This window comes from Bradyrhizobium sp. USDA 3315, assembly GCF_054056795.1.
Genome location: NZ_JBSRYP010000001.1, coordinates 7522145 through 7578733, shown reverse-complemented (window position 1 = coordinate 7578733; position 56589 = coordinate 7522145). Strand labels below are relative to the sequence as shown.

Genomic DNA, 56589 nt, shown 5'->3' with positions numbered 1-56589 from the left:
CCTATGCGCGGGGCGCCGTTGAGGAACTAGTTCGCTTGCAAACACGGTATGTCTACAGCGAGCCAGATACCGACGAGCTACGGCGGATGGCCTCCGAGCGCATGTGCAGGTTGCCGATTGAGACGATCCTTAGCTTCTACGATCCGGACCCAGGCATGGACATCGCGCCGCTGCTCGAATCGATCGCCGTCCCAACCCTCGTTACCCACGGCCGGGAAGACCGGCTCGTCACATGCGATGCCAGCGTATTCATCGCGTCTCGCATTGTCGGCGCGCAGCTCTATCTCTTCGACGGCAGGGGACACAACCCGATGTTCTCGGCTACGGACGAGTTTTGCGATGTGCTTCGCAATTTCATTCGGACAGGACGCGCGGAAAGAACGTTTCGAGGATCGGCGGCGGCGTGAACCAAGTCTCAAACAACTGCCTGGCCGCGCAGAGCATGAGCGGCGCCCGAATACCCGAACGTCACTGACGCGCAGCGAATGTCTCAATTGGGACTTGGCGGGGAGGGCAGCTGTTGGCGCAAAGCGGTCATTCTGCCGGACCCACACGTCTTTGAACGGCGAACAGGCGACATGGGTTGAAGCCCTTGCGCCCAAGTGTCACTGGCCTATGTGAGGAGCGGCGAGCACTCGCTCATTGCGACTGCCAGCCCAGCACTACAAGAAGCAAAGGAGGATCGCATGAAATTCCGTCCGCTTCACGACCGCGTCGTGGTCAAGCGCATCGAGGCCGGACAGAAGACCGCAGGCGGCATCATCATTCCCGACACTGCCAAGGAAAAGCCCTCCCAGGGCGAAGTCATCGCCGTTGGCCCGGGTGGCCGCGACGAGAGCGGCAAGCTGATTCCGATTGATATCCAGGTCGGCGACCGCGTGCTGTTCGGCAAGTGGTCGGGCACTGAAGTCAAGATCGACGGCCAGGAGCTGTTGATCTTGAAGGAGAGCGACATCATGGGCGTTGTTACCGACGTCGCCGGCTCCAAGAAGGCGGCCTGACGCCGACCGCCGCTGACGCTCACCCCTGCGCTGCCTCGGCAAGGTGAGAGACGAATTTCAATTCTGGGAGGAAAAATATGTCAGCTAAAGAAGTCAAATTAGGCGTCGATGCCCGCGACCGCATGTTGCGCGGTGTCGACATCCTCGCCAATGCGGTGAAGGTCACTCTCGGTCCGAAGGGCCGCAACGTCGTCCTCGACAAGTCGTTCGGCGCGCCCCGCATCACCAAGGACGGCGTTGCCGTCGCCAAGGAGATCGAACTCGAGGACAAGTTCGAGAACATGGGCGCGCAGATGGTGCGGGAGGTGGCGTCGAAGGCGGCGGATGTTGCCGGCGACGGCACCACCACCGCGACCGTGCTGGCCGCCGCGATCGTGCGTGAAGGCGCCAAATCGGTTGCCGCCGGCATGAACCCGATGGATCTGAAGCGCGGTATCGATCTCGCGGTCGAGGCCGTTGTTGCGGATCTGGAAAAGAACTCGAAGAAGGTTACCTCGAACGAGGAGATCGCCCAGGTCGGCACCATTTCGGCCAACGGCGATGCCGAAGTCGGGAAGTTCCTTGCGGACGCCATGAAGAAGGTCGGCAATGAGGGCGTGATCACGGTCGAGGAAGCCAAGTCGCTCGAGACCGAGCTCGACGTCGTCGAGGGCATGCAGTTCGACCGCGGCTACATCTCGCCCTATTTCGTCACCAACGCCGACAAGATGCGCGCTGAAATGGAAGACGCCTACATCCTGATCAACGAGAAGAAGCTCTCCTCGCTGAACGAGCTGCTGCCGCTGCTCGAGGCCGTGGTGCAGAGCGGAAAGCCGCTGGTCATCGTCGCTGAAGACGTCGAAGGCGAGGCACTCGCTACCCTCGTCGTCAACCGCCTGCGTGGCGGCCTGAAGGTCGCGGCCGTGAAGGCCCCGGGCTTCGGCGATCGCCGCAAGGCCATGCTGCAGGACATCGCGATCCTGACCGGCGGCCAGGCCATCTCGGAAGACCTCGGCATCAAGCTCGAGAACGTGACGCTCAACATGCTCGGCCGCGCTAGGAGGGTGATGATCGACAAGGAGAACACCACGATCGTCAACGGCGCCGGCAAGAAGGCCGACATCGACGCCCGCGTTGCCCAGATCAAGGCGCAGATCGAGGAGACCACCTCGGACTACGACCGTGAGAAGCTGCAGGAGCGTCTCGCCAAGCTCGCAGGCGGCGTCGCGGTGATCCGCGTCGGCGGCGCGACCGAGGTCGAGGTGAAGGAGCGCAAGGATCGCGTGGATGACGCGATGCATGCGACCCGTGCGGCCGTCGAGGAAGGCATCGTTCCGGGCGGCGGCGTCGCCCTGCTCCGTGCCTCCGTGCATCTCAAGGGCATCCGGACCAAGAACGACGACCAGAAGACCGGCGTCGAGATCGTGCGCAAGGCGCTGTCGTCTCCCGCTCGCCAGATCGCGATCAATGCCGGCGAGGATGGCTCCGTCATCGTCGGCAAGATCCTCGAGAAGGATCAATATTCGTTCGGCTTCGACAGCCAGACCGGCGAGTACGGCAATCTCGTCACCAAGGGCATCATCGACCCGACCAAGGTAGTTCGCGTCGCGATCCAGAACGCCTCGTCCGTAGCGGCGCTTCTGATTACCACCGAAGCCATGGTAGCCGAAGTGCCGAAGAAGAACACCGGCGCTGGTGCCGGCGGTATGCCCCCGGGCGGCGGGATGGGTGGCATGGACTTCTGAGCCCAACCGTTCAGCGCTCGAGGGAAAAGGCCCGGCAGCGATGCCGGGCCTTTCCGCGTTGCCATTGAAGGCGGTGAGGGGTAGCAGTGGCCGTTGCGGCCAGCACACGCGTTCACTTTACCTGCCTGATCTCCTCGCTCACCCTGATGACCCGCTTCTTGCTCTTGCGCCATTTTCCTTCCACGCCGATGTCCGGCACCGGAAATCCTTTTTCACAACGAGCAGATCACGCCTAACGTTTGAATACACCTCGACCATGTCGTCTCCCAAATTCCTTGAAAGCATTGTTTGAGAGCAAAGCGCGGCTCGCAGAAATGCAACCGGCTCCCCGAGATTGATGCCAATGCGTAGCTTAAGGGAGCTTCGGCCTGACGCGATGCTTTCCTGTACCTCCACCGCGCATCGCTCCGCAGCCGACGGACTTGCGAACTCGGCCAATGCGCCGTCACCTGTGGTCTTGATTAGTCGCCCGTCGTGGCGGGAGAGGCTAGGCTCGATTACTTCGTGCTTCAGCCGCTCGAACTCGGCGTAGGTGGCTTCCTCAGCGCGTTGCATCAACGCAGAGTAGCCGAACACGTCGGCCGCCAAGATCGCCGCTAGTCGCCCTTGAACCCGCTGCTCTGTCACAGCGCACTCCGAACGACCAAACTAGCCCCGCCGGTGGGACAGGGGAGGAGCCTAGCACTTTGTTGCTGTCCTGTGAGCGGTAATCGCGGGAAAGCCCTGTTTGCCGCAAGCGGCATCTGCCGGGCCCGTGGCACGGCGGCAATGGGCGTGCGTCAACTCAGGAGGTCAGAGTTGGGTCATTTTCGACCGATTCAGGCAGCTTTGCCTAGCGGCTTATATCCGCTTCGCGCTGAAAGCGACCGTAGTGCTGCGTTGGCGCGATCTGACGCGATGGGCCAATAAGCGACATTGCCAAGCCGAGGCAATCAATTGAACGGTGGCGTTGGACAGAGCGGCACCGCAGGACGCGCGGCGCGCTGATATGTGCTAAGCTTTTCTGGCCGGTAAGGCATCGGGAGAGGATTGTGACGCGACGCGAGTTCATCGCACTCGGCAGCAGCGCGGCGGCAATCCGACCGCTCGGTGCGCGTGCAGAGCACCCGCCAGAACGTGTCCTCTATTTCACATACTCGGCCGGCTATCGGCACAACGTCATACCACTTTCCGGGGCAATCCTGACGCAGCTTGGAAGGAATTCCGGTGCCTTTGAAGTCATTGCAACGGAAGACGTGTCTGAATTTTCGACCGGAAACCTCGAGCGGTACGCCGCTGTGATGTTTTACACAAGCGGTGAAATTCCGATGAGCGGCGTCCAAAAGATGGCTCTTCTCAACTTTGTGCGCTCAGGCCGTGGCTTCCTCGGCGTTCACTCGGCCACGGACACATTCTACACTTGGCCAGACTATCTCGATCTGATCGGCGGCTACAATGGTCATCCCTGGCATCAGAATGTGACTATCCAGGTGGCTGATGCAGCAGATCCACTGGTGGCGTTTCTCGGGAATTCGTTGCAGTTGAACGATGAAATCTACCAGATCAGCGACTTCGACTATCGTGGATCACGCGTGCTCCTGCGCCTCGACCAGGGTTCAGTGGACCTCAGCAAGGCCGGTGTGCATCGACGCTTCTATGGTTGGCCGCTCGCCTGGAAACGATTTTTCGGCGAGGGACGAGTATTCTATTCGGCGCTCGGCCACGAGGCGTCAGTCTGGCAGGACCCGCGCTGCCAGACAATTCTCACTAACGCTATCCTCTGGTCTACGAGAAGGTCGGCCTAGTGCCACCGGAATTGCAACGGTAGGAGGACATCATGAGACGACGCCGCGTATTGCGACTCGGGCTCGGCGGGATCGCTGCGCTCGGCGTCCTTCCCCTGATCGGAGCGACTGCTGATGGCCCCGAAACATTCGTCTACGTCTCGAACGCTGGCACCAAGGACATCTATGTCCTCGGCATGAACCGCGACACCGGTGAGCTCACCATGGTCGAGAAGGCGCCGGTGCCGGGCGCGGAGAAGACGTCGCTGGTCAGCCTGCCGATGGCGCTGGCCCCAAACGAGCGTTTCCTTTACGCGCAACTGCGCAGCGAACCGTATCCGGTGTCGACGTTCTCCATCGACCATACCAACGGGAAGCTCACCCATCTCAACGCGACGGCGCTGGTCGATCAGATGGCCTACATCAACGTCGATAAGACTGGCAAATACCTGCTCGGCGCGTCCTATGCCGGCGCCAAAGTGGCAGTCTACCCGATCGACGCGCGCTATCTCGTTGAAGACAAGGCGACCCAGATCATCGACACCAAGCCGAAGGCCCATTGCGTCTCCATCGACGCCAGCAACAAGCATGCCTATGTGCCGGTGCTCGGCGCCGATTACGTGATGCAGTTCAAGTTCGATGCCAGCACCGGCATGATGACGCCCAACGATCCGCCCACGGTGGCCACCAAGGCCGGCGCCGGCCCGCGCCATTTCATCATCCACCCGAACGGCAAATGGGGTTATCTCATCACCGAGACGACCGCGACGATTGGCACCTATTCGATCGACGAGGACAAGGGTACCCTTACCGAGGTGGCGTTCGTCGACACCGGCGATTACAACCAAAAAGATTCGGCCTTTGCATCCGACATCCATATCACGCCGAACGGAAACTTCCTCTACGGCGCCGTGCGCACGACCAGCATGCTGCATGGGTACAAGATCGATCCCGAGAGGGGCACACTGACCGGGATCGGCAAATGGCCGACCGAGAAGACCCCGCGCGGCTTCAATATCGATCCGCGCGGAAAGTTCTTGCTGGCCGTGGGGATGGATTCAGCGAGCCTGACCGTCCATGCGATCGACCAGAACAGCGGTGAGCTGAAGAGCGTCAAGCAATATCCGATGGGTAAGCAGCCGAACTGGGTTGAGATCGTCGATAGGATCCACGACTAACCGACCCTCATACCGTATTGGCCGCGCTTGCCCCGGCCAGCCAACAGACCCCCGGGTCAAGCCCGGTCAAAAGCCGCTAGAAACGGTTGGATCGCGGTGCGCAGTTACGCTCTGCGCAACTCCTTTTCAGGAGGTCGTCGTACATGTTGTCAAAAATCTGGGGAGGATGCCTTTTCGGTTCACCAGCTCAGTCTGGCCGATACGCTTACTTGTCGGACGCCAATTCGCGATGTCCGCATCGGGTCTTGGTCGTGTAAAAACGCCAGTCCCGAGGCAGTCGGGACTGGATTGGTGTCATGCCGCGATCGCAGCCATCAGCGGCTTGATCCCGACGATGTTCATGACCCGTGTCAGATTGTAGGCCAGGACGGAGAGCGCCATTTCGGCCGCCACTTTCGGAAGCGTTTTGGTGAGGAAGTGTGTCGCTCCCATGCGGGCCTTCATGGTGCCGAACGGATGCTCGACAGTTTCGCGGCGCTGACGCATGGCGTGCGGGCTTGCATCAAGGCGCTGCTGCACAGCCTCGAGCAGATGCTCATGCTCCCATCGCGTAATCCGCCGTTCTGACCCAGGCGTGCATTGGGTCTTGAGCGAACAGCTTTGACAGGCCGTGGTCCAGTAGCGCCGCAGCACCTTGCTGTCTTCTTCATTCGTATAGCGATATGATAGCCGCTCCCCGGCCGGGCAGCGATAGACGTCCTCCTCTGGCAAATAGGCAAAGTCCTGTTTACCGAAGCGTCCGTCTGCCTTAGCGCCGGACGTTAGCGGTTTGGGCAGAGTTACCGTGATGCCCGCTTCGTGGCACGCAAGGATCTCTGGGCTGTTGAAGTAGCCGCGATCGGCTACAGCTTCGAGCGTCTCAGTCTTCAGAACAGCCTTCGCCCGCTTGGCCATATTGGCAAGTTGTGCCCGATCCGAGCCGCTGTTCGTCACCTCGTGCGTCACAATCAGATGGTGTTCGGTGTCTACGGCGACCTGTACGTTGTAGCCGACAACACCAGAGCCGCGCCCGCTCGTCGCCATCGAGCGGCTGTCGGGGTCGGTCAGGGAGATTTGCTGGTCGGGTGACGCAAGCACCTGCTTCTCGTAGACGGCAAGCTTGCCCATTTCCTCCTTCAGTTTCGTCAGCTTCTCGGTAAGCCTCGTCACCTTCGTGGCCAGGGCCTCGGTCGGCTCCTGGCGGTCGGCCGTGTCAAGTTGGCTCAGATAGCGCGCGACGCTCTCCTCCAACTGAGCACGCCGTCGCTCCATCTTCGCGCGCGTGAAGTTCCTGTCCCGGTTGTTCACGGCCTTGAACTTGCTGCCATCGATGGCGACGCTCGCCGTCGCCAGCAGACCCATCTCTCGGCAGAGTTCGACGAAGCGCGCACATACCCTGCGCAGCGCCAGGCCGTTGTCCTTGCGGAAGTCCGCAATCGTCTTGTGATCGGGAGCGAGCCGACCCAGCAGCCACATCACCTCGACGTTGCGCCCGGCCTCTCGTTCCAGCCGCCGGCTCGACTGTACCCGGTTCAGATAACCGTAAATGTAAAGCTTCAGGAGCACCGAGGGATGGTACGACGGCCGACCGGTGGCCGCCGGCTCCACACCCTCAAAGCCCATCTCAGCCAAACCGAGCGCATCGACAAATACGTCGATCACGCGAACAGGGTTGCTCTCGTCAATGAAGTCATCGAGGCATTCGGGCAACAGCGACCGCTGTCCACGATCCGCCTCTTCAACGAAGCGCCTCATCGATTCCCCCAAAGAATCACAGGAGAATCATAACAGCAGCCCAGCGTTTTCACACAGCCAGGGTCAAAAGCAGCGGTCGAGGTGAGCGAGGGCCGATGTCCGGTCTGGTGCGGACAGCAGACAGGGCAACGGCTTAAGCGTTGTTCGACTCAGGGCCAACAGGCGACATCGCCGCTAATTGAGGCGGCCTCCAGATTGCATAAATAATAGTACAATTATGTGTTGGACGGCCCTGCAGCTTTAGTCCTAGCCTCTCGCGAGACGCACCCGGCGGATGCAAGCGGCCGGTCCTCCGCTGCTCAGATCCGGATGGCCGCAGCCGTGCCCGAACTGGAGGCGAATCATGAAAGCGAGATCGCTTGCTCTCGTCAGTGCCCTCTTCATCATACTGCCCCCGCTCGCCAGCGACGTGTTCGCGCAACTGGCGGACGCGTCCGCCAAGCGGCGGGCGATCGTCTTCGTCTGGGACGGGCTGCGCGCTGACGACCTGGCACCGGAAATCACGCCGAACTACTTCGCGCTCGCGCGAACTGGTGTCATCTTCGCCGACCATCACGCGGTGTATCCAACGTTTACGATGATGAACTCCGCCTCCATCGCGACAGGCACCTATCCGGGCACGCATGGATTCTACGGCAACGTGGTGTACGCCCCGCGCGCGAGCGGAAAGAACGCCAAAGGCGCCGAGATCGACTTTTCGGCGCCGGCCTTCATCGAGGATTTCGGCGTGGTCGAGGCGGTGCGCGAAGCCTACCAGGGCAGGTTGACGCGGGTTCCGACACTGCTGCAGGCAGCACAGGCCAACGGCCTGACCACCGCAGCCGTGGGCAAGTTCGGCGCCGCCTTCATTCAGGACTATCTACGGGGCGGCATCATTCTCGACGAGGACGCGGCGATACCGCTCGCCTTCGCCAAGGAACTGCAGAACGCGGGCTACGCGCTGCCGCGCAACAGCATTAACGCCCATCCGGCTCGCGAACTGAATCTCGCCAAGGATAACGGCGATCCCACTGCGCCGATCCCGATCCAGCGGCTGAAGGACGGGCAGACCGCCAACCCACTCGATCGTACGGGGGCGCTGTCGCGGCCCGGCTTTCGGTACCTGACCGATGTATTCGTCAACTACATCTTACCGGTCAAGCAACCGGACCTGACCGTGTTCTGGTCAAAGGAGCCGGACGCCACCAACCACGCCTATGGACCGGGGACCTACAATTCGATCGACGCCACCCGGATGAATGATGAGATTCTGGGCCGCGTCATGGACAAGCTTCGCGAGCTTGGCTGGGAGCAATCGACCGACATTATCATCACCCAGGACCACAATCACAGCACGGTTTCCGGCGACGTCGCGCACTTCCCGTTGCGCGACATCGCCGACGGCGGCGCCGGCGCCGTCGATCCACATGGTTACTCGGTGTCGGGCTTCGTGCGCACAGCCGAGCTACTGTCACGCGACGGGCTCAAGGCCTACGACGGTGTTGGCTGCCGCGCTATCCCGATCCTGTCGGGCATCCTGCCCGACGGCACGCACCTGCAGCCGCTGCGGGATGACGACGACGGAAGCATTTGCGGCAAGCCCCAGAAACTTACCTCCGCGGCATTTGTTGTGCCGAAGCCAGTCCCGGCGGGTGCGGTCGTCGTGGCCGCCAACGCCGGCAGCGACTACCTGTTCGTTCCGGACGGTAACCTCGGTGTGGTGAAGGCCGCTGTCGCCAGCCTACAGAGCCGGCAGCAATTCGGCGCAATCTTCGTGAGCGACCGCTACGACGAGATCGCGGGCACGCTGCCGATGAGCCTCATCAACACGGAATCAAAGGTGGCCGGACGAGCGCCGGACGTCATCGTCAGCTTCAATTACGACGGGACCATCGCAGTGGCCGGCAAGCCGGGCATCAGCTACGCAAGCTCGGTCAACCGCCGCGGCGACCACGGTAGCTTCTCACCGACCGACACGCGTATCTCGCTGCTGGCGCGCGGTCCCGATTTCAAGGTAGGCCTCTACGACACGCTGCCCACGGCCAACGTTGACATCGCCCCGACCGTTGCGCACATCCTCAAGCTCAGCATGCCGGACTTGCAGGGGCGCGTGCTCGAGGAGGCACTGAAGGACGGCCCACCGGTCACCGACTTCAGCGTGTTGCGCAAGACACACCGCTCTTCGACCCGGACCGGCTTGACCATAAAGCTGCCGACCGATCTAGACGGCCGCGGCATTGATCCGAGACTCAGCACGTATGCGGTCGAGCTACACACCAAGGTGCTGAGCCGCGGCGGCAATAGCTATACCTATTTCGACCACGCGACATCGATCCGGGAGTAGGATGTCTGCTTCACCCCTGACAACGGGGCGACAGCGGACAATCCGGGATAGCCGCTTTGGGCCCACAAGCGGACCAAGGTCCGGCCCCGAAGCTACTTCGGATTGCGCGGGAACGGGATGAACCCGTTCTGGTTCGGCATTCTCACCTTGGGCAGCGACTGCGCATCGATCACATCGTTCGATCCGACGATTCCGTTGAGATTGAGGATATAGGCCGATACCGCGTAGGCCTCGTCCGCGGTGAGCGATTTCGACTCCAGGAATGGCATTGCGCGACGCGTGTAGTCGAACAGCGTCGTTGCGTAGGGCCAGTAACTTCCCACAGTCTTTATCGGTGTCTTGTCTGGCGCCAGTGTGCCCATGCCGCCGACGAGCGCTCCAGCGAGCGCGACACTGGGCTTTATTCCCTTCTCGCCGTGACAGGACTGACATTTCGCTACATAGATGGCTTCCCCCTCGATTGCGGTGCCACGACCAGGCGGCAGACCTGCGCCATCCGGTCCGATGCTGATGTCCCACGATGCGATATCGGCGGGCGCGATCGGTTGTCCGAACTGCGGGACTTGGGCCAGGGCCGGTGCGACGGTCAGCATAGATGCGCAGACTGCAATGGGTTTAAGCGTAAACATTGCTGGCCTCCCCCTTCTCGTCGATGTGCCAGCTTGCGATGGCGTTGTAGTGGTAGACCCCACGCAAGCCGCGCTCCTCGGCGAACTGCGCGCGCGTTGGCTGCACCATGCCCGTGTCGTCGGTGGCGCGACTCTGCAGCACGGCCGGACCGCCGTTCCATTGCCACGCTGCGCGGAAGCGCACGGGCGCCTTTGGCAGGATCGGGCCCTGCAAAGCCGCCGGCGCCCAGCTCCGTCCACCGTCAGCCGAGACGTCGACCTGTCGGATGCTGCCGTTACCCGACCAGGCTAGTCCGGAAATCTCGTAGAATCCCGGTCCTCTCAGCGCGAGTCCCGGCGACGGACGGGTGATGAAGGATTTCACTTCGATCGGGAACACGAACTGCCAGGCCTTTTCATCCTTGAGCAGGATCGTGTATTTCGATGTTTCGTCTTTGGTCATGGCGGGGCCGGCAGTCAGCTTGAGCCGGCGCAGCCACTTCACGTTCATGTTGCCCTCGAAACCAGGCAGCAGCAGCCGCACGGGATAGCCGTTCGAGGGCCGCACTCGCTCGCCGTTCTGATAGAGACAGAGGAGCGCATCATCCATCGCCTTGGTGAGGGGGATGCTGCGGCTCATGGCGGCAGCATCCGCGCCCTCGGCGATCACCCAGCGCGCCTCAGGTTCGATTCCGGCTTCGTCGAGCAACGTGGAGAGCCGCACGCCGGTCCATTCCGAGCAACCCAGCAGGCCGTGAATAGCCGCCACATTGAGTGGCTGGGCCTGAGGCGCGTTGAGCGCCTGGCTGTTGCCGCCACATTCGATGAAGGCGATGCGCGATTGCATCGGATAGCGCGACAGCGCTTCGACCGTAAACACAAGCGGGCGCTTGACAAGTCCATGGATCACCAGCCGGTGTTGATCGGGATCAATTTCCGGGACGCCGGAATGGCTACGCTCGAAATGCAGCCCGGATGGCGTGATCATTCCTTCGAGCATGTGCAGCGGCGTGCGTGACGCGCCGACACCGGCCGGGTTGGGGGGCGGCGGAAAGACTTTGACGACCTTGCTCTCGAACGGTGATGGCTGGCCGTAGCCCGCAAATCCCGGACCCGGGACCTTCATCCAAGGCTGCACCGCAAGCGGTTCTGCCGATCCGCGGGACAGGCCCGCGCCGGTCGCACCGACAACGAGCGCGCCTTCAAGAAAGATACGGCGGCTTAGAATTCCGTTGCCCGCCGCCGGATCGCCTGGTTCGGGATGAGTTTTTCTAACCATGAGCAGCACTCCCTTGTTGCGGTCAAATGAACTCGCGTGCCCGCGCGCACGGGCAGTGGCGGTGAGACCGGCACAAAAGGACTGTCGGCTTTATTGAGAGTGCGATGCCTGCCGACGGCATTCCCAGCTGCCATTCGCCTCGAACGGAGACGTCGGCACGTCCCGTCTCGAAAAGCAGCTCCAAAGAAGACTACAGAATCCAACGCCTATCCAAAAGAACTTCATATGGCCAGGATGTCGCACCAACAATCCGGTCAAGACCAATGGCTCCAATTTCCGAGTTGGGTCAAAACGTGACCTCGCCAGAGTGGCAGCTCTTGGCGCAAAGCGGACCTGAACGTCTGGGGACGGAGTGGTCCGGTGAGCGGTGCGAGCGATCACCGTACAAACCAAACCAGGTTTTCCTGATCATTGACGGTATCGGAGACAAAGCCGTGCGAGTGTGGAGGTGGCTCATACTGCAAAGCACGCGCGTCCACTTAGTCGATTGACTCCGATACTTGCCGAAGCAGCCATTCCTCCGAGCGGTTTGAATTTTCCTGTGAGTTCAAGACCAAGAAGTTAGCGCGGATATACCGTCGGGATTTGACCGCCAGCTTGCAAGCTTTGTGCTTGCAAATCAACGCCGTAATGTCGTCCTAAATGATTGAGTGGGGAGTGCGATCGGCTACAATCGCGTAGGTTGGCATAGATTTTCGTGAGGTCGTTCTCACCGGTTTTCGTTCCGCGGGCGGCCAGAGCTGTGGATGCCGACTTAACTTGATCGAGACCGGCATTTCTATTCCACATTAGCGGCGGAGTGCTGTGGCGGACGGCAGCGTGGAGAAGGGCCAAAGCTCATCCACCTGCCGAGACGCCAACACTTTCTGCGTTGCGGCGGACAAGGAGTCCGGCGAGCGATTGGCTGTCGACATGGCAGCCAGGAGAACTGTTATCCAGGTCGGGTGAAAATTGAGGGCAGGGGAGTTGGCTCAAAGAACGGAAGTGGCGACCCGGTTTTTATAGATTTTCATAGAGGGGGGCATATTGCATGACGAGTGATGCGGGGCTCCATTTTGATCGAACGCCAGTGCGTGATCTTGCGGCGTTGCTTCATTCATACAATGTCGACGCGTTTAACTCGCCGTATCGATCAACTGCGCCGCTACTAGCGCTCGTTAAGGACGAACGGAACACGTTTCGGAAGGTGTTGAGTGGGTGCGAGGTGCCGATGCCGGCGGACCTCCATTTTGAGTTCAAGGTCGATCATCAGTCGAAGGGGCGAGGGACCCCTTCACACACCGATATCATGGCAATCTCCGAGAACGCATGCGTTGCCATCGAGTCTAAATGGACCGAGCCTCCATACGATACGGTCGGTACCTGGCTTTCAAAGGGCGCCGACATATCGAACCGGGAGAAAGTGCTCAAGGGGTGGCTGGCCTTGATGAGGCTCGAGTGCACGCCGCTATCGCTGAAAGAAATCGCTGATTGCGAGTATCAAATGCTGCATCGGGCAGCATCGGCCTACGCTGCAGCATCTTCTTTTGCTACGAGAAAACGCCCGATGCTCGCATACCTCAAATTCACTTCGCCGGAGATGCCGGCATCTGCTGCGTCGACGGAATACTATGTTGATGCCTTGGCGTTGATCCACAAGCGACTGCGTCCAGTGGATCTTCAGAGCTTGTGGTAGAGATGAAAATGGCACCGAGCGAGCAGTTCAGATTGATCGCAGATCGTCCCAGAACAAACCCGGCAACGGGAGTTGCTGTTCGAGGCGCGTTGCAGGAGACGTCGCTGTTCAATTTCGTAAGCGACAAGGTGTATCGGGTCAGCACCCGGACGGCATGAGTTGGGCATACCACCGCCGGCTGACCCGGCGTTCCCGCAGCAGGGGACACTGCTTCTTGCCGACCCGGTCTTCGCCGTTTGCCTGATGGGTCGACCGCAACGGTGGACTTCTTTCGCGGTCCTTACTTCGGCAGACTCAAGGCCATCGACGCCTTCACCCGGTCCATCACGACCAGGGTTTTGAAATGCTTGATATTGTGGTTCTCGAAAAACAGGCGCTTGGTCAGCTGCTCGTATTCGTGCATTGATCCGACCGTCACGACGAGCACAAAATCCGTCTCTCCCGTCACGTAGTAGCATTGCTGCACTTCCGGGGCCGAAGCGAAACTCGCCTTTGACGCCTCCAGCAGGTCAAGCCGTTCATTCTCGATCTGGACCTCCACCAGAACGGTGATTGGTTGACCTACCGAAGCGGGGTTCAGGATCGCGACGTTGCCCTGGATAACGCCGTGCTTTTCCAGACGACTGATCCGTCGCTGCACGGCAGCCGCGGAAAGATTGACCATCTCTCCGATCGTCCGCTGTGGGGTTGTGTTGTTTCGCTGAAGAATCTCCAGGATGGCAAGGTCCTGAGGATCGAGATCATTCAAGCGAAATTCTTGTGTCGGTGGCATAGCGCGCAACAAAATCACGGGATCCGGGCTCACTTAGAGGCCTTTTCTCGACAAAGCGCAATACTGTCAGCTCCATGACAGCGGTCGATCCGGACGGCAATTGCGCCGGAGATCCGGGCCTGAGATTCCGAACGAGGTGATGATGACCACCATTACGCGCCACACCGTGCCGGGGTTACCTCCGTCGATGTCGCCGAGCAGCCACGCTGTGGAGGCGGATGGATTTGTGTTTTTGACGGGGCAATTTGCGAGAAATCTCGATGACCCCGGTTCGCGCCTTCCTGACGGTATTGCGGCACAAACCGAGCAGACCCTCAAGAACATGGAACGGGTGCTGGGTAGCCTCGGCCTTGGGATGAAAAACGTCGTTAGCGTCCGCGCGTATCTTACCAGCTTCAAGCGCGACTACGACGAAATGAACGAGGTCTACTCCCGGTTCTTTCATCCGGATCATCGACCGACCAGGACCTGCGTCGGTGTCACTGATCTCGTGAGGGACGCCCTGATCGAAATCGACTGCGTCGCAAAGCGATAAGTAGAACAATCACAAAATCCAGAAGGGGAGAAAATGCAGCAAGCCAACTCGGTATCGGCGCGCCTCGACCGCCTTCCGATCTCTAGGGTTCACAAGCGTATCGTCGCCCTCGTGGGCGGCGGCATGTTCTTTGACAACCTTGACATCTACATAGCTGGCGCAGTGCTGGGCGTATTTCTCTCAACCGGCTTTTCCAGTCTCGAACTGAACGCGTATTTCGTGTCCGCGACGTTCCTGGGCATGTTTCTGGGAACGGTCGGAGCGGGCGTCGTCGCAGATATGTTCGGTCGCCGGGTGACGTTCCAGTGGAATTTGGCGATCTTCGGCCTGGCGTCTCTCGCAGGTGCTGCCGCGCCCAACATGGAATGGGTCGTTTTCCTGCGCTTCCTTTGCGGCGTGGGCCTCGGCGCCGAGATCGTTCTGGGCTATGGGACGCTTGCCGAGTTCGTCCCGCCGCAACAACGGGGTCGCTGGGTTTCCACGCTCTCGATGATTTCCAGCATGGGGCTACTGGTGTCGACCCTGTTGAGCTGGGCGCTCATCCCGGTATTCGGTTGGCGCATCATGTTCGCTGTCCCCGGCGTCGGAGCACTGATCATCTTATGGCTTCGAAAAGCGCTTCCCGAGTCTCCGCGCTGGCTGGAAGTAAAGGGGCGGTTCAGCGAAGCGGACCTGGTTGTTTCTGCTATCGAGCGCGAGGCTCGCGCGGAGCACGGTGAACTCGGCGCTCCGGAGTGGCGGCCTGCTGTTGCACCGGGGTCGATCTGGCAAAAGGCGTTCATTCGGCCTCTGGTCCTCGGAACGGTTTTGCAGGTCATCATGTTCGCAGCCCTTTATGGCCTCGTCTCGTGGATCCCGACTTTCCTTCTCAAGCAAGGCATCCCGATCAACCAGACCCTCGGCCAGTCGGCGCTCATGTCGCTCGGCGCGCCAACGGGAGCATTCGTCGCCCGGCTTTGGGTCGATCGTTTGGGTCGACGCGCCGCGATCATCGGCGGCTCTATCGGTGCGGCCATCATGACCGTGCTGTTCGGCCAGGCCACTTCACAGGTCGCGGCCGTCGGCATCGGCTTTGCCACTTTCGCGCTGATCTACTTTCTTCTCGCGACAATCCAGGCAGTCTATTTGCCCGAGCTCTTTCCGACGTCGGTTCGTATGCGCTGCAACGCCGTCTGTGTCGGAATAGCAAGGCTTACGACGGCTGTCGTTCCCTTCGGTGTTGTCTATCTTTTCAACAACTGGGGCGTTGCTGCGGTGCTGTCCACGATCGGCGGACTCCTTTTCGTACAGGCCGTTACCATGGCGTTGCTTGGACGTGAAACCGGGGGACGTTCACTCGAACTCGCGACCGACACGATGTCTCGGCCAGTGTCGGATTACGCACCCGTCGAGGTGCCTGCGACCAAGGCGGTGCCATGAGCGGTCGGGCTCCTGATTTCGATACGCGGGACGTCAGCTCGGTCCGTCGGGCGGTACGCTCCGGTGCCTTTGTCGGCTACACGGCCGGCTTCGCGCCGGATCGCGTGCAGGCGAACATTTGCATTCTTCCTCGCAGTCATGCGGAAGACTTCCTTCTGTACTGCCAACGCAATCCGCAGCCGTGCCCCCTGATTGCGCGATCGGATGTGGGCGATCCCTGTCTTCCCAGCCTGGGCGAAGACATCGACATCCGCACCGATGTGCCGCGGTACCACGTCTTTCGCGATGGCCAACTCGCAGAAGAAGTGACGGACATATCCCGGCTCTGGCGGGACGACCTGGTAACCTTCGCTTTAGGCTGCTCCTTTTCGTTCGAGTACGCCTTGCTGGAAGCGGGAATTGCGCTCAGGTATCTCGATCGTGGCGAAGTGGCTGGCGTCTATGAGACGACGGTCGATACGACGCCTGCCGGTGACTTCCGCGCGAAGCTCGTGGTCACGATGCGACCGTTCGCAGCCCGGGAAGCAATTCGTGCCATCCAGATCACATCGCGCTTCCCGAATGTTCATGGTGCTCCCGTTCATATCGGCGATCCCGGCTTGATTGGAGTGGACCTGTCGAAGAGGTACAGAGGGGTAGGCTCGGGAGAGATGCTCTCGCACGAGATCCCGTTGTTCTGGGCGTGCGGCCTCACTCCGCAGCTCGCGACTGCAAACGCGAAGCCGCCCTTGTGCATCACGCACGCGCCGTCCTCCATGCTCGTTACCGATCTGCGCAATGCTGACCTTGCTTCGTTCTAGGCGCCGCCAATTCCAGGAGAGTGAGGCATGAGAAACTTCGAGGCACCGGGGCGTTCCGAAGCGTTCGGCGTGAACGGCATGGCCGCTACGACACACCCGCTCGCCACCCTGGCTGCAATCGATGTGCTACGCGATGGCGGCAACGCCGTAGATGCAGCCGTAGCCGCGGTCGCGATGCTTGCCGTCGTCGAGCCGACCCAGACAGGTGTTGGCGGGGATTGCTTTGTCTTGTTGAAGCGGGAAGGGCAGCCGGTCATTGCCCTCAACGGGTCCGGAGCTGCGCCGGCCGCTGTAAGTCTCGGCCGTCTCGCGGAAGCCGGAATCAGAACGCTCGATCCCGAAAACGTCCACACGGTTACGGTTCCGGGCGCTGTGCGCTCCTGGGCGCAGCTTGCTGAGGACCACGGTAGGTTCGATCTGGCGCGTCTCCTTGCACCGGCCATCGCAGCTGCAGAAAACGGCTATTTGGTCACCGAGCGACTGGCCCGGGACTGGAGCAGGCAGGTGCCGAAGCTGTCTCGCCTTGCTGCGACGACCTCGGTCTTCCTTCCCTCCGGGGGAGCGCCGAAGCCGGGCCACCTGCACGTGCAGCCGGCGCTCGCTCGCGCCCTCAGGGACGTCGCTGCAAGGGGCGCGGACGTATTCTATGAGGGATGGATCGCAGAAAGCATCGTTAAGACGCTTCGTTCGCTGGGCGGCTTTCACACGCTTGCGGACTTTGCCGCGTTCAGGCCCCGATACGAGACACCGATATCGACGTCCTATCGTGGCTACGAATTGTGGGAATGCCCGCCGAACGGCTCGGGCGTCGCTGTCCTTGCCATGGCAAATCTGCTCGACCGATACAATGTCGCGGACTTCGCTCCGGTATCGGTCGAACGCTACCATCTGCTGTCCGAAATTGCCCGCATCGGCTATGCGGAGCGGGACGCCTTTGTCGGCGACCCGGATACTGCACCGGTACCTGTCGAGCGCATGAAGAGCTCAGCTCGTGCTGACATCCTCACCGGGCGAATATCGCAGAACTCGCGGTTGGCCGACGTCGTTCCGATCGCGATGCCAGAACACAAGGACACGGTGTTTCTGTCCGTTGTCGACAAGGACCGCACAGCGGTCTCGTTCATCAACTCTATCTTCGACGATTTCGGCAGCGGTATCGTCGCCCCCGAGTGCGGGGTCCTTTTGCACAATCGTGGCTTCGGCTTCGTGCTCGAACCCGACCATCCGAATGCGTTCGCGGGCGGCAGGCGTCCTATGCATACGATCCTGCCGGCTATGCTCACCCGCGACGGCGAGTGCGTGCTTTCCTTCGGTGTGACTGGTGGTCACTTTCAGCCGATCGGACAAATCCAGATCCTGTCGAACCTGCTCGACTACAAGATGTCCGTGCAGGAAGCCATCGACCAACCGCGCATCTTCGCTCGCGGCGACGTGCTTGACGTCGAAGGAACCGTTCCGGCGCATGTTGTCGAAGGTCTTCGCGCTCTCGGGCACCGGCCGACGCCGGCGCCCAATCCACTCGGAACTGCCCAGGCGATCTGGATCGACCGGAAGCGCGGGCTTCTAAGGGGCGGGGCAGATTCCCGTCGTGACGGCGTCGCACTAGGCTATTGAGAGACCAAATGTCCAAAATACTCAGCGAAAACTTCTCCCTCCAACCTAACCCGAACCCTGTTCGTCAGGAAAAGTACGGCGAGAACGGACGCGGCGATATCCTCAGCCTCGCAGCTCTCGATCAGGCGCGAAAGGAGATCACGACCTGGCCCGGTTACCGTCCCACGGTGCTGCGGCGTCTGGACGGGCTGGCGCGCGCCGCGGGCGTGCGCACGATCTTCTATAAGGACGAGGGTGCTCGCTTTGACCTCGGCAGCTTCAAGGCACTGGGCGGAGCCTATGCGGTGGCCTCCTTCCTGCAGCGTCAGGTCGAGGCTCTCACCGGCAAGCGCCCGAGCACCGGGCAGCTTGCGGCCGGATTGCTGAAAGACATCACGGCCGGCATGATTGTGACGTGTGCAACGGACGGAAATCACGGCCGATCCGTGGCGTGGGGCGCCCGCACGTTCGGGTGCAGGTGCGTGATCTTCGTGCACGCCTCTGTGAGCCAGGGCCGCCGCGATGCGATCGCCGCCTACGGCGCTGAAGTACGCGTGGTCGACGGGACTTACGACGCCGCCGTTCGCGAGGCTGCGGATACTGCCGCGCGAAACGGCTGGCAGGTGATCTCCGATACGTCTTACGAGGGATATACCGACATTCCCCGCTACGTCATGCAGGGGTACGGAGTTATGGTGGAGGAGGCCATAGAGCAACTGCCGCGCGGTGTTTTTCCGACCCACGTCTTCGTGCAGGGCGGTGTTGGCGGCCTCGCGGCGGCCGTCTGCTCCTATCTTTGGGAGCGCTTCGGCGAGAGGTCGCCCCTGTTCTACGTGGCCGAGCCCGAGACGGCGCGATGCCTCTACCTTAGCGCGGTGGCGGGGCAGCCGACTGCCGACCACGGCACGCTGGACACGCTTATGGCTGGTCTTGCCTGCGGGGAGGTCTCCCTGTTGGCCTGGTCGATTCTCGATGTGGGCACCGACGGATTCTTCTCGATCACTGACGCTTCCGCGGCGGAAACGATGCGCTTGCTTGCCGATGGTCGATACGGCGATCATCCGATCGTCGCCGGCGAGTCCGCCGTCGCGGGTCTCGCTGCGGCACTTCTGGCGGCCGGTGACGCCGACGCACGGCATGCGGTCAAGCTGACTGAAGAGAGCGTGGTGCTGGTCATCGGAACGGAAGGAGCAACCGATCCAGTCGTGTACGAGCGGATCGTCGGAAAGCCGCCCGAGCGCGTCGTGGCCGGCTGGTCGAACGCGGCCAGGGAGGAACTGGTGCAATGACGTCGTCGGGCTGGAACAAGCTTGTTTCGCATGAGATCGACAAAGATCGCGAGGCTCTTGTCGATCTGTGCCGTCGATTTGTGGCGGCTCCGAGCATGAATCCGCCTGGGCGGACGACGGAGGTCGCGGACGAATTGCAGGCGTTTTTCCGGGAGAGGGGGCTGGCGAGCGAGCGGATCGCCGTTGTGGACGACGCCGCCAACGTTCACCTGACGCTGAGTGGCTCGGCGGAAGGAAAGCATGTGGTCTTCAACGCCCACATGGACACGATGCAGCCGGGCGACGAGTCCGCGTGGAGCGTTTCGCGTCTCGAATTGACCCGCAAGGAAGGTCGTCTTTACGGCCTTGGCATGGGAAACCTGAAGGGCGGTCTCGCCGCCATGGCCCTCGCGACGACAGTGCTTGCACGGCATCGCGAGCAGCTTCCGGGGACCCTGAGCTTCACGGCCGTTTGCGACGAGGTCATGTTCGGCGGACGCGGCACCGAGCACCTCCTCGCTGTTCGGCCGGATCTTGCCGGCGACTTTATGATCAGCGCAGAAGGTCCCGGTTTCATGGATTTCGCTGTTGCGGAGAAAGGCCTTCTCTGGGTCGATGTCGAGGCAACCGGACCGGGAGGCCATTCTTCCCGCGCGCTGCGGGGCGAAAGCGCCGTCGGCAAGCTCGCCAACTTCATGGCACAGGTCGATACCTTCAACGATGTCTTCGCGACCTTGCCGCAGGAGCTCAACGGGGTGACCGGCGGAGAAGGAAACTTGGGGCTTCGCTTGTCGGCCAACGCGGGTGTGATCGACGCGGGCGAAGTGCGCAGCCTGATCTCGCCGTCCGCGATTGCGCGGTTTGATTTCAGGCTTCCGCCGGGAATCAGTGTTGCAAGCGTCAAGGACCGCCTGCAGAGGATCGCCAGCACCATTCCGGGAATCCGTCTCTCGTACCCGAAGGAGTGGGATGCGAACTGGGAGGCGGTTGATAGCCCGTATGCGAAGAGCCTGATTCAAGCGATTGGTGAGGTGCGAGGAAAAACACCTCGTCTAGTCGTGCGACTTCCGGGCAGCGACGCCCGTCATTGGCGGAATAAGGGTGTTCCGGCCGCTTGTTTCGGACCGCAGCCCACGTTGTCGGCCGGTGTGGACGACTATGCCAATGAGCAAGACGTAGTCGATTGCGCGAAGATTTATGCTCTTGCGGCGATCGATCTCATGAGTCTTCGCTGAAACCATATCCTGGCTCTTCCAAGCGAGGAGCTGCCGCGAAAAAGTGTTTCTCGCCGAGTGAGTGGCGTGAGCGATCATCGTACAGACTAAATCAACGCTGGTCATTGACGGTACCGCAAGCCACGCCGTGCGACCGCGAGCGGTGTCGTTCCCGGCCAGGCACGCGCGGCCATCCGGTCGATTGACTCTGATACTTACCGAAGTCGGCATTCTTCCGAGCGACGTGAATTTTCCTGTGAATTCAAGTGCGTAATATTGTGACGGATCAGCCACCGGCAGTTGACCGTTGGCGAGGGCAATTTGTACTTAGAAAACAATGCGATAGAATCGCTCGAAATGAATGAGTGGGAGTAGGGCGGCCGGCTGCTATCGCGCAGTTTGGCGTAGTTTTGGTGAAGCTGTTCTCACTCCTCTCATATACGAGCGCTGGTCCGAGTTGTGGCCTCTACTTAACCCCGCTCGGTGTCTGAATTCGACCGCGCTTCCACGAACAGAGTATTGTGGCGCACTATAGCGTGCAGAGTGGCCGGAGCCTGCGAGGCGAAGCCTCAGTTTGAGGGATCGGCAGCAGTTGGAGCGAAGCGGACATCCGGGCCGACGGCAGCAACGGGCCAGAAGCATGTCGGTCATCAGTCTGGTGTCAATCACGGACCGGCGCTTCTACTTCGGCTCGAGGTGCAGCGATGGGGCCATTGCGCACTCATCGAAATGAAGCACGAACCTCATCGATGGTCAGCTTTGGGTTCTGCAGATGAGGAAAGTGCCCAATGCCGGGGAGGAGCGTGAGTTCTGCGTGGATACTTTCGGCGAACTCAAGGCCCATCTCTTTCTTGATGTAGAGGTCCTTCTCGCCCCGAACCACCTTCACCGGAGTCTTGAGCCTGGCCAGTCGCGATTCGAAATGATCCTGGTCCCGCGTAAAGTGCGAGTAGTAGTGGGAGAAAGCGTCTGCTGTCGTCATCGCGCCCAGGCTCCTGCGCGGGACATGTCGTCCTTGAATTCTCGCGACACTTCGAATTGCGCTTCCTTGGGCAAGCCTCTTGTGAAGGTGTTCTCAAGGATCTCGTCGCGATTTCTGTTCAGGTTGGCGCGGACCTACCTCGCTCCACCGCGGTCATGAGCAACCGCATATCCGTCAAATCGAAGCACAATTATTAATCTTCGGCGTCGCCGAAGTTTCCTATCGGAAATGACCAATTGTGGCGATCGGTAATGTGAGCGTAGCTTGCTAAGTGCGACGCCATGCTTGCCGATTTTGACTATAAAACAAGAAATTGGAGAATGGCGCCTTAGTGAGAGCGACATTTTTTCGGAGCTATCACGCTATATGCACGCGGATGCCATCGGCCTACGCGAAGTCAAAAATGGAGACACGGCCTGGTCCGAGGAGTCGAGATGAGTGATTATCTTTCGCGGCATGTTCTATTTGTCGCGCTGACGTTTTTCGTCGCCGGATTCGTCAAGGGCGTGGCGGGAATGGGTTTGCCGACTGTCTCTATGGGCGTCCTCAGCGCGATCATGCCGCCAGTCAGTGCAGCTTCTCTGCTGGTCATTCCATCCTTCGTCACAAATTTTTGGCAGTTGTTTACAGGGCCGAATTTTCTGGGCCTGATTAAAAGACTTTGGGTGATGATGCTCGGCATACTGGTTGGCACCCTTGCCGGCTCGTGGCTTTTGACGAGCGCCAATACCGTGTACGCAAGTGTTGGATTGGGTGCCGCCCTGATTATCTTTGCAGTGCACGGCCTATTTGCGAAGCCATTGTCGGTTCCCACGCGCTTCGAACGTTCATTGTCGCCTGTCATCGGGTTGGCAACCGGACTAATCAACGGAGCAACCGGAGTTTTCACGCTTCCCGCCGTTCCTTATCTTCAGGCTCTCGGTCTTTCCAAAAACGATCTCATCCAGGCGCTCGGGCTGTCGTTCACGGTCTCAACAATTGCATTGGCGGCAGGCCTCGCCCGTGGCGGAGCTTTCCATCTTGGAAGTATTACCCTGTCAGTCCTTGCGATCATTCCTGCGTTGCTGGGGATGCACGTCGGAACAATGGTCCGTGGGCGCATAAGCGCGGCAACCTTTCGACGTTGGTTCCTGATCCTTATCGCTATTCTTGGTCTTGAACTCGCTGCTCATCCATTCCTCTTCTGAAGCAGATGACGATGTCCGAGCGTATGACATAGACAGCCACGCCTACTACCGCTCGATGCCAGCCCACACGAGGGGGGGCGCCGGCCATAGCGCTTAAGAGATAGCGACCTTCGGCTCCATAAGCTGCTGCGCAAGCAAACCGGCGTGCGGTGTGAGCGCAGAGAAGTCACGCGCACAAAGATGAAGCTGCCTTAGCGCCCAGGAGTCTCGAAGGGGCACGATTGTCAAACCGAGGTGGCTCACATCTTTGGCGGAAGCTTCGGGCAAAATGGCGATCCCAACACCGGACTCAATCATCATTGCGATGTTCTCAACGCGCCTGAGTTGAATGCGGTAATAAATTTGCCGACCCAGGCGTGCGGCGCGTTCTCCTAAATATGCTTCCAAGGCAGCGTCGGCCACGCCAACGAACGGCTCATCAACGACATCTGCGAAAGCTATCGATTGTTGATCGCTGATGCGGTGCGTTTCGCTCACAACAGCGACGAGTTGGTCTTGCGCGATAACGTGAGTCTGCAACGCCTCCAGACCAGTGTGGTAAGCTACAATTCCCAGGTCAGCACGACCTTCCAGGATGGCCCGTACAATCTCGGCGCTCGGTCGTTCATAGAGATCAATTGAAAGATCTGGATAAGCGACCAAGAAACGGTCGAGCCGAGGAGGAAGAAAAGCGGACAACCCGGCCGTGTTGGACAAGAGCCTGATGCGTCCTCGCAGGCCAGTGCCGTAGCTGCGCAACTCACCGCGCATCTGCTCTACCTGATCCAGAATCAACCGTGCATGGCGAACCAGAGCGTCACCGGCCGGCGTCGTAGTGACACCCCGCCTATTTCGCTCCAGGAGCTGGGCGCCAAGCGTAGATTCCATCCCGGAAATGCGTTCGCTCACGGAAGCGAGAGCCAGATTCATGCTCTCGGCACCCTTGGTGAGGCTGCCCCGCTCCACCACGGTTAAGAACAACCGCATATCCGTCAAATCGAAGCGCAATTCTCATCCTTCGCCTCGGCCGAACCAATCCATCGGAAATGGCCAATTGCGGCACCTGGTTGGCTTGCTTATCTTACCCCACAGGAAGCCATGTTCGCCAATTTTCTTTGTTAATACAATAGGTTGAAGAGATGGTGTTTTGGTGAAAGCTAGGTTTGCCGGCCGCAACATCACGCCATATGCGAGTGGATGCCATCGGCTTGCGCGAAGCTTTCAAATGCCATTGCCAGTCCGAGTGAGTCAAAACAAGGAGATTCACGATGAAGGCGATCATTGTGACGGACCAAGCTGCGGGTACGGCCGGGATGAAGCTGGTGGAACGGCCAGAGCCGCAAGGGGCAGCGCTCGCCAGCCTATCGGGCGCTAGTTACGGCGATGTCGTTGTTCAGGTCCATGCGTCGGGATTCACCGGAGATGAGCTGGCATGGCCCTCGACCTGGATCGACCGTCTCGGCCGTGACCGGACGCCTTCGATCCCCGGCCACGAACTGGCCGGAGTGGTCTCCGCCCTCAGTTATGGAACGACGGGGCTATCGGTGGGACAGCGGGTGTTCGGCCTCACAGACTGGACTCGCGACGGCACGCTGGCGGAGTATGTGGTCGTCGAGGCCCGCAACCTCGCCGCGCTACCCGGGGACGTTGACTTCACGGTGGGTGCGGCCCTCGTGATGCCGGGCCTGACCGCGTGGCAGGGGATGTTCGAGCACGGCCGCCTTTGTGCGGGGCAGAGCGTCCTTGTGCACGGTGCGGCTGGCGTGGTCGGTTCGATGGCAACCCAGCTCGCGCGTGAGGCCGGGGCATATGTCATCGGCACGGGACGCGCTGCCGGCCGCCAGACGGCTCTCGACTTCGGCGCGCAGGAGTTCGTCGACCTCGATAACGACGCTCTGGAAGATGTTGGCGGAGTCCATCTGGTTTTCGATGTCCTCGGCGGCGACATCGCGAAGCGGTCTGCAAGCGCGGTTCGAGCCGGGGGAACGCTGGTGACAATCGCAGGCCCGACAGAGGCGCGCCCCGCTGATGGCCGGACGATTGACTTCGTTGTCGAGGCCAATCGCGACCAACTGAGCGAGATCGTCCAGCGAGTGCGAGACGGACGACTGCGAACGAACATTGGCACTGTCGCGAGCCTCGACGATGCTGTCGCTGCCTTCAACCCGACCGAGCGACGGCCGGGGAAGACGATCATTCGCGTTCGTCCCTGAGGACTCGGGAAGGGAGGGCGATTCTTCACCTTCCCGCCTTTTCGCACGTGGAGATTAGTGAAGGTACTTCTCGTATGTCCCAAATCGACTGGCTAAGCCATCTCCTGCAAATGATGACGGTCACTGGCCAAGTGGAGGCCCGCTGCGTTTATGGATCACCATGGCTTGTGGACTTCGCGCAGTCCGCGGCACACGAAATTCCCTACCACGTTGTGCTAAAAGGCAGTGCCATTATTGAGGATCCGGAAACGGGGACGGCGACGGAATTGCTGGCCGGGGATATTGTGTTGTTGCCTCACGGGTCGGCACACGCCTTGCACGATGGCAGCGGACGTATACCGGGTCGAACCTACGAGCGCCAAGTTTCCGCAGGATGGATGCTCAGCGAGAACGATGGCGGAGGCGAGCATCTGGACATGTTGTGCGGGCGATTTTTCGTCGCACCGCCCCATGATCGGTTGATCCGCGATTATCTACCCAGGGCTCTAATGGTACGCGCCATGGCCGGTCGTGGTGAAGCGGGCATCGGGTCAGCTTCGAACCACCTGGCCAGTCTGGTGAGCATGATGCGCATAGAGTCCGCTGGCGAAAGACCAGGAGGGCACGCAATCCTCAACGGACTGACGCTAACGCTGTTCACACTTGCACTGCGCGCTGCAAGTGAGTCTGAACAGGCGCCTGCAGGCCTATTGGCACTTGCCGGCCATTCACGATTGGCACCAGCCATTTCAGCCATGTTCGACAATCCGGCGCGCCCCTGGAATCTTCAAGATCTGGCCGACTTGTGCAACATGTCTCGCGCAACCCTCGTGCGGCACTTTCAAGACAGGCTGGGCCGTTCTCCTATCGATCTTCTGACGGACATCCGCATGAGCATAGCCGCCAACGAACTGAAGAAGCCGGGAATGTCGACCGAGTTCGTGGCCGATGTAGTCGGGTATCAATCCGTGTCAGCATTCCGGCGTGTTTTCACCGACAAGGTGGGGATGGGGCCGGGGCAATGGCGGCGGCGCTTGGCACGCGAGGGCGAGGGCGAGGATGCGTTCGCGCTCGGTGTACATCCCGGATAAAAGACCCGAATATCGAGCTCAACTCGGCGAAAAAACGTCCGCCGTCCCGCGCCGCAACCGGGCGGATCGATCGTCTCGTTGTCTTGAGACTTTTAGGTCTTTTATTGAGCAGACCTAGTCTCGAATTCGGTATCGGCTGAGCTTAAAGCGGCAGGTCTTAACTGCGACGAGAGAGCCGAACCATGAGCCGCATCGCCATCCCCGCTGTCGAGTCCGCCACCGGCGCCACTGCCGATATTTATGCGCGTGTGAAAAAACTTTCCGGCGGTCGCGTTCCCAATACGTACGCCGCATTGGGCCACCTTATACCGGCGTCTTTGGCTGCCGTGCTCGACGCCCAAGGTACATTGAATTCGGGCAACCTGAGCCGGCAAGAGCACGAAACCATCAAACTGCTAATCAGTGAGAAGACCGGTTGCGACGTTTGCGTGGCTGCGCACAGCTTCGTCGGCAAACTGGTGGGTCTACCGGTCGATGCGCTGCATGCCATTCGCGCAGGGCAGCCCACGGGCGATGCCAAGCGTGATGCCTTGGTGCGTTTCGTATCCTACCTGCATGCCACGAGCGGCACGATCAGCGACGACGAGTTCAATGCCATCCGTGAGGCCGGCTACACCGACACCCAATTGGCGGAAATCTCGCTGACCATTGCACTCGGCATCTTCACCAATACCTTCAACCGCATCAACGGCACCGACGTCGACTTTCCGTCCGTCGAGTAAACCGCCCCGCCGGGCGGATAAGGCATCGCCCATCCAAGTTTGTTCTGGCTGCTTCTACATGCGGTGAGTGAGAGCAATTCCGCATAGCGCGAAAGCACCCGTGTACCTCGATCTATCCCATCATCCGTAGCGATAGTCGTGAACAACACAATCACCAAGGTCAATCCCGTCGTCGAATGTATCTTGAGCCGCCGCTCGAGCAAATTCTACGATCCAGCCGCCACTCTGAGCGACGATCAGATTCGCGAGCTAGTGCGCATCGGTACGACCGCGCCCACATCCTTCAATTGCGGAATTGGCGTTTCATCGCCCTACGTACGCCTGAAGCCAAGGCACGCCTCAGTCCGATCGCTTGGAGCCAGCCGGCGATCATGGATGCAGCAGTCACCTTCATCGTCATTGGCAGGTTGGCGGATGCGAACACTCTCCCACAGCGCCTGGCACCTGTCGTGGAAGCCGGGATCATGCCGGCACATATGGTGCCGAAGAGCGAACGCCGCGCACGCAGTCTTTATGACGACCAACCGCAGCGCCAGCGTGATGAAGCTATGCGGACCGCAACCTTTGGCGCAGCGGCGATGATCTATGCCGCGCACTCCTTTGGCCTGGGATCCACACCGATGATTGGTTTTGACGCCGACGCGGTGCACCGCGAGTTTGGTCTCGGCGAAAACGAAGTGCCCGCCATGTTGTTGACCGTTGGACCGGAGCGAGCTGGGAACTGGCCGCAGAAGCCGCGTATGCCGGTGGCCGATGTGCTTGATCTTCTCTAACCATTTTTAAAAACAATTCCGAATGTCGCCAGGCACGCCAATGCTGTTCCAGCAGGCAGCGCCTCGCACCGTCCTGCTCCATTTACGACAATCAGGTTGATCCCTGTAACGGCAGAGGTGCGAACCGCGTGTCTGCAACTGCGCCATGCAACACGGGGGAGAGAGCGCATCGTCGGTTCGGAGAAAGATGAGCATATCGAGCCTTTAATTGAGCCGAGTTCGTCTCGAACCACCTAGTGCGTGGCCGTATCTATACCTCTCCAACATGTCGATCAAAGGACCGCTATGACCACCGCCATCGCCGAAAACGCTCAAACTCGCAGTGCTAACGTAGGTCTCGTCATGACCAATGCATTCATCGAAACCATGCTGAGCCGCAGTGCTACGAAGTATTATGATCCGGAGGCTGTTCTGACTGACGAACAGATCACCGCCCTAGTGGAGATCGGGACCTCGGCGCCGACCTCGTTCAACTTCCAGAACTGGCGTTTCGTTGCCGTGCGTTCACCCGAGGCGAAGGAGCGGCTACGCCCGATCGCCTGGAACCAGGCGATTAGCTACGAAGCGGCGGTGACATTCATCATCATCGGCCAGCTCGCTGATGCGAGCACCGTACCCGCGGTCTTTGGCCCGATGGTGAAAGCGGGCTACATGCCGGCGGACCAGCTTCCTGAAGCGGAAAAGGGTGCCCGCGGTATTTACGACGATAACCCGCAGCAGCAACGAGACGAGGCGATGCGCAGCGCAACGTTCGGCGCGGCCGCGATCATTTACGCTGCCCGGTCGATGGGCTGGGGCTCGACCCCGATGATCGGTTTTGACCCCGCCGCGGCGAGAAAGGAATACGGCCTCGCCAACAACGAGATCCCCGTGATGCTTCTCGCGGTCGGGCCGATGCGTGATGGGAATTGGCCGTCGAAGCCACGCCGGCCCGTGCTCGACGTCCTGAGCTTCCGTTGAACCCATAACGGGGCGCACCAACACATACGGAGCTATCGATGTCCAGAATTACAACCCCTAAGCCGGAACACGTCCCGGCGGATTCGAAACCGACGCTCGATGCGTTCACCAAGAATATTGGATTCACCCCCAACATGCTGGCGTGCTTCGCGCAGAGCCCGGTTGCGTTCAACGCGTGGGCCGACCTAATCGGCTCCTTGAGCAAGACGCTTGACGTGAAGACCCGTGACAGCATCGGTCTCGCGGTCTCGGAGGTGAATGGCTGCAACTACTGCCTGACCGTGCACAGCTATACGGCCGAGCACATGGCCAAGTTGCCGGCCAATGACATCATCCTTGCGCGCCAGGGTCATGCCTCCGATCCGAAGCGCGACGCCGCCCTCCAGTTCGCGCGCAAGGTCATCCAGTCGCGCGGACAGGTCAGCGACACCGACCTGAAGACCGTGCGCGATGCTGGCTACACGGATGCGAACATCATGGAGATCATCGCCCTGGTGGCCATGTACTCCCTGACGAACTTCTTCAACAACGTGTTCGATCCAGACAAAGACTTCCCTCCCGTAAGCCCGGCTGGGTCGATCTGAGCTAGCGAGCGTAACGTTCGAGTCTGGATGCGCCTCAAGAAAAGTCGTTAAGAGCGCATCCAGGCGGGAGCAGTTAATTTTCCGGAGGAAATGTGCCCCAGGCCGATTGGCTGAGCCGGCTTCTGCAAATTATTACCGTCACCGGGCAGCTAGAGATTTGCTGCTCGTATGGTGCGCCGTGGCGTTTGGCCAAGTCTCAGTGTGCGGCACATGAGATTCCTTACCATATCGTGCTCAATGGCCGGACTGTAATCGAGTTTCTTGAGACGGATACTGAAACGACCAAAGAACTGGTAGGCGGTGATATCATCCTGTTGCCTCATGGGTCGGCCTATGTGCTGCACGATGGCAGTGGAGCTCCAGCGGGGCCGACTGATGTTCGGCAAGGTTCTGGAGGGTGGGCCCTCAAAAAGAATAGTGGCCCGGGTGAGCGTCTAGACATGTTGTGCGGGCGATTTTTCATTGGAGCGCCCCATGATCGCCTGATTCGTAACTGCCTCCCCACGAAGCTGGTAGTGCGGTCCATAGAGGGGCTTGCTGGGGACGATACTGGGTCAGCTTCGAACCATCTGGCCAATCTCGTGGCGCTGATGCGGATGGAGGCAACAAGCGACAAACCGGGAGGCGATGCCATCCTTCGCGGGCTTTCCTCGGTGCTGTTCACGCTGGTGTTACGTGCAGCGAGCGAATCTGAGTCAGCTCCAGAAGGACTGCTGGCGCTGACGAGTTATTCGCGACTTACACCGGCTATTGCAGGAATGTTCGGTGATCCGACGCGACACTGGAATCTGATCGATCTCGCTGACTTGTGCGGCATGTCGCGGGCTACCTTCGCGCGTCATTTTCAGGACAAGCTGGGGCGTTCGGCCGCCGATCTGTTGACGGATATCCGGATGAGCTTGGCCGCCAACGAGCTGAAGAAGCCGACGATCAGCATCGAGGTCGTGGCCGAATCGGTCGGGTATCAGTCTGTGGCGGCGTTCCGGCGCGTGTTCATCGACCGAACGGGGACGACACCAGCGCAGTGGCGCCGTTTGGCCCGCGAGAGAGCGAGCAAATAAGTTCGCGTTCGCTGTGCCAATCGGATCAGTCGTCCGGGAGAAGATGAATTGCCCGCGGTCGGATGTTGGGAAGCTGAAGCGCTGGGGCACTCGTTTGGTCGATCTCGGCAAGGATCTCGGCATGAAAGTGTCGACCGCAGAAATCGTCCACCTGCTGGCGAAAATATTCGGTGCCTGATGGGCAACTTCACCGACATCCTCGCTCGTATAGGAAAGCTCTCGACCAGCATTACGAAGCAGCGTCCCTTTCTGGTATTCCGCCAGACCCTCTCCGCCGACCGCTTTGGCCGAACATCGCGAACGCGGTCCTCTTTCTCGCATGCAATCCCTTCTCGACCGGTTCGACCGTCGTCGTCGATGGGGGAGCCACCGTCGCGGCGTGAGCGGCTGCCGGATTGTTGGACCGCTTCGATACGCGCGGCTATCATCGAAGAAAGACCAGATGTTCGCCTATTGAACAAGATAATCGGGAGGTTTGAATGGTCCGCAGGTCGACGGTGCTCGCGATACTCGGTGCTGGAATTCTGTTCGCAGCCGCAGCACCCGCTACAGCACAGCCGGCGGACGTCAATTCGCCCGATCTCGTTCTCGTCAACGGAAGGGTCCTGACCCTTGACGAGCAATCCAGCGTGACCGAAGCGATCGCCGTCCGGGACGGAAAGATTCTCGCGGTCGGAAGCAGCGCGTCCATGCGGGCGCTCGCCGGAGCGCGCACGCAGGTGCTTGATGTATCCGGTAAGACCGTCGTTCCCGGATTGATCGATACGCATGCGCACTTCAAGGCGGCTGGACTTGGCGACTATGTCGTCGTCATGGGCCGGGCGAAGACGGTCGCGGAAGCGCTCGAGGCAATCAAGGCCTTCGTCGCCAAGAAGAAGCCGGGCGAGTGGATCGTTGGGGGAGCGTGGCACCCGCCGTCACAACTCGCCGAGAAGCGCTACCTGACGAGACAGGAGATCGACAGCGTCGCTCCGAACAATCCGGTCTACTTGCGCACCGTCGGGCATTTCTCGATGGCGAACACGATGGCGTTGCAGAAGGCAGGCATCGATAAGACCACCGCAAACCCGGACGGTGGCTCTTTCGAGCGCGACGCGGCCGGCGAACTGACCGGCGTCCTCGTCGAGACCGCGATCGACCGGGTCGAGAAGGCCGTTCCGCCGTGGACCGAAGAGGATGAAATCAGGCAGTTCACACTTGCGGAAGGCGCGCTGAACAGTTTTGGGATCACGAGCGCGGTCGAAGGCGCCACGGAAGCGCGCGACGTCCGTACGCTGCAGAAGCTCGCGGCGTCCGGACAAGCGACGCTGCGGACGGGATTGATGTACAGACCCGAGCCGCCCGCCGATCTAGGCGCCTGGGAAGCGATCATGTCGGGTAATGGCGCTTCGTCCGGCTTCGGCGACGACTGGGTCAGGTTTGCCGGCATCAAGATCTTCTACGATGGCGGCATGACCTTGAAGACGGCGTTGATGCGCGACGTCTATCCGGATTCGCACGACAACTACCACGGCATCGCCCAGCAGACCCCCGAGCGGCTCACGCAACTCGTCTCAATCTGCAATCGCTACAGCTGGCGTGTTGGCGTGCACGTCGTAGGTGATCTCGGCATCGACCAGGTGCTCGACGCCTTCGAGGCGGCCGACAAGAAACGGTCCATAAGCGGCCGTCGTTTTGTTCTCATCCACGCGAGCCTGATCAGACCTGAGCAGATGGAGCGCGCCCACAAGTTGGGGGTCAGGGTCGATTTCCAGAACGTCTTCATGTGGGACAAGGCTGCGACCGTCGAGCGCTTCCTGGGGCGGCCAACAGCCGATCGCGCCGTGCCGACAAAGACCTTGATCGAGAAGATGGGGCTGGACAATCTCGGTGCCGGAACCGACTTCCCGGTCAACCCGATCAACCCGTTCCTCAACATGTACATCATGGTGACGCGGAAGGATCCGAACGGAAGCGTCTACGGTGCGCCGGAAGCTATCAGTCGCGAACAGGCACTCCGCCTCTACACGTCGGCAGCTTCCCGCTACATGTTCGACGAAGCACGCAAGGGTACGATCCAGCCGGGCAAGCTTGCCGACCTCTCGGTCCTTTCCGCGGACTACATGGCCATTCCGGAAGAGCAAATTAAAGACATCAAGGCGGACATCACGCTTGTCGGCGGCAAAATCGTCTTTCAACGTTGACTCGAAGGAGAGGACTAACGCCGAAGCGCGCACTATCGACGTCGCCAGTTCGTCGACGCCGGGCGCCTAGGCCGGAGCACGGCAGTCCGGGGAGCGGAGGAATGCTCCTGACATCTGACGGTATTTTAAGATTTGTGTCAGTGCGGGCACTGTCAGTGTTGGTTGCGCATGCGGCGCGCCATCCAATCGATAGACTCCGATAGGTAGCGGAATTGCCTGCATTCCATGAGGAGCAATTTTTCTTGTGGATTCAAGACCAAAAAAATACGGCGGGTATGCCGTCGGCGTTTGTCCGTCAGATCGAGAAAATTGTGCTTACAGCTCAACGACGTGCCGTCGTTCAAAATGATAGAGTGGGAGTAGCGTCGCTGGCTGCTACTGCGCAGTTTTGCGTAGGTTCTGGTGCGGGTGTCTACTTCCTTTCCTTGCCATTGAGGATGGAGTTACGGACCTCCACTTAGCTTGATTGAGCTCGGCAATCCATTCATCTGCGTTGGCGGGCGTATCGAAGCGCGTTGGAGCGTGCGGAAAGGTTGCGCAGGCGGAGTGGGTCGCACGACGGCGGAGCGGAGTGAATCAGCTCCTTGTGTACGCGGAGCGGGTCCTGTCGTTCGAGCAGCGAGGTTGAAGGATGTCGATGTCGTGGCGCGAGTCGCTCCCCTGCCACAACGGGTACACCCCTGTGAGCTCACCTACGTCTTCTTTCAACGATAATCCGCGCTCCATGGCTGCAGTACTCGCGGCTGTCTCCGGCGCGCGATCTGTCCTCCTTGCTGCAGCGGACTGATCAAACTATTCCCTAAGGTTCATTTGGACGAAGCACGCACCGGCCGCAGCAACGAGGCCGAGCGCGGCGGCGAAAATGGTCGCGCCGGTGGCAAGTCCCGCAAGGTCGATCAGATAGCCGGTCAGCACTGGAAGCAGACCAGCGGGGATGTATCCGCCGAAGTTCATGACCGCGTTTGCCTCTGCGCGGCGCTCGGCAGCAACGTGCAGGCCGATCAACGAAAGTCCGCCGAGCTGCCCAAAGCCCTGGCCCGCGCCAGCGAGCAAGGCGGCGAGGATCAACAGACCCGCCAGCGATGCGTCGACCGCAATCGCGATGCTGATCATGGACATGACGGTGGCGGCCGCACCGATCAACATGATCGCTCGAATGGGAAGCTGCCTGAGCGCGAACTGAACGCCTGTTGCCGTCAGGAACATGGCGCAGGCCGTTCCTCCCGCAACAAGAGGGCTTGTGACATGGAGCAGCTTTGAAAGCAGCGATGGTCCGAGCGACAGCACGAAGGAGGTTGCCGTGATGCCGGGGCCGAAGATCGCGACGCCGAAAGCGACCTGCCGGCGATTTGCGCGCGGAACGCTGGGCACGCGCAGCCGCCAGCCATCGCCAGACTTGCGATCGAGCCGCTGCTGCGGCAGTGCAAGCACCAGAAGGCCGGTGCACGCCAACACGATCAGCTCGGTAGTGAAGATCAAAACGACGGGCTCGGCGAGCTGAACTGCAACGGAGCCCGCAAACAGCGGACCGAGGCCCGCGCCAAGCACCATGGCGACCGACGCGATCAGTGACGCCAGCCGGCGACGGTTCGGGCCGCCCTGATCGACGACGGAGGCCATGCCCGCTGACACCACGACGCCGACCGCAACGCCCGACAGGAAGCGCGCGACGAGCAGGGCGCCGACCGTCGTCGCGGTCGCAAACAGCACGCATGCCAACATCGCCGCTGCAAGGCCGGGCAGCAGAACTGGTCGTCGGCCGTAGCGATCGGAGAGCTGACCGGCGAGCGACAGAGACACCAGCAGGCCCAGAATGTAGGCTGCGAAGATCACGGTCAATGTGCCGGAAGAGAACCCGATCGTCCGCTGCCAATAGACGTAGAGCGGCGTTGCCGAATTCGACAGCACAAACACCGCTGTGACGACCCAGGCCGCGCTCCACATGCGCCAGGGGCGGGGTTCGCTGCGTGATGTGTCTGAAGGACGACCGATATCGCATGTGGTCATGCTATTCTCCTGTACGAAGTTTATCGTACTTAACATGGTTCGACAAATCTCGTACAGCGATGTAAGACAGCGCTCATATCGGTTCGTCAAAACTGCATAGGAATGCGCAGCCGTGGATGATCTTCCCGAGCCTCTGCCGGAGCCGGCCGCCAAGGAGATGCGGCTGGAGGCAATCATGGGCGCGCTCTCCGATCCGATCCGTCTGACGATCGTGCGCAAGCTTCTGCTGGAATCGGAGGCGTATGATCACACGTGCGGCTGGTTCGGCTTCGACAGGCCAAAGTCCTCGCTGACACATCATTTCAAGGCGCTGCGCGAAGCCGGCCTGATCCGGCAGCGTCAATACGGTCTCGAGCGGCGCAGCCGTCTGCGTATGGAAGACCTGAATCGGTGCTTTCCCGGCCTTCTGGATTTGGTTCGAAACTGGGATGAGCGGAAGCCCGGCGGGGCCAGTGTGCGTCAGAAGGCCAGCGCGCAGAAAAGTGGCGGGGCAAAGCGGTCCTAGCCGAGGATCGGCATGCTCACTCGGCCAGTCACGAACGGACCGAGCCGAAAGTTTGTTTAGTGTCCCGGCACGAAACGTGGAACGTCCTTCCCATCGAGGTAGCCAAGAAGGACGTCGGCAGCGGCGTCCGCAAACTGTCCGTACATTTCGTCCGTCGGCCAGCCGAGATGCGACGTGAGGACAACATTGGAGAGCTGCCGCAACGGGTGAGCCGCGGGCAGGGGCTCCTCGTCGAACACGTCGAGCGCGGCACCGGCAATGCGACCATCGGCAAGCGCGCGGTAGAGAGCCTTCTCGTCGACGATGGGGCCGCGCGCTGTGTTGACCAGATAGGCCGTCGGCTTCATCAGCGCGAGCCTTGCCGCGTCGATCAGGCCGCGCGAGTTGGGGCTGAGCGTTGCGTGAACCGAGACGATGTCCGAACAGCGCATGAGGTCGTCGAGCTCGCGCCGCTCCGCGCCGTGCTGCGCAGCGGCTTCGGCTGTCAGCCGGTTGCCCCAGGCCAGAACCTTCATGTCGAACGCGCCCGCAACCCGCGCTACGTACTTGCCGATGTTTCCGAGGCCCACGATACCGAGCGTCTTGCCGCGCAGAACCCGGGTCATCGGCGTCGGCCATCCTCCCGCCTTCACGGCATGATCCACGGACGGGATCTGACGCATGATCGCGATCATCAGTCCGATGGCAAGCTCGCCGGCGGCGGTGCAGAATCCTCCCGTCGCCTTGCCGATCAGAATGCCGCGCTGCTCCGCCGCGGCCAGATCGACGTGATAGGCATGATTGCCCGTCTGGGCGATGATCCTCACATCCGGCAATTGCTCGAAAAGTTCCTTCGTGAATCGCGTTCGTTCGCGCGTCGCCACCAGCGCATCGAAACCACGGAGAGCAGCCGCTTCGCCAAAGGGCTTGGTTAGAATCTCGACCTCGGCCCGTTCGCGCAGACGCTGGACGCCGGCCGTCTCATGATAGGCGCAATGAAAATCGTCGAGAAAGGCAACGCGCATCAAATGTCTCCCGTCTCCCTTGTGGGATCGTGGCAGCCCAGGGCCCGAAGCTGCATCTGCGGGCCTAGGCCAGATGGAGCGAACCAGACAACCGAGTTTTTCTCGACGATTGTTGTCCAGGGGTCAACAGCCCGCCCATCGCGCGATCGCTGGTGCCTAACGCGCCATTCTGCGGGCAGGTCGGCCCAAGCCCGTCTCATCGTTGCTCTTTAGTCAACAAGGACCTCCCAATTTCTCGTGCTGGTCGCTGGGACGACCTGCCTATGGTCGCCGCGTGCCATGCCAGCCCGCGCGGGCACAGCGAAATCAACGAGAAATCGGGCAGGAGGAGACCACAATGCAAACATTGAGCAGCTACGATTTTGTCGTTGTCGGCTGTGGCGCAGCAGGCTTGTCGGCTGCCGTCACTTATGCCGAGGCCACGGTCGGGCGACCGGTCCGGATCGCCGTGCTTGAACGCGCAAAGAAAGAGGGGCGCGGCGGAGCGACCCAGTGGACCGGAGCTTTCCTGCGGATCAACGCGAGCCGGAAGCTCGACGCCGATTGGCCTGATCGCGTCCGTCGTGTTTCCGGCGGGCGTTCGGACTACGAATATTGCCGCAAGCTCGAACAGGAGACACCGACGACCCTTCGCTTCATTGAGGAGAGGGGTGTCGAGCTCGTCTTTCCGGAGTTTCCGTTCGCGCATACCTTCAATGGCGAGGCCGGCGTTACTCCGCCTGGCCTTCCGGTCGGCGGCGGCGCGGCGATCGTCTCGGCATTGTTCAAGGCGCTTGAGAAGCACACCAACGTCGACATCCTCTATGAAACCGAGGCAGTTCGCCTGTCGGTGTCCGATGCCGGCGCGATCGACGGTCTGATCGTCCGCGGGAATGACGGCACACTCAAACGCATCGGGGCGGCCGCGGTCGTGCTGGCGTCCGGCGGCTTCGAAGGCAATGTCGAGATGCTGACGCGGTACATCGGGGCGCGCGCTTGCGACCTGCCACTGATTGCGCCGGGAATTGCGAACAACCGTGGTGACGGCTTGAGAATGGCGCTCGAACTCGGCGCCGATACCGCGGGTCAGTTCGACATGGTTCACGCCGAGCCCATTGACACGCGTACCGCCAGGGCCGACGCCGTCATCTACACCTACACCGGCGGCATTTTCGTTAACGGTGAGGCTGAGCGGTTCTACGACGAAGGCAAGGACACCTGGGACAACACCTTCGAACACATCGGCTACGAGATCTGGCGCAACCAGAACCAGAAGGCCTTCTGGATCGCGGACGCCAAGACGATGCAGGTACCCGGCGTCGAGATGGGCATGCTCAGCGATCTTCCGCCCGAGAAGGCGGATACGGTTGAAGTGCTGGCCGGCAAGCTGGGGCTTGATCCGGCCAAACTCGGAAAGACGGTCGCCACATTCAACGCCGCCGCTGTCCCCGGGAAGTTCGAACCCGGAAGACTGGACGGCCGAAGCACGACCGGTCTTACTCCGCCCAAATCGAATTGGGCGGTGCCGCTCGACACGGCGCCGTTCTACGGCATCCCGCTGACGGCAGCGATTACCTTCACGTACGGGGGTGTTCGCACCGATCTTCACGCGCGAGTCGTGACGCCGGCGGGCATTCCGATCCCGAATCTCTATGCGGCCGGGGAGGTCACAGGCCTCTTCTATCACGAATATCCGCCGGCGACGTCCGTGCTCCGCTCGTTGACGTTCGGCCGCATCGCCGGCGCGCATGCGGCGGCGCAAGTGGTGGGATCGAAAGTCGCCGCCTTCGCCTGACCGGTCTCCGATTTCACATTTTCAAGTGTCCGGGCCGGGATCGAGCCGGGCCCGGACGTCACGATTGATAGAGGGTGAGGGATTTATGGATATGACGGCAGCCATCGCGGCCAACGATACGGCGACCATGTCGCGGAAGGAAAAGCGCGTCGTCTTCGCCGCGTCGCTAGGAAGCGTGTTCGAGATCTACGATTTCTTTCTGATCGGCTTGCTCGCCACGGAAATTACCAAGGCGTTCTTCTCCGGCGTGAATCCGACCGCCGGGTTCATTTTCACCTTGCTCGGTTTTGCAGCAGGCTTCCTTCTCAGGCCTTTCGGCGCGCTCGTGTTCGGACGTGCCGGCGATCTGATCGGACGAAAGTACACGTTTCTCGTGACGATCGTCTTGATGGGGCTGTCGACCCTTTCCATCGGCCTGTTGCCGACCTACGCCAGTATCGGCATTGCGGCACCCGTTCTCTTCATCACGATGCGCATGCTTCAGGGGCTTGCGCTGGGCGGCGAGTTCGGCGGCGCAATGATCTATGTCGCGGAGCACGCTCCCGCCGATCGGCGCGGCGCGTGGACCGCGTGGATCATTCTGACCGCGGCACTTGGCTTTCTCCTCGCGGTCGGCGTCATCATTCCGCTCCGCTTCGTCCTGAGCGAACCTGATTTTGCCGTGTGGGGCTGGCGCATTCCATTCCTCGTTTCGGTGTTGTTGCTCGCGGTCTCCCTCTGGATCCGCCTGAAGCTCGATGAGACGCCGGAATTCCGCCGGATGAAGGAGGAGGGGCGCGCGTCCAAGGCGCCAATCGGCGAGACGTTTGGTGAGTGGCGGTACCTGAAGCTCGTGCTCATCGCGCTCTTTGGCATCGTCCCGGGTCAAGCCGTCATCTGGTACACCGGCCAGTTCTATTCGCTGTTCTTCCTGACGAAAGTCCTGAAGATCGACGGGACAACAGCCAATCAGCTCGTCATTGCCGCAACCGTGGTGACGGCGCCGCTCTACATTCTCTTCGGTGCCCTGTCGGATCGCATCGGCCGCAAGCCGGTCTATCTGACCGGCTATCTGCTCGGCGCCGTCCTGATCATTCCGTTGTTTCACGGGCTTGCGCATTTCGGCAACCCGGATCTCGACAAGGCTCAGCGCGAGAATCCGATCGTCGTCGTTGCCGACCCTGCGCAATGTTCGCTGCAATTCAACCCGAGCGGGACCGCACGCTTCTCGTCATCCTGCGACGTCGTCAGGGCAGCCGTCGCCAGGCTCGGCCTCAGCTATCAGAGCAGCCCTGCATCGCCTGGCACGGTAGCTCAGGTCAAAATCGGGGACGACCTTGTCCAGGGCTTCGACGCTCTGGGTGATCGGGCCGGAAGCAGAGAGAAGGAATTCAACGCAGCCTTGACGGCGACCCTGAAGAAGCGGGGGTACGTGCTGGATCAGGTCGATCCGGCCTCGATCAACAGGCCCGGCATCATCCTCGTCCTCGTCCTTCTGCTCAGCTTTGGAACGATGACCTTCGCGCCGAGCTGCACGGCGCTCATCGAGCTGTTTCCGTCACGCATCCGCTACACGGCGATGTCGTTTCCCTATCATCTCGGGGCCGCATGGTTCGGCGGATTCCTGCCCGCGACCACCTTCGCCATCAATGCGGCGACGGGAGATATCTATGCCGGGCTGCTCTATCCCAGCATCGTGGCCGGCGTCGCCTTCGTCATTGCGCTCGTGCTCGCCAGGGAGACGAAGGGGATCGACATCTCCGGGGCGTGATGCGCGCCGGAACGGCGCGGGAGACATGGATTGTTTAGGCGGTGCGTCGCACCGTCGCTTCTATGAAAGGTTTGGATATGCAGGAATTCTTGATGCGGATCGGCACCGAATGGCGCCGGGCCGAAGACGGCGAATGGTTCACGAGCATGGACCCGTATACCGGGCGCGACTGGGCTCGCCTGCCACGGGGGAAGGCCGCAGACGCCGACGCGGCGGTCCAGGCCGCGTCTAGGGCCTTCCGGAGCGGTCCCTGGCCGTCGATGACCGCCAGCGCAAGGGGACTGCTGCTGCACCGGCTCGGCGATCTCATTGCTCGTCACGCCGAGGAATTGGCAGAGCTCGAGGTGAACGACAACGGGAAGCTCAAGGCCGAAATGCTCGGCCAGATGCGATACCTGCCGCAATGGTTCTATTATTATGCCGGATTGGCGGACAAGGTCGAAGGCCGCGTCACGCCGATCGACAAGCCGGGCGTCTTTCATTACACGCTGCACGAGCCGCTGGGCGTCGTCGCGGCGATCGCGCCCTGGAATTCTCCGCTGCTGCTCGCCGCGTGGAAGATCGCTCCCGCGCTCGCCGCCGGCAATACGATCGTGATCAAGCCGTCCGAGTTTTCGTCGGCCTCGACAATTGCGTTCGCCCGGCTGTGCGAAGAGGCAGGCTTCCCGCCGGGCGTGGTCAACGTCATCACCGGATTTGGACCGGAGGTCGGCGAACCCCTGGTCAAGCATCCGCTCGTGGCGCGCATTGCGTTCACCGGAAGCGAGAACGGCGGCCGGCATGTCTACGCGGCGGCCGCTGAAAACATCAAGCGCGTCTCGCTCGAACTCGGCGGCAAATCGGCCAACATCGTGTTCAGCGATGCGGATCTCGATGACGCGGTCAAGGGCGTCGTGTCGGGCATCTTTGCGGCCACGGGGCAGACCTGCATGGCCGGCTCGCGCCTTCTGGTGCATTCCTCGATCCACGACGAATTCGTCGCGCGTCTGGTGAAGTTCATGCAGACGGCACGTCTCGGAGACCCGCGAAAGCCCGAGACGAATATCGCCCCGGTGTCCACGCAGCCGCAACTCGAGAAGGTTCTCGCCTATTTTGACATCGCCAGAAGGGAAGGGGCCGAATGTGTGCTTGGCGGCGAGCGTTCGCGTCGGCCGGGCTGCGAGGAGGGGCTTTTCGTCGAGCCGACGATCTTCACCGGCGTATCCAACAGCATGCGCATCGCCCGAGAGGAGGTGTTCGGCCCCGTCCTTGCTGTGCTGAAATTCGGGACCGATGACGAAGCGGTCGCGATCGCCAATGACAGCCCTTATGGGCTGGCAGCCGGCGTTTGGACGCGCGATCTCCAGCGGGCCATGCTGCTTCCGAAACGGCTCGAGGCGGGCACGGTCTGGGTTAACGCCTATCGGCTGGTCAGCTATCTCGCTCCTTTCGGCGGCGTCAAGGCGTCAGGAATCGGCCGCGAGAACGGCCTGAACGCGATCTACGAATACCTCGAGGAAAAGAGCGTGTTCATCAATCCGAAGCCCGGCATCGCAAACCCGTTCGTGCTCAGTTGAGAGCCGTCATCCAAAGCCAGCCGCGCCAAACCTGCCGAGATCCGTCAGCCCGGAGCCACCAATCGTGTCCAATGTCTATCATATGCCGACCCGCATCATCTCCGGGACCGGCGCGCTCGAATCGCTCGCATCAACGGTCAAGGGCTTCGCGGTCAAATCCGTGATGCTCGTCTCCGACCCGATCATCTCCCGTCAATCCTGGTATCAGCGCGCGCTCGAGCAGCTCGTTGCCGCGGGATTTTCAGTGCTGCGGTTTGAAGAATGCGAGATCGACGCGCGCGTTAGACAGATCGACGCGCAGGGCAAACGGGTGCGCGAGCAGTCGGTCGGTGCCGTGATCAGCATTGGGGGCGGGTCGGTGATGTGCGCCGGCAAGGGAATCGCGATCGTCGGCGCCAACGGGAAGTCGCTCCGCGACTGCACGGGCGTCGGCAATTTCGAACGCCGCGCATTGCCGATGGTGATGGTCCCGACCACGGCCGGGTCCGGCTCGGAGGTGTCGCAATGGACCGTGGTCAAGGATGACGAGAACCATGCCAAGCTGGTGTGCGGAGGGCCGCTCAGCTTTCCCGATGTCGCCATTCTGGATCCGACCGTGCTTGAGTCGCTGCCGCCGCGCATTGCCGCGGCAACTGGCGTGGACGCGATGACCCATGCCCTGGAGGCCTACACCAGCAGTCTCGCATCCCCGCTCACCGACGCGATCGCGCTCGAGGCGATCAGGTTGCAGGCGTCCTCGCTCCGCGCATCGATTTGCGGCCTCCACGACGTCAATGCGCGTGCGGACAATCTTCTGGCTTCATCGATGGCCAACATCGCGTGCGGCAACGCGCGCCTGGGGCATGCGCACACCCTGTCGCTGCCGCTCGAAGGTCTCGTCGACATGCCGCATACGCTTGGCGTGGGCGTGTTGATGCCCCACGTTCTGGCGTTCAATCTGATGGTGCTGCCGGCCAAAGCACCACATGTGGCCCGGGCGCTCGGCGCCCGCCTGCATGACGACTGCTCGCCCCAACAGGCCACCGACCTGGCTGTTTCCGCGTTGCGGCAGCTCTACGAAGACGTCGGCTTCCCCATGCACTGGGCAAGGGATGCCCTGCCGAAGCAGCAGGTTCGGGAAATGGCCGAACGCGCCGTGCCTGGACTTTACGCTGGCACGGCCGGGATCGAGCGGTTCAAGTCGATGAAGATCACCGACGACACGGTGATCGAGAGCCTCGCGCCGAGGAAGATGACGGTCAGCCAGGCCGACGCGATTTTCACAGCCTGCATCGCCTGAACCATACGCGCTTGCGGCCGATCGGATGAGTGTAACTCCGGTCAGGCCATCGCCTTGCGCAATTTGCGACCCGCCGGCGACGCCGGCGGTTCGTCTTCAGCCTGGGTCTGCTCGACCAGCCAGCTTCGAAATTGCCGGAATGCTGGCTTGCGCAGGCTCTTCTGAGGATAGATCAGGTAATAGGTGAATCCCTCGCGATCGAGCGTCGGGCCGAAGGGCTGAACCAGGCGCCTTGCGCGCAGGTCATCGGCGACGAGCACGCGCTGCGCGATCGCGACGCCCTGGCTGTCGAGCGCAGCCTGGTAGGCGAGGACGGAGCTCGTGAATTTCGGTCCCGCGTAGGGGGCGATCTCGGTGAGCTGCGCCGCCTTGAGCCACAACATCCAGTCGTCCGGCCGTGCCAGCGAGTGCAGCAGCGGCACGCGGCGAAGATCGCCCTTCTGCTTCAGCTCGAACTCCCGCCGATATTTGGGACTGCAAACGGGAATCAAATGGTTTGCCACGAGCCTGTCCACGCCCAGTCCAGGCCAGTTTCCGTCGCCAAGGCGCACCGCGCAGTCGACATCCTCGTTCCGGAAATCGACCTCTTCCAACGAGGTCGTGAGGCGAACCTCGTTCAGCCGGTTCATCGCCTGATAGGACGACAGGCGCGGCACCAGCCATTTCATCGCGAAGGTGGTGTAGGCCCTGATCTTGAGGACATTGCCCGAGCGTTCTCCCGTCAGCTTGCGGGTCGCGTCACGGATCCCGTCGAGATGGTGCGCGATGGCTTCGAGATACTGCTCTCCCTCGGCGGTCAACGCCACCGCGCGCGGCTCGCGGCGAAACAGCTTCACGCCGAGATGAGATTCGAGAATCTGCACCTGCCGGCTCACGGCGCCGGGTGTCACGGACAGAAGCTCCGCCGCACCGCGGATGCTGCGTAACTTTGCGGCGGCCTCGAAGGCGCGCAGCGGATTGAGCGGAGGCAATCGGTCCATCGTGCCGCGACTATGCGCCGATCGTTGCCTTTTAGTCAACAATGGCCCCCGCGTTTCTCGTTCTGAGCCTGCGCGATATCCGCCTAAACGTCTCGGTCAATGGCTTGCTCGGCACGCCTTCGGTTTCCCGGGAGGATCAATGAACCAGCTTTCGAACGTCGAGACGGTCTCGACAGATCGCGACGCCATCGGCTCGCAAGGGTCCGGGAGGCTTTTTGCATCCCGCGACCGCGCAACCGGCCAGTGTGTCTTCCCTCCCGTTCCGGCACGATCGCCGAGTGCGCACCGCTATGAGCCGGTGACCCTGTCGCGAACTGCACGGCTCTACAGCTTTTCGGTGATCCACCCGAATCCGAAAACCGGCGAACAGCCTTTCGTCGTCATCTACGCGGACTTTCCGGAAGGCGCGCGCGCGTTCGGACGACTGCTCCTGCCGCAGGAGCAGCGCCCGCTGGTCGGGATGCCGGTCGAAGCGCGGATCACCGGGCAGGGCGTCGCGACGACCTACGCATTCGTTCCCGGCGAGGGGGCCCGATCATGACAACGACCGTCTATGTCGCCGGTGCGGCGATGACCGCCTTCGGCCGCCACAACGACCTCTCCATGCAGGACCTCGCGCAGTCCGCGGTGGTCGGTGCGCTTGCCGACGCCGAAATTGCGGCCGACCGCATTCAAGCGATGTACAACGCCAATGTATACGGCGGCATGGTGCTGGGCCAGGTGCTCATGCGGGATCTCGGCATCACGGGGCCGGCCCTCTACAATGTGGAGAACGCCTGCGCGAGCGGGGCAACGGCGGTGCACCTCGCTTGCCATGCGCTTCGGCTCGGCATCTACGACACCGTTCTCGTCTGGGGCGTCGAGAAGCTGACGTCGTTCGGCGGCGGGACGATCCCGCTGCAACGGAACGACTACAAGACCGAGCTGTACGCTTCGCAGGGCATGACGCTGCCAACTGTCTACGCGATGCGCGGGACCCGCTATCTGCACGAGCGCAATGAAAAGCCCGAGATACTGGCCCGCGTCGCCGTCAAGAACCGGGCCCATGGCGAGCTCAATCCCCTGGCGCAGCAGCGCAAGGCCGTGTCGATCGACGAAGTGCTCCAGTCCCGGCCGGTCGCGGAGCCGCTGACATTGCTGCAGTGCTGTCCGTCCATGGTCGACGGCGCCGCGGCAGTGGTGCTGACGACGGTTCGTCCGTCGTCTGCGCGCCCTGCTGTGCGCGTCCTCGGTTCGGCCGTGCAATCCGGCCGGCTGGAGGAAGGTTGCGACGATATTCTCGACGCCGAGATCACCGCACGGACCGCGCGGCTGGCTTACGAAAATGCGGGTCTGGGTCCGCGCGACGTCAACGTCGTCGAGCTGCACGATGCTTTCACGATCGCCGAGCTGCTATACTACGAGGCGCTGGGTCTCGCGGAGCCGGGCGAGGGGGCTGCGCTGCTCCGCCGCGGCGCCACGGCTCTCGGCGGACGCGTGCCCGTCAATCCGAGCGGCGGGTTGCTCGCCAAGGGGCATCCTCTCGGCGCCACCGGCGTCGCGCAAATGGTCGAGATTGCCTGGCAGCTCCAGAGCCGGGCCGGCAAGCGGCAAGTCGAGGGGGCACGGATCGGATTGACCCAGTGTACGGGCGGCGGCATCGCCGGCGTCGATCATGCAGCGTCGGCCGTCCACGTGCTCGGAGTGTAGTCATGACGAAACAAGACAGCGCGATCGTCACCGGCGCCGCCCGAGGTATCGGGCTCGGTATTGCGCGGAGCCTTTGCAGTGCCGGGTATAACGTCGCTCTCTTCGATCGCGACGCCGCGGCATTGGAGTCGGCGGTAAAGGAATTGCGGCAGACCGAAACCGGACAGCAATTGCTGCCGGTGCCCGTGGACGTCACCGACCGTGGCGAGATCGAAGCCGCGGTTCGCATGACGCAGCAGACCTTCGGCGGCATCGAAATCCTCATCAACAATGCGGGTGTCGTTCGTGATCGACGCTTCCTCGACTTGTCCGACGACGATTGGGATCTCGTCGTATCGACTAACCTCAGATCGCAGTTCCTGATGTCACGGGCCGTGCTCCCGGTGATGGTCGAGCGAGGCTACGGCCGCATCGTCAACATCTCGTCGCGGGCATGGCTCGGAGGCTTCGGTCAGGCGAACTATTCGGCCGCCAAAGGCGGCGTCGTGAGCCTCACTCGAAGCCTTGCCATCGAGTTTGCGGCCAATGGCATCACGGTCAACGCGATCGCTCCGGGGATCGTCGACACGCCTTTGTTCCGCGATTTCAAGGCGGAGGTCCAGGAGCGGCTCAAAAAGAGCGTTCCGATGCAGCGCATCGGGCTGCCGGAGGATATTGCCCAGGCCGTGCAATTCTTCGCGGCGCAGGCAAGCTCCTATATCACGGGACAGCTGATCTATGTCTGCGGCGGCCGCAGCCTCTCCAGCGTGAGCGTCTGACATGGCTGTCCACCAAATGCGCGACAGGGCCGTCGCCACGATCACCATCGATCGGCAGGACGCCCTGAATGCACTGGATGTCGAGACCCAGAGGCGATTGCGCGACGAGCTGATTGTTGCCCGGGACGACGATGCGGTTCGCGTGATCGTGCTGACCGGCGCCGGCGAACGCGCCTTCTCGGTCGGGGCCGACCTGAAGCGGACGGCGCCCGCGGAACATCCCTACGTCGCGGCCTGGACGGCTCGCGACGAGGTCGCAACCGAGCGGGGCGCCTATGTCCGCTTCATGAATATCGACCGGTTGGAGATCTGGAAGCCGATCATCGCTTCGATCAATGGCTATTGCCTCGGCGGCGGGCTCGAGCTTGCGCTGCAATGCGATTTGCGTGTCGCGGCGAATACCGCGAGCTTTGCGTTACCGGAGGTCAAGGTGGGCAGTGTTGCCGGGGTGTGCGGACCGCTGCTGCTGCGTGCAATTCCCGCCGCATCAGCCTCGAAGATGCTGCTGACCGGGGCGCGCATCGATGCCGCGGAGGCCCTTCGTATCGGTCTGGTGAGCGACGTCTGGCCGTCCGCGTCGCTGGCCGAGCGCACCAGCGAACTGGCGCAAGCCGTGGCCAGCAATGCACCCTTGTCGCTCTACGCGACCAAGCGCCTTGCCCGGGAAACCGAGACCTCGTCGCGCTCAATGCTTCACAACATGACCGAAATGGTCTTCGGCATGATCAAAAACACGGCGGATCGGATCGAAGGTCGCAATGCCTTCGCCGAGAAGCGCCCGCCACGCTTTCATGGACGATGATGATGACCAGCCCTCAAACATCCGGCCCAACGCCGCCGCATCCGCTCGAAGGCGCTCTTTCCGGTGTCCGATTGGTCGACTTTTCGCAGATCGCCGCCGGCCCTCTCTGCACCATGCTGCTGGCTGATATGGGGGCCGACGTTGTGAAGATCGAGCCGCCGGGCGGCGATATCAGTCGCACCTTGGGTCCGAATTTTGTCGGCGGCGAGAGCACCACGTTTCTTTCGCTCAATCGTAACAAGCGCAGCGTCGTGTTGGATCTCAAGTCCGAGCGAGGGCTGACGGAAGCCCACAACCTCATAGCAACCGCCGATGTGCTCGTGGAGAGCTTCCGCCCCGGTGTCGCTGCAAGGCTCGGCATCGGTTACGCGCAGGCGAGGGCGCTTAATGCCAAGCTGATCTATTGCTCTGTATCTGCCTATGGCCAATCCGAGCCCGGGAAACCTGGTGTCGACGGCGTCCTTCAGGCCGTCTCGGGCCTGATGAGCATCACAGGACTTGACGGACAGCCGCCCACAAAGCTTCAAGCCCCGGTGGTGGATATGGTCACCGGGTATCATGCAACGATTGCTATCCTCGCCGCCCTGCTCAAACGTGGTATCGGCACCGTTCCCTCCCATCTGGATATCAGTCTGTATGCCTCAGCTCTGCTCCTTCAGCAGGTGCCGCTGACGGAGTTTCTTATCTCGGGCGAGCTACCCAGGCGCAGCGGAAGCGGCGCACCCTATGCGACACCAAACGAGGCTTATGAGACGGCTGATGGCTACATTATGGTCGCTGCCTATCAGCAGGAGCATTGGCGAAAGCTTTGCCGCGTGATTGGGCGCCACGAGCTTGCAGATGATGAGCGGTTCGCCACGCTTCCAAGACGTATGGAGAACCGCGAGGAGCTTACCCGGGAACTGGGACTGACGTTCCGCTCGAACGACAGCGCGTCCTGGCTTCACCTCCTGGAAACTGCCGATATCGTCTGTGGCCCGATCGCAGATTATCTGCACGTGCAAACGTCCCGGCGCTTTGCAGACGCGCGCATTGTCGCGTCGGTAGACCATCCTCGTGCCGGCGCGGTTGAAATGCCGGGATTTGCGATCGGTGGTCCAGCCCTGGCCGTTCGGATGCCGCCACCAACCTTGGGCGAACACAACGATCTCCTCCGCCAAAGCGATGCCCGCTTCGCCGGTGCCGAGAGCCGGTGATGGATCTGCATAATCCGCTGCTGCAGTATCTGGGAGTTGGCTTATCCGAATGGACTGCAGGAGGCTGCAGGTTCTATCTCGATGTTCAGCCGCGTCATCTCAATCGACAAGCCAGCCTTCAAGGCGGTGTAATCGCGACCCTGCTCGACGCTGCATGCGGCTATGCCGGACTAACTCCCGAAACCGAGGGAGCCCAGGATCATGCGGTGACGGTCATGTTGACGATCAGCTATCTCGCCAAAGTCGATAGCGGACGAATATTTGCAGCTGGTCGATTAACTCACATGGGCAGACGCCTGTATTTCGCTTCGGGTCAGGTGTTCACTGCCGAGAACAAGATTATAGCGAGCGCACAAGGAACTTTTCGGCGAAGCCAATAAGGCGGTGGCCGCTCTCACCAGACCTGCAGTCCGAAGTTCTTTAATATTAATCTGCATGAGCGCAGCTACGTTGCTCCAACCGACCTGTGCGCGAGACTGGATGAGGTCGTGCGTCTTTGACTGATGTGGGAGTGGGCAGTACCGTTCCCCACGCCACCAATACGTTGCCGAAGAACCATGGCAGCATGCATCGGCGGGAGGTAACTTGACTTGCTTTCCGCGAATTGACGGTATCGGGAAAGGCACAGCAGTCGGAGATCAAGCGAAAGCCGCACACCACACAGGCCCATATATTGGGGCCTGGCCAATCGACTTCGATAGTCGCTGGAACGACGGCTTGGCTGCGGCGCCGAAATTTTCCTGTGAATTCAAGATCGAAAAGTTAGGGCGGATATGCCGTCGGGATTTGTCGGTCGGTTTTGAGAGATTGTGCTTGCAACTCAACGCGGTAGTGTTGTCCTAAATGATTGAGTGGGAGTAGGGGGAACGGCTGCTACCGGGTGGTTTTGCGTAGGTTTGGGTGGGGCAGTTCTCCACTTCCTTTCATCGCCGGGCACTGTCCAAAGTTGTGACTTCCACTTACCTGATCGCGGTCGGACCTTCATCCTGCTTTCGCGAGGTGGGTATTGTGGCGCATTGCAGCGTGCAGAAAGGTCGGAGTTTGGTGGGCCCAAGCATCAGTTGAAGGAAGGCAGCTCTTGGCGCAAACCGGACGCTCGGCCGGTCCCGCATGTCTCAGAAGGTCCAAAAGCCGAAATGATAACCATCGTCAGACGGCCCGGTGTTGATACCCTAGTGAAATAGCTGCCACCGTGGTCACGGCAATGAGAGCGATAGTTACGAGCGCACCTGAAACATAGAGAATGGTTCTGATGCTGCCGCCTTTGGCGGCGTTGCCGCCGCGCAAATAGACCGCAAGATGGATCAGACGTATTGCGATATAGATCCAGACGAGCGTTGCAAGCGTAGCGGGTCCAACCCCCGTCACCATAGCCAATACAGCCGGAACCGCAAAAGGCATCAATGCCTCCACCGTGTTCATGTGAACGCGATCGATGCGGTATAATAGATTGTCGTCATCCGCTGGAAGGACAGGTCCGGAGAGTGCCCCCGCTCTGCCTTTGGACGATCCTGAATAGACCGCCAGCAAAATTGACGAGAGGCACAGAACAAGCACTCCGACAATGCTAAGCGAGTAGGCTGCCATGTGGGCCTCCGCAATCACCATGACGTCGGCCGCGAGCATCACACATCACGGGCAATGCGCTCTACGAACCGTTTCAGATAGAGCGGCCAGCCCTGATCGCCCTCGACTCCGTCGCGCACGCCTTCCCAGCCTTCGCCATGACGTTCGAGGTGACGGTGCTCAAGCTCCAACCGAGTCCGGCTCGGCGACTCGGCAATGAATCGCACCTCCCATTCACTGGTCTTGTCGGGATCGCTTTCGATCTGCCAGCGCGGGCTGATGTCCCAGCTCAGAAGGACGCGATTCGGCGGCTCAAAAGCCAACACACGCGCCCAGCGGCATTCGCTGCCATCGACACCCCGATCATAAACGTGCCCCCCAACTCGGGGTTCGAACACAGTCTCTGCGACGGGGACGGAGAGCAGATTGTGCTCGCGAGGCTTGAAGCTGCCGAAGTCTTCAGTGAAGACCTTGAACGCACGCTCGATAGGCGCCTCGACCACGATAGATTGTTTGATGGGCGCGGCCGATACACGTTTAATCATTGCTGGTCCTCCACTGATTTTTCGACGGCCACTTTGTAGGCTGCCAGTGTGCTGCTCCAGAACCGGTCAAGCCAGGCGCGCATCTGGCCGAGCCCCGCCGGATCGATGTGATAAATGTTGCTGGCCCCCTTTGGCTCGGCACGAACCAAACGAGATTCGCGCAGCACCTTCAGATGCTGGGAGACGGCTGACTGGGAGACCGTCAGCTCTCGAGTGAGCTCAACGACGGTGCGAGGCCGCGCGCCCACCAGTTCGAAAATTCGTCTGCGAGTGGAATCGCCCAGAGCGGCCAATTGCACGCTGTCTTTAGCCATGGCTGTCCGACGCCATATAATTAGTTATGACTAATGATTAGCGTGAACTGATGATTACGTCAAATGGAGATGTAGCCAAACTTTCGCATACCGTTCACAGGCAGGTCATGACCCGGAACTTCGCCACCCCCGCGCCGCAGCGGCGACGACGGCGAGCGTGGCCTTGGCACCGTCCGCCTCGCCCTTCTCGAAGTCGCCTTCGGTCTGCGCCATCGAGTTCGTGACGTGAGCGAAGCAGACGATCGAGTTGCCGCTCGTTGTGCCGAAAGCGTAGAGGGCCGCAGCTTCCATCTCCACGGCGAGCGTCCCCAGATCGCGCGCTCGCGCGATCGCCGCTTCGGTCTCGCGATAGGGAGCATCCGTCGTCCAGGTCGAGCCCCGATGCAGTTTCTCCGGCAGCGATCGGCCCGCCCGCTCGACGCGATCCAGAAGCGACAAGTCGGGTGCCGCGGCGAAAGCCGAGCCAGGCAGGTAGTGATAACTCGTCCCCTCGTCGCGCAACGCGCGGTCGATCAGGACGAAGTAGGGAGTCGGTCCGATGGGATTGATCTGGCCCGCCGAGGTGACGCTGACGAGCAACCCGCAGCCCGACGCGAAGAGCTGCTCGGCGACCAGGACGGCGAAGGGGGCGCCGACGGCGCAGCCGACGATCCCGACCTCGCCGATGCCGTCGAGATCGAAGGCAAGAAGCTCGGTATGGTAGCAGGCCCAACCTTCGTGGACGCGGCCGGCACCGGTCCGCTTGAGGTGACGGACGACGTCACCGTCCGGATCGAGCACGCAGATTTCGGGCACTGCGACGAGCGGCAACTGTCTCTGCCGGCGCGCCTCCCTCAACAGGGATTCAGGCCGGAACACCGAGGGCGCCTTGTGATCCTTTACGCCAACGATCGGCCACGCGGATTCCGCGCGATGCGGCTTATCATCCATGATGCACCTGACGATCTGTCTCAAGCCGCGGATTCGACCGGCAGGCCGGCGGCTTTCCATTCCGGGTAACCGTCCTCAAGACGGCGAACGCGATAACCGCGCGCTCTCAGCGCCGACACGGCTTCGAACGAAAGAACGCAATAGGGCCCGCGACAGTAGGCAATCACCTCGCGGCCCTTTGGCAGTTCGCCGAGGCGTCGTTCCAGTTCGGCAAGCGGGACGTTGAGCGCACCTGGTAGATGGCCGAGCGCGAACTCATCCTCGGGCCGCACATCGAGCAACGTAACCAGGTCGTCCCGTAACCGCGCGACCAGGTCGTCACGCGAGACGGGCTCAAGCGCATCACGGGCCTGGAAGTAATCGGTCACAACACGACCGATCTCGGCGACATTCCGTTCACCTACGCGTCCCAGCGCTTTGATCAGCGTGACCACTTCGGCATCGCCGGCGAGACGATAGAGAATATGTTTGCCGCGACGCTCGGTCTCGACAAGACGCGCGCGCCTCAGGATCTGTAGGTGCCGCGACGTGTTGGCGAACGTCAGATGTGCCCGAGCGGACAGCTCCTCGACAGTGCGTATCCCCTGCGCAAGGTGCTCCAGGAGCTCAAGCCGGTGAGCGTGGCCGAGCGCCTGCGCCACCTGGGCAAGGTTTTCATAGATCGCCTGTTTCGGTCCCGAGCTTGACACGGCGCTCCTTCAATATATCATTCAGCAGATCGATTGAATGTATCTAGCGTTTCTCACGAGGGAGTGCAAGTCCATGATTCTCCGCCAGTTCTTGCATAGCGATCCAGTCGGTATCTCCTACCTTTTCGGCTGCGGCGGCAAAGCCGCAGGCGCCGTGGTTGACCCGGTCGGTGACATCAAGCCCTACCTGAAGGCCGCCGACAATGCCGGCATGCGGATACGTTTCGTCATCGACACGCACGTCCATGCCGACCACCTGTCGGCGGGCCGGGCTCTCGCCGCCGCGGCGGGCGCCGACTACGTGCTTTCTGCTCAGGCCGGCGTATCGTTTCCGTACAAAGGCGTGAGTGACGGCGAGGTTCTTCCGCTCGGCAATGTGTCGGCAACCGTGATGCACACGCCGGGTCACACGCCCGAGCACATCTGCGTCCTTGTGACAGACCGAACGCGCGCCGACGAGCCTTGGTTCGTCTTCACTGGACACACCCTCATGGTCGGCGATCTTGGCCGTACCGAACTTGCCGTGAGCGCTGAGGAAGGTGCGAGGCAATTGTTCAGGAGCGTACGAAGGCTGAAGGAGCTTCCTGACTACATCGAGGTGCTGCCGGGTGCCTATGCAGGCTCGGTCTGTGGTCGGCGGCTAAGCGGCAAGCCATCGTCCGCAATCGGCTTCGAGAAACGGCACAATCAGGCGTTCATGATCGAGGACGAAGCCGAGTTCGTTCGGTTCATGGTCGCCGAGATTCCGCCGGCTCCTCCGGAAGCCGCGAAGATCAGGGCTGCCAATTCAGGCGCGGCCGCCGCCGCGGCCTGATCCATGAGCGACGCGTTATCCGCGCCACAAGCGGCCACGTCGGTCAGGCTGGGACTGAAGGAGAACTGGCCGCAATTCGCGCTACTCGTCCTGATCAACGCTTTCGTCGGCGGCATGGTCGGGATCGAGCGCACCGTCGTGCCGCTGATCGGCGCCGAGGAATTCAGGGTCGAGACGACCACGTTTGTCATGTCCTTCATCGTGAGCTTCGGCGTCGTGAAGGCGTGCGCCAACCTGATATCCGGTCAACTCGCCGACGCCTGGGGACGCAAGCGCGTTCTGATCCTGGGCTGGCTCGCCGGGCTGCCGGTGCCGTTCATGATCATGTGGGCGCCAAGCTGGACGTGGGTCATCGCCGCCAACGCACTTCTCGGCATCAACCAGGGTTTTGCCTGGTCGATGACCGTGATCATGAAGATCGATCTGGTTGGGCCGAAGTCGCGCGGTCTCGCGGTGGGGCTGAACGAATTCGCCGGTTATCTTGCGGTGGGCGTCACCGCCTATCTCACCGGATACATTGCGTCGGAGTACGGGCTGCGGCCGGCACCCATCTATCTCGGTGTTGCCTACGCGATCCTCGGCTTTGCTATCTCGATCCTGCTCGTGCGCGACACGCGTGAGCACGTGCGGCTCGAGATGGCGGGACACGCCCGGCAAGCGGCTCCGATCAGCTTCAAGGAGATATTCCTCCTCACCTCGTTTAGGGATCGCAACCTATTTGCGGCTTCCCAAGCTGGGCTCGTCAACAATCTCAACGACGGCATGAGCTGGGGTATCTTCCCGCTGTTCTTCGTGTCCTTTGGGCTCTCGGTCGAACGCATCGGCATATTGAAGGCGGTCTATCCTGCGGTCTGGGGCATCCTGCAGATCGCGACGGGCCCTTTATCGGACCGCTGGGGCCGCAAGGGCCTGATTGCAGGCGGCATGTGGATCCAGGCCGCGGGGTTGTTCCTGACGGCGGCAACCAGTCATTTCGAATGGTGGCTCGTCGCCAGCCTGCTGCTCGGAATTGGCACGGCGATGGTTTATCCGAGCCTGATCGCCGCCGTGTCCGACGCATCGCATCCAAGCTGGCGCGCGCGATCGCTCAGCGTTTACCGCTTCTGGCGCGATCTCGGCTACGCGATCGGGGCGCTGTCGGCCGGCCTGATCGCCGACCTGCTCGGCATGGCCTGGGCGATCGGAACGATCGGCGCGCTCACCTTCCTGTCCGGGGTGGTCGTCGTTGTCGCCATGGAGGGCAGACCCGGAGCACGACAATGAGCGAAACCTTCCTGGGACGCTGTCTCTGCGGGGCGGTGCGTTTCGAGGCGCGTGGCCGACCAAAAGGAATCTTCTGGTGTCACTGCAATAGCTGCCGTCGTCATTCCGGCGCTCCAGTCAGCGTGTTCGTCGGATTCGAAAACTACGCCGTCACGGTGACCGAGGGTACCATCACGACGTTCAAATCATCGCCGGGAACCACGCGTGGCTTCTGTTCCCGCTGCGGCTCGACGCTGACATGCGCTACCGAGTATTTTCCGACGGAGACGCACTATCACGTCGGCGCCTTCGACCGGGCGGCGGAGTTGCAGCCGGGCAAACATTTTTTTGCTAATGAGCAACTGCCTTGGTTGCACCTTAACCGCACCGAGTAAGGCACGTGACCGCGACTATGCAGCCGATCTACGCGCAGGAACCGAGAGCGCGCTGCTGGTAGTCGGGCTTGGGGCGGCCTGCGCACTGGCCGCGGATCTTGCGCCCATGAACCACGTCCAGGCCCTGCGCGATCGATTATGGCTGGCGCTGCAAGACAGGTTTGGTGAAGGCGTCGCGCTCAACGGCCACCCCACGCATCGCTTGCCCAATACTCTCAACGTGTCGTTCGTTGGCAAAATAGGCGCGGACATCCTTGCCCAGCTACGCGATGTCGCGGCGTCGACAGGTTCGGCGTGCCATTCGGGGCAGATCGAACTCTCACCGGTTCTCGCGGCCATGCGCGTGCCCGAGAGGACCGGAATGGGGGCGATCCGCTTCAGCCTAGGAAGGCAAACGACAGTCGACGAGATCGACCAAGTCGTCGCACGCCTGGCCGCAAGCGCGGCGGTCTGATGGCTTCAACTACCGCTTCGTCGCCAGCACAAGAGCCGGCCGATTCGCGCTATCCTCCGCAGGGTGGATGTCCATGCCGGCGCGTTCGAGCGCTGCGGATACATCGACGAGCGCGGGGAAGCTGTAGATTTCCGGTGGGAAGGACGCGATCGCTTTCGCGTCTGCGTTCGTCCGGAACAGCAATCCCAGGCGCCCACCCGGCTTCAGCACGCGAGCGATCTCGCGCAGCGACGTCTCGATATCCTTCCAGAAATAGAGCACGTGGACGCACTGGGCCTTGTCGAACATGTTGTCAGGAAAAGGTAGCGATTCCGCGCCGGAATGGATGACGTCCACGCGAGCGGATTCGATGAGCCGCCGGTTCCGCTTCTTTGCGATCTCGACCATCAGCTCAGAGGAATCCAGCCCTACAATGTGGCCCCGCGGAGCTCGCGCAGCTAATTCCGTCAGGCTGCGGCCATGACCGCATCCGATATCGAGCACATGATCGGCCGGTTCGATGCCGAGCGCATTCATCGCGCGAAGATTTTGGCTCCAGGTTTCGCGCGCCATGATGAAGGCGATTAGCCGGCCCGAGAGGCCTCGCGCATTTCGCGCGTGTTCGGCGATGAACTGTGGACGTCGCATCTGCCTTCCCTTGGACTCAACATCCTCATAGCAGAATGCCTTAGCTCTGCAGAAGCGGCTCGCCGAAATTGAAATGCGGCTAATCGTTTTTGAAAACACTGCCATAGATCAATGCGTTGGACGCCGTCTGAGGCGATGCGTCCCGCGACCGGCTAGCTGCGTGCGGAGTGGGCAAAGCACCGCGTTGGCATTTTCCGAGCATTAGCCGGCGATTACGATCCGCCAATGCCAGGTCCACGATGGTCACGAACCGAACTGGCGGGGTGGGCGGCTTTTGAATGCGGAGCGGACCTGTATGGCTGGCGCACAGCAGTGGGAGGAGCGCCGCCAGGACTGAATGTGTCTTCCTGATCTCTGACAGTATCTGAAGCTCTGTGCCAAGGCGAGCTGTGTTAGTCTCGATTGCGCATGCGGCGCGCCATTCAGTCGATAGACTCCGATAGGTAGCGGAATTGCTAGTGCTTGTGGGGAACAAAATTTTTCTGTGAATTCAAGACGAAAACATTGCGGCGGGTATACCGTCGGCATCAGTCCGTCGTACTTGAAAATGTGTGCTTGCAAATCAACGGCGAAATGTCGCTCGAAACGATTGAGTGGGAGTAGTGCTCCCAGCGGTTATCGGCGAGATTGGAGTAGGTTCATTCGCGTACTCGATGGATCTGGCCTGTTGCCTATTCGACTTAACTCCGGGGAAGCAGATGTCCAACAGACGTTCCGCCGAGGGAGTAATGCGGCGTACTATAGCGTGCGAAAAGGCGAGAGCCGGACTTGGGCGAAGCAGGGGACCGGGCGCGCGCCGTTTTGAACAAACTGAAGATAATAAACTGTAGCGTCGGGGGCGCCTCGCTCCCCCGCGACCATGTCTGCGATTTTGTGCGCCAGCCTACGATTTTCTACGATAGCGTTCGTTCGATGGGGGCGCGGCGATCGGTTCAGGCGCGGCCGCTGTTCCAAGCGGCACTTACTCGGACCGGGATTCTTCGCGGTTTAGTTGGAAGAAACGACGATCGGTATCTGGCGAATATCGGCATTCATGACATTGCCGTTTAGCGTAATGGCTGCGAACATCGTGTAGCGGCCGACCGGCAACCGGTTCTTGAAATCGAATTGGAA

The 56589-nt window shown here is 61.1% G+C and carries 53 protein-coding genes and 1 pseudogene (2 of these 54 only partly in view); 37 read left to right on the top strand and 17 right to left on the bottom strand.

What is annotated here, in order from left to right:
• The 3 genes from ACVIYL_RS35660 to groL form a co-directional block, all read left to right on the top strand.
• On the top strand, window positions 1-407 hold the end of the coding sequence (locus ACVIYL_RS35660; protein WP_456780763.1) for an alpha/beta fold hydrolase. The gene continues 2809 nt to the left of window position 1, outside the view; 407 of the gene's 3216 nt are visible here — the last part of the coding sequence; its start codon lies off the left edge, out of view; the stop codon is at window positions 405-407.
• 279 nt (window positions 408-686) lie between these two features.
• Window positions 687-1001 carry a co-chaperone GroES gene (locus ACVIYL_RS35655; protein WP_456780762.1) on the top strand — a complete coding sequence of 105 codons (315 nt, stop codon included), beginning with the start codon at window positions 687-689 and terminating at the stop codon, window positions 999-1001.
• A gap of 77 nt (window positions 1002-1078) precedes the next feature.
• A complete protein-coding gene (gene groL, locus ACVIYL_RS35650) occupies window positions 1079-2725 on the top strand; it encodes a chaperonin GroEL (protein WP_456780761.1) in 1647 nt (548 codons plus the stop codon).
• A gap of 138 nt (window positions 2726-2863) precedes the next feature.
• Here the strand turns inward: groL and ACVIYL_RS35645 are convergent, their stop codons facing one another.
• Window positions 2864-3352 (bottom strand): adenylate/guanylate cyclase domain-containing protein, encoded by a 489-nt coding sequence (locus tag ACVIYL_RS35645; protein WP_456780760.1) that lies wholly within the window; start codon window positions 3350-3352, stop codon window positions 2864-2866.
• A gap of 404 nt (window positions 3353-3756) precedes the next feature.
• Between ACVIYL_RS35645 and ACVIYL_RS35640 the strand changes: the two genes are divergently transcribed.
• Window positions 3757-4509 carry a ThuA domain-containing protein gene (locus ACVIYL_RS35640; protein ID WP_456780759.1) on the top strand — a complete coding sequence of 251 codons (753 nt, stop codon included), beginning with the start codon at window positions 3757-3759 and terminating at the stop codon, window positions 4507-4509.
• Window positions 4510-4541: 32 nt separating this feature from the next.
• The gene (locus ACVIYL_RS35635) at window positions 4542-5666 is read left to right on the top strand and encodes a lactonase family protein (RefSeq protein WP_456780758.1); all 1125 of its coding nucleotides are present in this window, start codon (window positions 4542-4544) and stop codon (window positions 5664-5666) included.
• A 294-nt stretch (window positions 5667-5960) separates the two neighbouring features.
• Here ACVIYL_RS35635 and ACVIYL_RS35630 read toward each other — a convergent pair whose 3' ends face one another.
• Window positions 5961-7400 carry an IS1182 family transposase gene (locus ACVIYL_RS35630; RefSeq protein WP_253606562.1) on the bottom strand — a complete coding sequence of 480 codons (1440 nt, stop codon included), beginning with the start codon at window positions 7398-7400 and terminating at the stop codon, window positions 5961-5963.
• A gap of 343 nt (window positions 7401-7743) precedes the next feature.
• Between ACVIYL_RS35630 and ACVIYL_RS35625 the strand changes: the two genes are divergently transcribed.
• Complete coding sequence (locus ACVIYL_RS35625) at window positions 7744-9723, top strand: alkaline phosphatase family protein (protein WP_253609015.1); 1980 nt, start codon at window positions 7744-7746, stop codon at window positions 9721-9723.
• Window positions 9724-9815: 92 nt separating this feature from the next.
• Here the strand turns inward: ACVIYL_RS35625 and ACVIYL_RS35620 are convergent, their stop codons facing one another.
• Window positions 9816-10352, bottom strand: coding sequence for a c-type cytochrome (locus ACVIYL_RS35620; RefSeq protein WP_456780757.1), 537 nt, complete (start codon window positions 10350-10352; stop codon window positions 9816-9818).
• Entirely contained in the window at window positions 10339-11610 is a 1272-nt protein-coding gene (soxC, locus tag ACVIYL_RS35615; RefSeq protein ID WP_456780756.1) for a sulfite dehydrogenase, read from the bottom strand. Before soxC ends, ACVIYL_RS35620 begins: the two co-directional genes overlap by 14 nt.
• Window positions 11611-12640: 1030 nt before the next feature.
• On the opposite strand from soxC, the gene ACVIYL_RS35610 reads away from it, so the two are divergent.
• Window positions 12641-13285, top strand: coding sequence for a DUF6946 family protein (locus ACVIYL_RS35610; protein WP_456780755.1), 645 nt, complete (start codon window positions 12641-12643; stop codon window positions 13283-13285).
• Between the two features lie 280 nt (window positions 13286-13565).
• On the opposite strand, the gene ACVIYL_RS35605 is transcribed toward ACVIYL_RS35610, so the two are convergent.
• The gene (locus ACVIYL_RS35605; RefSeq protein ID WP_253610031.1) at window positions 13566-14057 is read right to left on the bottom strand and encodes an Lrp/AsnC family transcriptional regulator; all 492 of its coding nucleotides are present in this window, start codon (window positions 14055-14057) and stop codon (window positions 13566-13568) included.
• A gap of 142 nt (window positions 14058-14199) precedes the next feature.
• Between ACVIYL_RS35605 and ACVIYL_RS35600 the strand changes: the two genes are divergently transcribed.
• The 6 genes from ACVIYL_RS35600 to ACVIYL_RS35575 are packed head-to-tail and all read left to right on the top strand — an operon-like array spanning window position 14200 to window position 20907.
• Complete coding sequence (locus tag ACVIYL_RS35600) at window positions 14200-14592, top strand: RidA family protein (protein WP_253636039.1); 393 nt, start codon at window positions 14200-14202, stop codon at window positions 14590-14592.
• 33 nt (window positions 14593-14625) lie between these two features.
• Window positions 14626-16011 (top strand): MFS transporter, encoded by a 1386-nt coding sequence (locus ACVIYL_RS35595; RefSeq protein WP_456780754.1) that lies wholly within the window; start codon window positions 14626-14628, stop codon window positions 16009-16011.
• Window positions 16008-16811 (top strand): putative hydro-lyase, encoded by an 804-nt coding sequence (locus tag ACVIYL_RS35590; RefSeq protein WP_456780753.1) that lies wholly within the window; start codon window positions 16008-16010, stop codon window positions 16809-16811. The genes ACVIYL_RS35595 and ACVIYL_RS35590 overlap by 4 nt, the downstream gene beginning before the upstream one ends.
• A gap of 27 nt (window positions 16812-16838) precedes the next feature.
• Window positions 16839-18425: a gamma-glutamyltransferase gene (gene ggt / locus ACVIYL_RS35585; protein ID WP_310882548.1), complete on the top strand. Its 1587-nt coding sequence runs from the start codon at window positions 16839-16841 to the stop codon at window positions 18423-18425.
• An 8-nt stretch (window positions 18426-18433) separates the two neighbouring features.
• Window positions 18434-19693: a diaminopropionate ammonia-lyase gene (locus ACVIYL_RS35580; RefSeq protein WP_253609007.1), complete on the top strand. Its 1260-nt coding sequence runs from the start codon at window positions 18434-18436 to the stop codon at window positions 19691-19693.
• Window positions 19690-20907 carry a M20 family metallopeptidase gene (locus ACVIYL_RS35575; RefSeq protein ID WP_456780752.1) on the top strand — a complete coding sequence of 406 codons (1218 nt, stop codon included), beginning with the start codon at window positions 19690-19692 and terminating at the stop codon, window positions 20905-20907. Before ACVIYL_RS35580 ends, ACVIYL_RS35575 begins: the two co-directional genes overlap by 4 nt.
• A 700-nt stretch (window positions 20908-21607) precedes the next feature.
• Here the strand turns inward: ACVIYL_RS35575 and ACVIYL_RS35570 are convergent.
• Window positions 21608-21868 (bottom strand): alpha/beta fold hydrolase, encoded by a 261-nt coding sequence (locus tag ACVIYL_RS35570; RefSeq protein ID WP_194295337.1) that lies wholly within the window; start codon window positions 21866-21868, stop codon window positions 21608-21610.
• A 434-nt stretch (window positions 21869-22302) separates the two neighbouring features.
• Between ACVIYL_RS35570 and ACVIYL_RS35565 the strand changes: the two genes are divergently transcribed.
• The gene (locus ACVIYL_RS35565) at window positions 22303-23055 is read left to right on the top strand and encodes a sulfite exporter TauE/SafE family protein (protein ID WP_456780751.1); all 753 of its coding nucleotides are present in this window, start codon (window positions 22303-22305) and stop codon (window positions 23053-23055) included.
• A gap of 93 nt (window positions 23056-23148) precedes the next feature.
• On the opposite strand, the gene ACVIYL_RS35560 is transcribed toward ACVIYL_RS35565, so the two are convergent.
• Window positions 23149-24042 carry a LysR substrate-binding domain-containing protein gene (locus tag ACVIYL_RS35560; protein ID WP_456780750.1) on the bottom strand — a complete coding sequence of 298 codons (894 nt, stop codon included), beginning with the start codon at window positions 24040-24042 and terminating at the stop codon, window positions 23149-23151.
• Between the two features lie 260 nt (window positions 24043-24302).
• Here ACVIYL_RS35560 and ACVIYL_RS35555 point away from each other — a divergent pair, with 260 nt between their 5' ends.
• The 8 genes and pseudogenes from ACVIYL_RS35555 (at window position 24303) to ACVIYL_RS35520 (ending at window position 32600) form a co-directional block, all read left to right on the top strand.
• Window positions 24303-25247, top strand: a complete 945-nt coding sequence (locus ACVIYL_RS35555) for an NADP-dependent oxidoreductase (protein ID WP_456780749.1) — start codon at window positions 24303-24305, stop codon at window positions 25245-25247.
• A 74-nt stretch (window positions 25248-25321) separates the two neighbouring features.
• The gene (locus ACVIYL_RS35550; protein WP_456780748.1) at window positions 25322-26317 is read left to right on the top strand and encodes a cupin domain-containing protein; all 996 of its coding nucleotides are present in this window, start codon (window positions 25322-25324) and stop codon (window positions 26315-26317) included.
• A gap of 182 nt (window positions 26318-26499) precedes the next feature.
• Window positions 26500-27039 (top strand): carboxymuconolactone decarboxylase family protein, encoded by a 540-nt coding sequence (locus tag ACVIYL_RS35545; RefSeq protein ID WP_456780747.1) that lies wholly within the window; start codon window positions 26500-26502, stop codon window positions 27037-27039.
• A gap of 132 nt (window positions 27040-27171) precedes the next feature.
• Window positions 27172-27812: pseudogene (locus ACVIYL_RS35540) on the top strand (nitroreductase family protein).
• Between the two features lie 285 nt (window positions 27813-28097).
• Entirely contained in the window at window positions 28098-28772 is a 675-nt protein-coding gene (locus ACVIYL_RS35535) for a nitroreductase family protein (RefSeq protein WP_456780746.1), read from the top strand.
• A 38-nt stretch (window positions 28773-28810) separates the two neighbouring features.
• Window positions 28811-29356 carry a carboxymuconolactone decarboxylase family protein gene (locus tag ACVIYL_RS35530; protein ID WP_456780745.1) on the top strand — a complete coding sequence of 182 codons (546 nt, stop codon included), beginning with the start codon at window positions 28811-28813 and terminating at the stop codon, window positions 29354-29356.
• 92 nt (window positions 29357-29448) lie between these two features.
• The gene (locus tag ACVIYL_RS35525) at window positions 29449-30417 is read left to right on the top strand and encodes an AraC family transcriptional regulator (RefSeq protein WP_456780744.1); all 969 of its coding nucleotides are present in this window, start codon (window positions 29449-29451) and stop codon (window positions 30415-30417) included.
• 479 nt (window positions 30418-30896) lie between these two features.
• Window positions 30897-32600, top strand: coding sequence for an amidohydrolase (locus tag ACVIYL_RS35520; RefSeq protein WP_456780743.1), 1704 nt, complete (start codon window positions 30897-30899; stop codon window positions 32598-32600).
• A gap of 792 nt (window positions 32601-33392) precedes the next feature.
• Here ACVIYL_RS35520 and ACVIYL_RS35515 read toward each other — a convergent pair.
• On the bottom strand, window positions 33393-34607 hold the full coding sequence (locus ACVIYL_RS35515) for an MFS transporter (protein WP_456780742.1): 1215 nt from the start codon (window positions 34605-34607) through the stop codon (window positions 33393-33395).
• A gap of 112 nt (window positions 34608-34719) precedes the next feature.
• Here ACVIYL_RS35515 and ACVIYL_RS35510 point away from each other — a divergent pair, with 112 nt between their 5' ends.
• Complete coding sequence (locus ACVIYL_RS35510) at window positions 34720-35112, top strand: ArsR/SmtB family transcription factor (RefSeq protein WP_456780741.1); 393 nt, start codon at window positions 34720-34722, stop codon at window positions 35110-35112.
• Between the two features lie 56 nt (window positions 35113-35168).
• Here the strand turns inward: ACVIYL_RS35510 and ACVIYL_RS35505 are convergent, their stop codons facing one another.
• On the bottom strand, window positions 35169-36116 hold the full coding sequence (locus ACVIYL_RS35505) for a D-2-hydroxyacid dehydrogenase family protein (protein ID WP_456780740.1): 948 nt from the start codon (window positions 36114-36116) through the stop codon (window positions 35169-35171).
• A 337-nt stretch (window positions 36117-36453) separates the two neighbouring features.
• On the opposite strand from ACVIYL_RS35505, the gene ACVIYL_RS35500 reads away from it, so the two are divergent.
• From ACVIYL_RS35500 to ACVIYL_RS35485, 4 genes are all read left to right on the top strand, one after another.
• Window positions 36454-37890, top strand: coding sequence for an FAD-binding protein (locus ACVIYL_RS35500; protein ID WP_456780739.1), 1437 nt, complete (start codon window positions 36454-36456; stop codon window positions 37888-37890).
• A 91-nt stretch (window positions 37891-37981) separates the two neighbouring features.
• A complete protein-coding gene (locus tag ACVIYL_RS35495; protein ID WP_456780738.1) occupies window positions 37982-39640 on the top strand; it encodes an MFS transporter in 1659 nt (552 codons plus the stop codon).
• Between the two features lie 77 nt (window positions 39641-39717).
• Window positions 39718-41196 carry an aldehyde dehydrogenase gene (locus ACVIYL_RS35490; protein ID WP_456780737.1) on the top strand — a complete coding sequence of 493 codons (1479 nt, stop codon included), beginning with the start codon at window positions 39718-39720 and terminating at the stop codon, window positions 41194-41196.
• 64 nt (window positions 41197-41260) lie between these two features.
• Window positions 41261-42475: an iron-containing alcohol dehydrogenase gene (locus tag ACVIYL_RS35485; RefSeq protein WP_456780736.1), complete on the top strand. Its 1215-nt coding sequence runs from the start codon at window positions 41261-41263 to the stop codon at window positions 42473-42475.
• A 41-nt stretch (window positions 42476-42516) separates the two neighbouring features.
• On the opposite strand, the gene gcvA is transcribed toward ACVIYL_RS35485, so the two are convergent.
• A complete protein-coding gene (gene gcvA / locus ACVIYL_RS35480) occupies window positions 42517-43455 on the bottom strand; it encodes a transcriptional regulator GcvA (RefSeq protein WP_456780735.1) in 939 nt (312 codons plus the stop codon).
• A 139-nt stretch (window positions 43456-43594) separates the two neighbouring features.
• Between gcvA and ACVIYL_RS35475 the strand changes: the two genes are divergently transcribed.
• Genes ACVIYL_RS35475 through ACVIYL_RS35450 form a run of 6 tightly spaced genes read left to right on the top strand, consistent with a single transcriptional unit; the run spans window position 43595 to window position 48280 of the window.
• The gene (locus tag ACVIYL_RS35475; RefSeq protein WP_456780734.1) at window positions 43595-43996 is read left to right on the top strand and encodes a Zn-ribbon domain-containing OB-fold protein; all 402 of its coding nucleotides are present in this window, start codon (window positions 43595-43597) and stop codon (window positions 43994-43996) included.
• Entirely contained in the window at window positions 43993-45144 is a 1152-nt protein-coding gene (locus ACVIYL_RS35470) for a thiolase family protein (protein WP_456780733.1), read from the top strand. The genes ACVIYL_RS35475 and ACVIYL_RS35470 overlap by 4 nt, the downstream gene beginning before the upstream one ends.
• A gap of 2 nt (window positions 45145-45146) precedes the next feature.
• Window positions 45147-45902, top strand: coding sequence for an SDR family NAD(P)-dependent oxidoreductase (locus tag ACVIYL_RS35465; protein ID WP_456780732.1), 756 nt, complete (start codon window positions 45147-45149; stop codon window positions 45900-45902).
• Window position 45903: 1 nt separating this feature from the next.
• Entirely contained in the window at window positions 45904-46704 is an 801-nt protein-coding gene (locus ACVIYL_RS35460) for an enoyl-CoA hydratase/isomerase family protein (RefSeq protein ID WP_456780731.1), read from the top strand.
• Between the two features lie 2 nt (window positions 46705-46706).
• Window positions 46707-47900 carry a CaiB/BaiF CoA transferase family protein gene (locus tag ACVIYL_RS35455; protein ID WP_456780730.1) on the top strand — a complete coding sequence of 398 codons (1194 nt, stop codon included), beginning with the start codon at window positions 46707-46709 and terminating at the stop codon, window positions 47898-47900.
• A complete protein-coding gene (locus ACVIYL_RS35450; protein WP_456780729.1) occupies window positions 47900-48280 on the top strand; it encodes a PaaI family thioesterase in 381 nt (126 codons plus the stop codon). The genes ACVIYL_RS35455 and ACVIYL_RS35450 overlap by 1 nt, the downstream gene beginning before the upstream one ends.
• Window positions 48281-49049: 769 nt before the next feature.
• Here ACVIYL_RS35450 and ACVIYL_RS35445 read toward each other — a convergent pair.
• From ACVIYL_RS35445 to ACVIYL_RS35425, 5 genes are all read right to left on the bottom strand, one after another.
• Window positions 49050-49487 (bottom strand): MAPEG family protein, encoded by a 438-nt coding sequence (locus ACVIYL_RS35445; RefSeq protein WP_456780728.1) that lies wholly within the window; start codon window positions 49485-49487, stop codon window positions 49050-49052.
• A 38-nt stretch (window positions 49488-49525) separates the two neighbouring features.
• Complete coding sequence (locus ACVIYL_RS35440) at window positions 49526-50011, bottom strand: SRPBCC family protein (protein ID WP_456780727.1); 486 nt, start codon at window positions 50009-50011, stop codon at window positions 49526-49528.
• Window positions 50008-50325, bottom strand: a complete 318-nt coding sequence (locus tag ACVIYL_RS35435) for an ArsR/SmtB family transcription factor (protein ID WP_183231859.1) — start codon at window positions 50323-50325, stop codon at window positions 50008-50010. Before ACVIYL_RS35435 ends, ACVIYL_RS35440 begins: the two co-directional genes overlap by 4 nt.
• Before the next feature lie 105 nt (window positions 50326-50430).
• The gene (locus ACVIYL_RS35430) at window positions 50431-51255 is read right to left on the bottom strand and encodes a nucleoside phosphorylase (protein ID WP_456780726.1); all 825 of its coding nucleotides are present in this window, start codon (window positions 51253-51255) and stop codon (window positions 50431-50433) included.
• A 20-nt stretch (window positions 51256-51275) separates the two neighbouring features.
• Window positions 51276-51944: an ArsR/SmtB family transcription factor gene (locus ACVIYL_RS35425; RefSeq protein WP_253610460.1), complete on the bottom strand. Its 669-nt coding sequence runs from the start codon at window positions 51942-51944 to the stop codon at window positions 51276-51278.
• Window positions 51945-52017: 73 nt separating this feature from the next.
• On the opposite strand from ACVIYL_RS35425, the gene ACVIYL_RS35420 reads away from it, so the two are divergent.
• The 4 genes from ACVIYL_RS35420 to ACVIYL_RS35405 are packed head-to-tail and all read left to right on the top strand — an operon-like array spanning window position 52018 to window position 54849.
• Window positions 52018-52758 carry an MBL fold metallo-hydrolase gene (locus ACVIYL_RS35420; protein ID WP_456780725.1) on the top strand — a complete coding sequence of 247 codons (741 nt, stop codon included), beginning with the start codon at window positions 52018-52020 and terminating at the stop codon, window positions 52756-52758.
• A 3-nt stretch (window positions 52759-52761) separates the two neighbouring features.
• Window positions 52762-54021 (top strand): MFS transporter, encoded by a 1260-nt coding sequence (locus tag ACVIYL_RS35415; protein WP_456780724.1) that lies wholly within the window; start codon window positions 52762-52764, stop codon window positions 54019-54021.
• Window positions 54018-54395: a GFA family protein gene (locus ACVIYL_RS35410; RefSeq protein ID WP_456780723.1), complete on the top strand. Its 378-nt coding sequence runs from the start codon at window positions 54018-54020 to the stop codon at window positions 54393-54395. The genes ACVIYL_RS35415 and ACVIYL_RS35410 overlap by 4 nt, the downstream gene beginning before the upstream one ends.
• A complete protein-coding gene (locus tag ACVIYL_RS35405; RefSeq protein ID WP_456780722.1) occupies window positions 54355-54849 on the top strand; it encodes an aminotransferase class V-fold PLP-dependent enzyme in 495 nt (164 codons plus the stop codon). The genes ACVIYL_RS35410 and ACVIYL_RS35405 overlap by 41 nt, the downstream gene beginning before the upstream one ends.
• Window positions 54850-54858: 9 nt before the next feature.
• On the opposite strand, the gene ACVIYL_RS35400 is transcribed toward ACVIYL_RS35405, so the two are convergent.
• Window positions 54859-55476 (bottom strand): class I SAM-dependent methyltransferase, encoded by a 618-nt coding sequence (locus ACVIYL_RS35400; protein WP_456780721.1) that lies wholly within the window; start codon window positions 55474-55476, stop codon window positions 54859-54861.
• Window positions 55477-56463: 987 nt separating this feature from the next.
• A protein-coding gene (locus ACVIYL_RS35395) for a hypothetical protein (protein WP_456780720.1) crosses the window boundary here: on the bottom strand, window positions 56464-56589 show its final stretch. The gene runs 2475 nt beyond the window's last position; the window shows 126 of its 2601 coding nt (coding positions 2476-2601); the start codon falls outside the window, past its right edge; its stop codon occupies window positions 56464-56466.

What these genes read in the sequence shown, in the direction of transcription:
- ACVIYL_RS35655 (WP_456780762.1), top strand. Translation starts at nt 687, where the DNA reads ATGAAATTCCGTCCGCTTCACGACCGCGTCGTGGTCAAGCGCATCGAG.
- groL (WP_456780761.1), top strand. Translation starts at nt 1,079, where the DNA reads ATGTCAGCTAAAGAAGTCAAATTAGGCGTCGATGCCCGCGACCGCATG.
- ACVIYL_RS35635 (WP_456780758.1), top strand. Translation starts at nt 4,542, where the DNA reads ATGAGACGACGCCGCGTATTGCGACTCGGGCTCGGCGGGATCGCTGCG.
- ACVIYL_RS35630 (WP_253606562.1), bottom strand. Translation starts at nt 7,400, where the DNA reads ATGAGGCGCTTCGTTGAAGAGGCGGATCGTGGACAGCGGTCGCTGTTG.
- ACVIYL_RS35625 (WP_253609015.1), top strand. Translation starts at nt 7,744, where the DNA reads ATGAAAGCGAGATCGCTTGCTCTCGTCAGTGCCCTCTTCATCATACTG.
- ACVIYL_RS35620 (WP_456780757.1), bottom strand. Translation starts at nt 10,352, where the DNA reads ATGTTTACGCTTAAACCCATTGCAGTCTGCGCATCTATGCTGACCGTC.
- soxC (WP_456780756.1), bottom strand. Translation starts at nt 11,610, where the DNA reads ATGGTTAGAAAAACTCATCCCGAACCAGGCGATCCGGCGGCGGGCAAC.
- ACVIYL_RS35610 (WP_456780755.1), top strand. Translation starts at nt 12,641, where the DNA reads ATGACGAGTGATGCGGGGCTCCATTTTGATCGAACGCCAGTGCGTGAT.
- ACVIYL_RS35605 (WP_253610031.1), bottom strand. Translation starts at nt 14,057, where the DNA reads ATGCCACCGACACAAGAATTTCGCTTGAATGATCTCGATCCTCAGGAC.
- ACVIYL_RS35600 (WP_253636039.1), top strand. Translation starts at nt 14,200, where the DNA reads ATGACCACCATTACGCGCCACACCGTGCCGGGGTTACCTCCGTCGATG.
- ACVIYL_RS35595 (WP_456780754.1), top strand. Translation starts at nt 14,626, where the DNA reads ATGCAGCAAGCCAACTCGGTATCGGCGCGCCTCGACCGCCTTCCGATC.
- ACVIYL_RS35590 (WP_456780753.1), top strand. Translation starts at nt 16,008, where the DNA reads ATGAGCGGTCGGGCTCCTGATTTCGATACGCGGGACGTCAGCTCGGTC.
- ggt (WP_310882548.1), top strand. Translation starts at nt 16,839, where the DNA reads ATGAGAAACTTCGAGGCACCGGGGCGTTCCGAAGCGTTCGGCGTGAAC.
- ACVIYL_RS35580 (WP_253609007.1), top strand. Translation starts at nt 18,434, where the DNA reads ATGTCCAAAATACTCAGCGAAAACTTCTCCCTCCAACCTAACCCGAAC.
- ACVIYL_RS35575 (WP_456780752.1), top strand. Translation starts at nt 19,690, where the DNA reads ATGACGTCGTCGGGCTGGAACAAGCTTGTTTCGCATGAGATCGACAAA.
- ACVIYL_RS35570 (WP_194295337.1), bottom strand. Translation starts at nt 21,868, where the DNA reads ATGACGACAGCAGACGCTTTCTCCCACTACTACTCGCACTTTACGCGG.
- ACVIYL_RS35565 (WP_456780751.1), top strand. Translation starts at nt 22,303, where the DNA reads ATGAGTGATTATCTTTCGCGGCATGTTCTATTTGTCGCGCTGACGTTT.
- ACVIYL_RS35555 (WP_456780749.1), top strand. Translation starts at nt 24,303, where the DNA reads ATGAAGGCGATCATTGTGACGGACCAAGCTGCGGGTACGGCCGGGATG.
- ACVIYL_RS35550 (WP_456780748.1), top strand. Translation starts at nt 25,322, where the DNA reads ATGTCCCAAATCGACTGGCTAAGCCATCTCCTGCAAATGATGACGGTC.
- ACVIYL_RS35545 (WP_456780747.1), top strand. Translation starts at nt 26,500, where the DNA reads ATGAGCCGCATCGCCATCCCCGCTGTCGAGTCCGCCACCGGCGCCACT.
- ACVIYL_RS35535 (WP_456780746.1), top strand. Translation starts at nt 28,098, where the DNA reads ATGACCACCGCCATCGCCGAAAACGCTCAAACTCGCAGTGCTAACGTA.
- ACVIYL_RS35530 (WP_456780745.1), top strand. Translation starts at nt 28,811, where the DNA reads ATGTCCAGAATTACAACCCCTAAGCCGGAACACGTCCCGGCGGATTCG.
- ACVIYL_RS35520 (WP_456780743.1), top strand. Translation starts at nt 30,897, where the DNA reads ATGGTCCGCAGGTCGACGGTGCTCGCGATACTCGGTGCTGGAATTCTG.
- ACVIYL_RS35515 (WP_456780742.1), bottom strand. Translation starts at nt 34,607, where the DNA reads ATGACCACATGCGATATCGGTCGTCCTTCAGACACATCACGCAGCGAA.
- ACVIYL_RS35505 (WP_456780740.1), bottom strand. Translation starts at nt 36,116, where the DNA reads ATGCGCGTTGCCTTTCTCGACGATTTTCATTGCGCCTATCATGAGACG.
- ACVIYL_RS35500 (WP_456780739.1), top strand. Translation starts at nt 36,454, where the DNA reads ATGCAAACATTGAGCAGCTACGATTTTGTCGTTGTCGGCTGTGGCGCA.
- ACVIYL_RS35495 (WP_456780738.1), top strand. Translation starts at nt 37,982, where the DNA reads ATGACGGCAGCCATCGCGGCCAACGATACGGCGACCATGTCGCGGAAG.
- ACVIYL_RS35490 (WP_456780737.1), top strand. Translation starts at nt 39,718, where the DNA reads ATGCAGGAATTCTTGATGCGGATCGGCACCGAATGGCGCCGGGCCGAA.
- gcvA (WP_456780735.1), bottom strand. Translation starts at nt 43,455, where the DNA reads ATGGACCGATTGCCTCCGCTCAATCCGCTGCGCGCCTTCGAGGCCGCC.
- ACVIYL_RS35475 (WP_456780734.1), top strand. Translation starts at nt 43,595, where the DNA reads ATGAACCAGCTTTCGAACGTCGAGACGGTCTCGACAGATCGCGACGCC.
- ACVIYL_RS35470 (WP_456780733.1), top strand. Translation starts at nt 43,993, where the DNA reads ATGACAACGACCGTCTATGTCGCCGGTGCGGCGATGACCGCCTTCGGC.
- ACVIYL_RS35465 (WP_456780732.1), top strand. Translation starts at nt 45,147, where the DNA reads ATGACGAAACAAGACAGCGCGATCGTCACCGGCGCCGCCCGAGGTATC.
- ACVIYL_RS35460 (WP_456780731.1), top strand. Translation starts at nt 45,904, where the DNA reads ATGGCTGTCCACCAAATGCGCGACAGGGCCGTCGCCACGATCACCATC.
- ACVIYL_RS35455 (WP_456780730.1), top strand. Translation starts at nt 46,707, where the DNA reads ATGACCAGCCCTCAAACATCCGGCCCAACGCCGCCGCATCCGCTCGAA.
- ACVIYL_RS35450 (WP_456780729.1), top strand. Translation starts at nt 47,900, where the DNA reads ATGGATCTGCATAATCCGCTGCTGCAGTATCTGGGAGTTGGCTTATCC.
- ACVIYL_RS35445 (WP_456780728.1), bottom strand. Translation starts at nt 49,487, where the DNA reads ATGGCAGCCTACTCGCTTAGCATTGTCGGAGTGCTTGTTCTGTGCCTC.
- ACVIYL_RS35440 (WP_456780727.1), bottom strand. Translation starts at nt 50,011, where the DNA reads ATGATTAAACGTGTATCGGCCGCGCCCATCAAACAATCTATCGTGGTC.
- ACVIYL_RS35435 (WP_183231859.1), bottom strand. Translation starts at nt 50,325, where the DNA reads ATGGCTAAAGACAGCGTGCAATTGGCCGCTCTGGGCGATTCCACTCGC.
- ACVIYL_RS35430 (WP_456780726.1), bottom strand. Translation starts at nt 51,255, where the DNA reads ATGGATGATAAGCCGCATCGCGCGGAATCCGCGTGGCCGATCGTTGGC.
- ACVIYL_RS35420 (WP_456780725.1), top strand. Translation starts at nt 52,018, where the DNA reads ATGATTCTCCGCCAGTTCTTGCATAGCGATCCAGTCGGTATCTCCTAC.
- ACVIYL_RS35415 (WP_456780724.1), top strand. Translation starts at nt 52,762, where the DNA reads ATGAGCGACGCGTTATCCGCGCCACAAGCGGCCACGTCGGTCAGGCTG.
- ACVIYL_RS35410 (WP_456780723.1), top strand. Translation starts at nt 54,018, where the DNA reads ATGAGCGAAACCTTCCTGGGACGCTGTCTCTGCGGGGCGGTGCGTTTC.
- ACVIYL_RS35405 (WP_456780722.1), top strand. Translation starts at nt 54,355, where the DNA reads ATGAGCAACTGCCTTGGTTGCACCTTAACCGCACCGAGTAAGGCACGT.
- ACVIYL_RS35400 (WP_456780721.1), bottom strand. Translation starts at nt 55,476, where the DNA reads ATGCGACGTCCACAGTTCATCGCCGAACACGCGCGAAATGCGCGAGGC.